This is a genomic window from Streptomyces sp. NPDC005576 (genome assembly GCF_042871745.1).
Lineage (GTDB): Bacteria > Actinomycetota > Actinomycetes > Streptomycetales > Streptomycetaceae > Streptomyces.
Window position 1 is genome coordinate 57,672 of the sequence record NZ_JBIAJC010000017.1, and the last position, 56,514, is coordinate 114,185.

At 71.6% G+C, this 56,514-nt stretch carries 54 protein-coding genes (2 of these 54 running past the window's edge); 34 read left to right on the forward strand and 20 right to left on the reverse strand.

The genetic code is table 11. From position 1 onward, the window contains the following. Positions 1–239, forward strand: partial view of a helix-turn-helix domain-containing protein gene (locus ACFYPN_RS27410; RefSeq protein ID WP_358764140.1) — the 3' end only. The gene continues 409 nt to the left of window position 1, outside the view; the window shows 239 of its 648 coding nt (coding positions 410–648); its start codon lies off the left edge, out of view; it ends in the stop codon at positions 237–239. 72 nt (positions 240–311) lie between these two features. Next, positions 312–1,553 carry a radical SAM family heme chaperone HemW gene (hemW, locus tag ACFYPN_RS27415; RefSeq protein WP_389301844.1) on the forward strand — a complete coding sequence of 414 codons (1,242 nt, stop codon included), beginning with the start codon at positions 312–314 and terminating at the stop codon, positions 1,551–1,553. A gap of 39 nt (positions 1,554–1,592) precedes the next feature. Here hemW and ACFYPN_RS27420 read toward each other — a convergent pair whose 3' ends face one another. Continuing rightward, positions 1,593–2,411, reverse strand: coding sequence for a DUF3097 domain-containing protein (locus tag ACFYPN_RS27420; protein ID WP_358764065.1), 819 nt, complete (start codon positions 2,409–2,411; stop codon positions 1,593–1,595). Positions 2,412–2,505: 94 nt separating this feature from the next. Next, positions 2,506–3,243: an MBL fold metallo-hydrolase gene (locus ACFYPN_RS27425; protein ID WP_358764066.1), complete on the reverse strand. Its 738-nt coding sequence runs from the start codon at positions 3,241–3,243 to the stop codon at positions 2,506–2,508. Between the two features lie 165 nt (positions 3,244–3,408). Here ACFYPN_RS27425 and hrcA point away from each other — a divergent pair, with 165 nt between their 5' ends. The 7 genes from hrcA (at position 3,409) to ACFYPN_RS27460 (ending at position 10,171) form a co-directional block, all read left to right on the forward strand. Further along, entirely contained in the window at positions 3,409–4,425 is a 1,017-nt protein-coding gene (gene hrcA, locus ACFYPN_RS27430) for a heat-inducible transcriptional repressor HrcA (RefSeq protein ID WP_358764068.1), read from the forward strand. Then, a complete protein-coding gene (gene dnaJ / locus ACFYPN_RS27435) occupies positions 4,426–5,565 on the forward strand; it encodes a molecular chaperone DnaJ (protein ID WP_389301847.1) in 1,140 nt (379 codons plus the stop codon). 148 nt (positions 5,566–5,713) lie between these two features. After that, positions 5,714–6,805: a nitronate monooxygenase gene (locus ACFYPN_RS27440; protein WP_358764072.1), complete on the forward strand. Its 1,092-nt coding sequence runs from the start codon at positions 5,714–5,716 to the stop codon at positions 6,803–6,805. Then, positions 6,802–7,545: a 16S rRNA (uracil(1498)-N(3))-methyltransferase gene (locus ACFYPN_RS27445; protein WP_358764074.1), complete on the forward strand. Its 744-nt coding sequence runs from the start codon at positions 6,802–6,804 to the stop codon at positions 7,543–7,545. Before ACFYPN_RS27440 ends, ACFYPN_RS27445 begins: the two co-directional genes overlap by 4 nt. A 200-nt stretch (positions 7,546–7,745) precedes the next feature. Continuing rightward, the gene (locus ACFYPN_RS27450) at positions 7,746–8,105 is read left to right on the forward strand and encodes a histidine triad nucleotide-binding protein (protein ID WP_358764076.1); all 360 of its coding nucleotides are present in this window, start codon (positions 7,746–7,748) and stop codon (positions 8,103–8,105) included. A 15-nt stretch (positions 8,106–8,120) separates the two neighbouring features. Beyond that, positions 8,121–9,029 (forward strand): ribonuclease Z, encoded by a 909-nt coding sequence (locus ACFYPN_RS27455; RefSeq protein WP_389301851.1) that lies wholly within the window; start codon positions 8,121–8,123, stop codon positions 9,027–9,029. Positions 9,030–9,178: 149 nt separating this feature from the next. Further along, on the forward strand, positions 9,179–10,171 hold the full coding sequence (locus tag ACFYPN_RS27460; protein ID WP_389301854.1) for an adenosine deaminase: 993 nt from the start codon (positions 9,179–9,181) through the stop codon (positions 10,169–10,171). Here ACFYPN_RS27460 and ACFYPN_RS27465 read toward each other — a convergent pair. Then, the gene (locus ACFYPN_RS27465; protein WP_358764082.1) at positions 10,135–11,496 is read right to left on the reverse strand and encodes an MFS transporter; all 1,362 of its coding nucleotides are present in this window, start codon (positions 11,494–11,496) and stop codon (positions 10,135–10,137) included. The genes ACFYPN_RS27460 and ACFYPN_RS27465 overlap by 37 nt on opposite strands. A gap of 658 nt (positions 11,497–12,154) precedes the next feature. On the opposite strand from ACFYPN_RS27465, the gene ACFYPN_RS27470 reads away from it, so the two are divergent. The 6 genes from ACFYPN_RS27470 (at position 12,155) to ACFYPN_RS27495 (ending at position 17,361) form a co-directional block, all read left to right on the forward strand. Next, positions 12,155–13,264: a PfkB family carbohydrate kinase gene (locus ACFYPN_RS27470; RefSeq protein WP_358764083.1), complete on the forward strand. Its 1,110-nt coding sequence runs from the start codon at positions 12,155–12,157 to the stop codon at positions 13,262–13,264. 149 nt (positions 13,265–13,413) lie between these two features. Next, a complete protein-coding gene (locus tag ACFYPN_RS27475; protein ID WP_358764085.1) occupies positions 13,414–14,430 on the forward strand; it encodes a PhoH family protein in 1,017 nt (338 codons plus the stop codon). Positions 14,431–14,442: 12 nt separating this feature from the next. Further along, entirely contained in the window at positions 14,443–14,940 is a 498-nt protein-coding gene (gene ybeY / locus ACFYPN_RS27480) for an rRNA maturation RNase YbeY (RefSeq protein WP_358764086.1), read from the forward strand. After that, a complete protein-coding gene (locus ACFYPN_RS27485) occupies positions 14,937–16,244 on the forward strand; it encodes a hemolysin family protein (protein ID WP_389301859.1) in 1,308 nt (435 codons plus the stop codon). The genes ybeY and ACFYPN_RS27485 overlap by 4 nt, the downstream gene beginning before the upstream one ends. 73 nt (positions 16,245–16,317) lie before the next feature. Then, positions 16,318–16,671, forward strand: a complete 354-nt coding sequence (locus ACFYPN_RS27490) for an MmcQ/YjbR family DNA-binding protein (RefSeq protein ID WP_389301861.1) — start codon at positions 16,318–16,320, stop codon at positions 16,669–16,671. 141 nt (positions 16,672–16,812) lie between these two features. After that, the gene (locus ACFYPN_RS27495; RefSeq protein WP_358764092.1) at positions 16,813–17,361 is read left to right on the forward strand and encodes a hypothetical protein; all 549 of its coding nucleotides are present in this window, start codon (positions 16,813–16,815) and stop codon (positions 17,359–17,361) included. A 97-nt stretch (positions 17,362–17,458) separates the two neighbouring features. Here the strand turns inward: ACFYPN_RS27495 and ACFYPN_RS27500 are convergent, their stop codons facing one another. Together ACFYPN_RS27500 and ACFYPN_RS27505 are read right to left on the reverse strand one after the other, a co-directional pair. Next, positions 17,459–18,166 carry a B3/4 domain-containing protein gene (locus ACFYPN_RS27500; RefSeq protein WP_389301865.1) on the reverse strand — a complete coding sequence of 236 codons (708 nt, stop codon included), beginning with the start codon at positions 18,164–18,166 and terminating at the stop codon, positions 17,459–17,461. Between the two features lie 42 nt (positions 18,167–18,208). Beyond that, positions 18,209–18,856, reverse strand: coding sequence for an FMN-binding negative transcriptional regulator (locus ACFYPN_RS27505; RefSeq protein WP_358764096.1), 648 nt, complete (start codon positions 18,854–18,856; stop codon positions 18,209–18,211). Positions 18,857–19,035: 179 nt separating this feature from the next. On the opposite strand from ACFYPN_RS27505, the gene ACFYPN_RS27510 reads away from it, so the two are divergent. After that, positions 19,036–19,611, forward strand: coding sequence for an XRE family transcriptional regulator (locus ACFYPN_RS27510; RefSeq protein ID WP_358764098.1), 576 nt, complete (start codon positions 19,036–19,038; stop codon positions 19,609–19,611). A 230-nt stretch (positions 19,612–19,841) separates the two neighbouring features. On the opposite strand, the gene ACFYPN_RS27515 is transcribed toward ACFYPN_RS27510, so the two are convergent. Both ACFYPN_RS27515 and ACFYPN_RS27520 read right to left on the reverse strand, forming a co-directional pair. Further along, positions 19,842–20,207, reverse strand: coding sequence for a hypothetical protein (locus ACFYPN_RS27515; RefSeq protein WP_358764100.1), 366 nt, complete (start codon positions 20,205–20,207; stop codon positions 19,842–19,844). A gap of 14 nt (positions 20,208–20,221) precedes the next feature. Beyond that, positions 20,222–21,475, reverse strand: coding sequence for a helix-turn-helix transcriptional regulator (locus ACFYPN_RS27520; RefSeq protein WP_389301868.1), 1,254 nt, complete (start codon positions 21,473–21,475; stop codon positions 20,222–20,224). Between the two features lie 344 nt (positions 21,476–21,819). Here ACFYPN_RS27520 and ACFYPN_RS27525 point away from each other — a divergent pair, with 344 nt between their 5' ends. Further along, positions 21,820–22,215, forward strand: coding sequence for a hypothetical protein (locus ACFYPN_RS27525; protein ID WP_358764104.1), 396 nt, complete (start codon positions 21,820–21,822; stop codon positions 22,213–22,215). Positions 22,216–22,364: 149 nt separating this feature from the next. On the opposite strand, the gene ACFYPN_RS27530 is transcribed toward ACFYPN_RS27525, so the two are convergent. Then, positions 22,365–23,804 carry an MFS transporter gene (locus ACFYPN_RS27530; protein WP_358764106.1) on the reverse strand — a complete coding sequence of 480 codons (1,440 nt, stop codon included), beginning with the start codon at positions 23,802–23,804 and terminating at the stop codon, positions 22,365–22,367. A 149-nt stretch (positions 23,805–23,953) separates the two neighbouring features. On the opposite strand from ACFYPN_RS27530, the gene ACFYPN_RS27535 reads away from it, so the two are divergent. Then, complete coding sequence (locus ACFYPN_RS27535) at positions 23,954–24,853, forward strand: helix-turn-helix transcriptional regulator (RefSeq protein ID WP_358764108.1); 900 nt, start codon at positions 23,954–23,956, stop codon at positions 24,851–24,853. Between the two features lie 839 nt (positions 24,854–25,692). Then, complete coding sequence (locus tag ACFYPN_RS27540; protein ID WP_358764110.1) at positions 25,693–26,046, forward strand: cytidine deaminase; 354 nt, start codon at positions 25,693–25,695, stop codon at positions 26,044–26,046. A 52-nt stretch (positions 26,047–26,098) separates the two neighbouring features. Here the strand turns inward: ACFYPN_RS27540 and ACFYPN_RS27545 are convergent, their stop codons facing one another. Next, a complete protein-coding gene (locus ACFYPN_RS27545) occupies positions 26,099–26,434 on the reverse strand; it encodes a YnfA family protein (RefSeq protein ID WP_358764112.1) in 336 nt (111 codons plus the stop codon). Positions 26,435–26,537: 103 nt separating this feature from the next. Here ACFYPN_RS27545 and era point away from each other — a divergent pair, with 103 nt between their 5' ends. Next, a complete protein-coding gene (gene era / locus ACFYPN_RS27550; protein WP_358764114.1) occupies positions 26,538–27,512 on the forward strand; it encodes a GTPase Era in 975 nt (324 codons plus the stop codon). Between the two features lie 108 nt (positions 27,513–27,620). Here the strand turns inward: era and ACFYPN_RS27555 are convergent, their stop codons facing one another. Together ACFYPN_RS27555 and ACFYPN_RS27560 are read right to left on the reverse strand one after the other, a co-directional pair. Continuing rightward, the gene (locus ACFYPN_RS27555) at positions 27,621–27,887 is read right to left on the reverse strand and encodes a protealysin inhibitor emfourin (protein WP_389301873.1); all 267 of its coding nucleotides are present in this window, start codon (positions 27,885–27,887) and stop codon (positions 27,621–27,623) included. A 19-nt stretch (positions 27,888–27,906) separates the two neighbouring features. Further along, the gene (locus ACFYPN_RS27560; RefSeq protein ID WP_389301876.1) at positions 27,907–28,989 is read right to left on the reverse strand and encodes a M4 family metallopeptidase; all 1,083 of its coding nucleotides are present in this window, start codon (positions 28,987–28,989) and stop codon (positions 27,907–27,909) included. A 293-nt stretch (positions 28,990–29,282) separates the two neighbouring features. On the opposite strand from ACFYPN_RS27560, the gene leuA reads away from it, so the two are divergent. The 4 genes from leuA to ACFYPN_RS27580 all read left to right on the forward strand — a co-directional run bounded on the left by leuA (position 29,283) and on the right by ACFYPN_RS27580 (position 33,752). Then, complete coding sequence (leuA, locus tag ACFYPN_RS27565) at positions 29,283–31,073, forward strand: 2-isopropylmalate synthase (RefSeq protein WP_389301877.1); 1,791 nt, start codon at positions 29,283–29,285, stop codon at positions 31,071–31,073. Positions 31,074–31,308: 235 nt separating this feature from the next. Further along, on the forward strand, positions 31,309–32,010 hold the full coding sequence (locus ACFYPN_RS27570) for a TerB family tellurite resistance protein (protein ID WP_358764121.1): 702 nt from the start codon (positions 31,309–31,311) through the stop codon (positions 32,008–32,010). A 113-nt stretch (positions 32,011–32,123) separates the two neighbouring features. Next, entirely contained in the window at positions 32,124–32,870 is a 747-nt protein-coding gene (recO, locus tag ACFYPN_RS27575; RefSeq protein ID WP_358764123.1) for a DNA repair protein RecO, read from the forward strand. A gap of 48 nt (positions 32,871–32,918) precedes the next feature. Further along, the gene (locus ACFYPN_RS27580; RefSeq protein WP_358764125.1) at positions 32,919–33,752 is read left to right on the forward strand and encodes an isoprenyl transferase; all 834 of its coding nucleotides are present in this window, start codon (positions 32,919–32,921) and stop codon (positions 33,750–33,752) included. Positions 33,753–33,860: 108 nt separating this feature from the next. Here the strand turns inward: ACFYPN_RS27580 and ACFYPN_RS27585 are convergent, their stop codons facing one another. The 4 genes from ACFYPN_RS27585 to ACFYPN_RS27600 form a co-directional block, all read right to left on the reverse strand. Further along, positions 33,861–34,340 (reverse strand): Fur family transcriptional regulator, encoded by a 480-nt coding sequence (locus tag ACFYPN_RS27585; protein ID WP_389301881.1) that lies wholly within the window; start codon positions 34,338–34,340, stop codon positions 33,861–33,863. A gap of 26 nt (positions 34,341–34,366) precedes the next feature. Continuing rightward, positions 34,367–35,260: a metal ABC transporter permease gene (locus ACFYPN_RS27590; RefSeq protein ID WP_358764129.1), complete on the reverse strand. Its 894-nt coding sequence runs from the start codon at positions 35,258–35,260 to the stop codon at positions 34,367–34,369. Beyond that, positions 35,260–36,111: a metal ABC transporter ATP-binding protein gene (locus tag ACFYPN_RS27595; RefSeq protein WP_358764131.1), complete on the reverse strand. Its 852-nt coding sequence runs from the start codon at positions 36,109–36,111 to the stop codon at positions 35,260–35,262. Before ACFYPN_RS27595 ends, ACFYPN_RS27590 begins: the two co-directional genes overlap by 1 nt. 86 nt (positions 36,112–36,197) lie before the next feature. Further along, entirely contained in the window at positions 36,198–37,148 is a 951-nt protein-coding gene (locus ACFYPN_RS27600; RefSeq protein WP_358764133.1) for a metal ABC transporter substrate-binding protein, read from the reverse strand. A 222-nt stretch (positions 37,149–37,370) separates the two neighbouring features. Between ACFYPN_RS27600 and ACFYPN_RS27605 the strand changes: the two genes are divergently transcribed. The 3 genes from ACFYPN_RS27605 to ACFYPN_RS27615 all read left to right on the forward strand — a co-directional run bounded on the left by ACFYPN_RS27605 (position 37,371) and on the right by ACFYPN_RS27615 (position 39,549). Further along, positions 37,371–38,753, forward strand: a complete 1,383-nt coding sequence (locus tag ACFYPN_RS27605; RefSeq protein ID WP_358764134.1) for a glycine--tRNA ligase — start codon at positions 37,371–37,373, stop codon at positions 38,751–38,753. A gap of 138 nt (positions 38,754–38,891) precedes the next feature. Then, complete coding sequence (locus ACFYPN_RS27610; RefSeq protein ID WP_358764136.1) at positions 38,892–39,095, forward strand: hypothetical protein; 204 nt, start codon at positions 38,892–38,894, stop codon at positions 39,093–39,095. Positions 39,096–39,327: 232 nt separating this feature from the next. Beyond that, positions 39,328–39,549, forward strand: coding sequence for a DUF6243 family protein (locus ACFYPN_RS27615; protein WP_358764138.1), 222 nt, complete (start codon positions 39,328–39,330; stop codon positions 39,547–39,549). 106 nt (positions 39,550–39,655) lie between these two features. On the opposite strand, the gene bla is transcribed toward ACFYPN_RS27615, so the two are convergent. Then, positions 39,656–40,600 (reverse strand): class A beta-lactamase, encoded by a 945-nt coding sequence (gene bla, locus ACFYPN_RS27620; protein ID WP_389301886.1) that lies wholly within the window; start codon positions 40,598–40,600, stop codon positions 39,656–39,658. Positions 40,601–40,810: 210 nt separating this feature from the next. On the opposite strand from bla, the gene dusB reads away from it, so the two are divergent. Beyond that, complete coding sequence (dusB, locus tag ACFYPN_RS27625; RefSeq protein ID WP_358761028.1) at positions 40,811–41,959, forward strand: tRNA dihydrouridine synthase DusB; 1,149 nt, start codon at positions 40,811–40,813, stop codon at positions 41,957–41,959. A gap of 579 nt (positions 41,960–42,538) precedes the next feature. Next, positions 42,539–45,250: a pyruvate, phosphate dikinase gene (ppdK, locus tag ACFYPN_RS27630; protein ID WP_389301889.1), complete on the forward strand. Its 2,712-nt coding sequence runs from the start codon at positions 42,539–42,541 to the stop codon at positions 45,248–45,250. A 163-nt stretch (positions 45,251–45,413) separates the two neighbouring features. On the opposite strand, the gene ACFYPN_RS27635 is transcribed toward ppdK, so the two are convergent. The 4 genes from ACFYPN_RS27635 to ACFYPN_RS27650 form a co-directional block, all read right to left on the reverse strand. After that, positions 45,414–46,628, reverse strand: a complete 1,215-nt coding sequence (locus ACFYPN_RS27635) for a beta-ketoacyl-[acyl-carrier-protein] synthase family protein (RefSeq protein ID WP_358761026.1) — start codon at positions 46,626–46,628, stop codon at positions 45,414–45,416. Between the two features lie 105 nt (positions 46,629–46,733). Beyond that, complete coding sequence (locus ACFYPN_RS27640) at positions 46,734–48,041, reverse strand: cytochrome P450 (protein ID WP_389301891.1); 1,308 nt, start codon at positions 48,039–48,041, stop codon at positions 46,734–46,736. Between the two features lie 359 nt (positions 48,042–48,400). Then, entirely contained in the window at positions 48,401–49,615 is a 1,215-nt protein-coding gene (locus ACFYPN_RS27645) for a beta-ketoacyl-[acyl-carrier-protein] synthase family protein (protein ID WP_389301894.1), read from the reverse strand. A 14-nt stretch (positions 49,616–49,629) separates the two neighbouring features. Beyond that, complete coding sequence (locus ACFYPN_RS27650) at positions 49,630–50,052, reverse strand: acyl carrier protein (protein WP_389301896.1); 423 nt, start codon at positions 50,050–50,052, stop codon at positions 49,630–49,632. Positions 50,053–50,391: 339 nt separating this feature from the next. Here ACFYPN_RS27650 and ACFYPN_RS27655 point away from each other — a divergent pair, with 339 nt between their 5' ends. The 5 genes from ACFYPN_RS27655 to ACFYPN_RS27675 form a co-directional block, all read left to right on the forward strand. Then, positions 50,392–50,928, forward strand: a complete 537-nt coding sequence (locus ACFYPN_RS27655) for a hypothetical protein (protein WP_389301899.1) — start codon at positions 50,392–50,394, stop codon at positions 50,926–50,928. Further along, entirely contained in the window at positions 50,928–52,319 is a 1,392-nt protein-coding gene (locus ACFYPN_RS27660) for a hypothetical protein (protein WP_389301956.1), read from the forward strand. The genes ACFYPN_RS27655 and ACFYPN_RS27660 overlap by 1 nt, the downstream gene beginning before the upstream one ends. Positions 52,320–52,336: 17 nt before the next feature. Then, complete coding sequence (locus tag ACFYPN_RS27665; protein WP_389301902.1) at positions 52,337–53,818, forward strand: VWA domain-containing protein; 1,482 nt, start codon at positions 52,337–52,339, stop codon at positions 53,816–53,818. Between the two features lie 72 nt (positions 53,819–53,890). Further along, positions 53,891–55,015 (forward strand): AAA family ATPase, encoded by a 1,125-nt coding sequence (locus ACFYPN_RS27670; protein ID WP_389301905.1) that lies wholly within the window; start codon positions 53,891–53,893, stop codon positions 55,013–55,015. A gap of 113 nt (positions 55,016–55,128) precedes the next feature. Further along, positions 55,129–56,514, forward strand: partial view of a hypothetical protein gene (locus tag ACFYPN_RS27675; RefSeq protein WP_389301907.1) — the start only. It continues 1,509 nt past the right edge of the window; the window shows 1,386 of its 2,895 coding nt (coding positions 1–1,386); its start codon is at positions 55,129–55,131; its stop codon lies off the right edge, out of view.

The following is a 56,514-nucleotide window of genomic DNA, read 5'->3' on the forward strand; positions in this document are numbered from 1 at the left end:
TGGTGGTCGGCAGCGCCGCCGACATGGGACAGGAGCCGCCCCAGGAGGTGCTCGACGGCGCTGTGGACCGCGACGAGTTCCTCGGTCGTTACGCCGACACCTGGCGCGCGCTCGATGCCGAGGAGTTCCCGTTCGTGCACGACATCGTCGAGGAGTTCGACGGGCACGACGACAAGGAGCAGTTCATCGCCGCGCTGGAGCTGACGCTGGCGGGCCTCCGCCTGCAGGCCGGGGCCTGACGCCGGGGCGGACCCCCCTCCGGTGCCGGGCGCGAACGTCTGTGGCCCGGGCCACTCCGGCGGCGAGCGACAATGGACGGTATGCCTTCCGTACTGCCCGATGGTGAGCCCGTGCCCGACGACGGGGCGCTGCCCCGCCACGCCCTGGAAGGCGCCGCCGACCGCCCCCTCGGCTTCTACCTGCACGTCCCGTACTGCGCGACCCGCTGCGGGTACTGCGACTTCAACACCTACACCGCCACCGAGCTGCGCGGCTCCGGTGGTGCCCTCGCCTCCCGCGACAACTACGCCGCCCACCTGATCGAGGAGGTCCGCCAGGCCCGCAAGGTCCTCGGCGACGACCCGCGCCCGGTGCGCACGGTCTTCGTCGGCGGCGGCACGCCCACCCTGCTGCCCGCCGCCGACCTGGTACGGATGCTGGCGGCGATCCGCGAGGAGTTCGGGCTCGCCCCGGACGCGGAGATCACCACCGAGGCCAACCCGGAGTCGGTCGGTCCGGCCTATCTGGCGGAGCTGCGGGCGGGCGGCTTCAACCGGATCTCCTTCGGCATGCAGAGTGCCAAGCAGCACGTGCTGAAGATCCTGGACCGCACCCACACTCCGGGCCGCCCCGAGGCATGCGTCGCCGAGGCCAGGGAAGCCGGGTTCGACCACGTCAACCTGGACCTGATCTACGGCACCCCGGGCGAGTCCGACGACGACTGGCGCGCCTCCCTGGAAGCGGCGATCGGCGCCGGCCCCGACCACGTGTCCGCGTACGCGCTCATCGTGGAGGAGGGCACCCAACTGGCCCGCCGCATCCGGCGCGGCGAGGTCCCCATGACCGACGACGACGTGCACGCCGACCGCTACCTGATCGCCGACGAGGCGATGGCCGCCGCCGGGTTCTCCTGGTACGAGGTGTCGAACTGGGCCCGTACCCCCGAGGGCCGCTGCCTGCACAACGAGCTGTACTGGCGCGGCGCCGACTGGTGGGGCGCCGGACCGGGGGCGCACAGCCACGTCGGCGGGGTGCGCTGGTGGAACGTGAAGCACCCGGGGGCGTACGCCCAGGCGCTGGCGGAGGGCCGCTCACCCGGTGCGGGCCGGGAGATCCTCGCCGCCGAGGACCGCCGCGTCGAGCGCGTCCTGCTGGAACTCCGGCTGCGCGAGGGCTGCCCGCTCTCCCTGCTGAAGCCGGACGGCCTCGCCGCCTCCCGCCGGGTCCTCGGCGAGGGCCTGCTGGAGCCGGCACCGTACGAGGAGGGCCGCGCGGTCCTCACCCTGCGCGGGCGCCTGCTCGCCGACGCGGTCGTCCGCGACCTGGTCGACTGAGACCCCCATGTGAGGGGCGGGACGGGCGGATGCCCGGGGTCACTCCGCGAGCGTGACGAAGTCGATCAGCTCCTCCACGCGGCCGAGGAGCTGGGGTTCGAGATCCCTGTACGAGCGGACCCCCGACAGGATGTGCTGCCAGGCCGCCCCGGTGTTCTCCGGCCACCCCAGCGCCCGGCACACCCCGGTCTTCCAGTCCTGCCCGCGCGGCACGGACGGCCAGCCGGCGATGCCCACCGACGCGGGCTTCACCGCCTCCCAGACGTCGATGAAGGGGTGCCCCACCACCAGGAGATGCGGGTCGGACACCTCGGCCGCGATGCGGGACTCCTTGGAACCCGGTACGAGATGGTCCACCAGCACCCCGAGCCGGGCGTCCGGCCCCGGCCCGAACTCCCGCACGATCGACGGGAGGTCGTCGATGCCCTCCAGGTACTCCACGACCACGCCTTCGATCCGCAGGTCGTCGCCCCACACCCGCTCGACCAGCTCCGCGTCGTGCCGGCCCTCCACGTAGATCCGCCCGGCCCGCGCCACCCGCGCCCGCGCTCCGGGCACCGCCACCGACCCGGAGGCCGTGCGCGCCGGCGCCACCGGACCGCCGGACGACGGGCGTACGAGCGTCACGACCCGGCCCTCCAGCAGGAAGCCGCGCGGCTCCATCGGGAACACCCGGTGCTTGCCGAACCGGTCCTCCAGCGTCACCACCGGACCCTGGGCGGACTTCTCGCAGCGGATCACCGCACCGCAGAAGCCGGTGGACACCTCCTCCACGACCAGATCGGGATCGGCGGGCACCTCGGGCACGGGGGCGGACCTCTTCCACGGCGGGGTCAGGTCCGGCTGGTAACTGCGCATGGCACGACGATAATTCGCCCCGGGGGCAGACCGGGCCCCACCGGGCGCCACCAGGTCCGAGCGCCCGCAGAACCAGCGGCAGGAGGCCGTCCGCTCACCCCACCCCGAAGCGTCCCGCCAGCAGCTCCCGCTGCGCCCGTACGAACGCCGCGTCCACCGCCGCTCCGTGCCCGGGCACGTACACCGCGTCCTCCCCGCCCAGCGCCAGCAGCCGGTCCAGGGCGGCGGGCCACCGGGCCGGCACCGAGTCGGGGCCCGTCTGCGGCTCACCCGACTCCTCGATGAGGTCCCCGCAGAGCACCACCGCGGGCGCCCCCGAGGACCCGGACCCCGGCACCAGGACCGCCAGATCGTGGCCCGTGTGACCGGGCCCCACATTGGCCAGCACCACTTCGCGCCCGCCGCCCAGGTCGATCGTCCAGCGGTGGCACACCTCACGCCCGGGGACCACCAGCGCGTCCACCGCCTCCGCCGCGTCGTGCTCGGGCAGGCCGTTGCGCACCGCGTCGGCGTGCATCTCGTCCACCGACCGCCGCATCAGCGCGGCCACCCCGTACGCCCCGAACACCTCGGCGCCGGCGAAGGCCGCCGTACCGAAGACGTGGTCGAAGTGCGGATGACTCAGTGCGACATGCGTCACCCGCCGCCCCAGCAGCCGCTGCGCCTCGATCCGCACACCGACGCCCTCGCGCAGGCTCGCACCGGTGTCCAGCACCAGCGCACGGTCCGCCCCGGCCACCAGGGCGGTGGTCGCGTCCCAGCCCGGCAGCCGCCGCCGGCCCACGCCGTGGCCCAACCGCTCCCAGCCCAGCTCTTCCCAAGAGAGGTCCATGAGGAGACGCTATCCGCATCGACCTGCGCGGTCTCGTGGACCGCGGCCGGTCGCCCTTGCCGGGTGCCCTCCCCACCCCCGTACACTGACCGGGGGAAAGCTGGCACTCAGACGCACCGAGTGCCAGGCAAGAGCCACCACGACCGACAGCTGGAGGTGTGCGCGATGCTCAGCGAACGCAGACTTGAAGTGCTGCGCGCCATCGTCCAGGACTACGTCGGCACCGAGGAGCCGGTCGGCTCCAAGGCGCTCACCGAGCGGCACCGGCTCGGGGTCTCCCCGGCCACCGTCCGCAACGACATGGCGGTGCTGGAGGACGAGGGTTTCATCGCCCAGCCCCACACCAGCGCCGGGCGCATCCCCACGGACAAGGGCTACCGCCTCTTCGTGGACCGGCTCGCGGGCGTCAAGCCCCTGTCGCCGCCCGAGCGCCGGGCGATCCACAGTTTCCTCGACTCGGCGGTCGACCTCGACGACGTGGTGGGCCGCACGGTACGGCTGCTCGCGCAGCTGACCCGGCAGGTCGCCATCGTCCAGTACCCCTCACTGACCCGCTCCACGGTGCGGCACGTGGAGCTGCTTGCCCTGTCGCCGGCCCGGCTGATGCTGGTCCTGATCACCGACACCGGCCGGGTCGAACAGCGTATGATCGACTGCCCCGCGCCGTTCGGCGAGACCTCTCTCGCCGATCTGCGGGCCCGGCTCAACAGCCGAGTCGTGGGACGCCGCTTCAGTGACGTCCCGCCGCTCGTGCAGGACCTGCCGGAATCCTTCGAGAACGAGGACCGCGGGACTGTTTCCACGGTCCTGACCACTCTCCTCGAAACGTTGGTCGAGGAGACGGAGGAGCGGCTGATGATCGGCGGCACCTCCAACCTCACCCGCTTCGGGCACGACTTCCCCCTGGTGATCCGGCCCGTGCTGGAAGCGCTGGAGGAGCAGGTCGTTCTGCTGAAGCTGCTCGGTGAGGCCACGGACTCGGGCATGACCGTACGGATCGGGCACGAGAACGCCCACGAGGGCCTCACCTCCACATCCGTCGTCACGGTCGGCTACGGTTCGGGCGACGAGGCAGTCGCCAAACTCGGCGTGGTCGGACCGACCCGCATGGACTACCCCGGAACGATGGGAGCGGTACGCGCAGTGGCACGTTACGTCGGACAGATCCTGGCGGAGTCGTAAGTGGCCACCGACTACTACGCCGTGCTCGGCGTACGGCGCGACGCGTCGCAGGACGAGATCAAGAAGGCATTCCGTCGGCTCGCCCGCGAGCTGCACCCGGATGTCAACCCCGATCCGAAGACCCAGGAGCGGTTCAAGGAGATCAACGCCGCGTACGAGGTGCTCTCGGACGCGCAGAAGAAGCAGGTCTACGACCTCGGCGGGGACCCGCTGTCGGCCTCGGGCGGCGGCGGTGGCGCGGGCGGCTTCGGCGCCGGTGGCTTCGGCAACTTCTCCGACATCATGGACGCCTTCTTCGGCACGGCGTCGCAGCGCGGACCCCGTTCGCGCACGCGGCGCGGCCAGGACGCCATGATCCGGCTGGAGATCGACCTCGCCGAGGCGGCCTTCGGGACCACCAAGGACATCCAGGTCGACACCGCCGTCGTCTGCACCACGTGCAGCGGCGAAGGCGCGGCCCCCGGCACCTCGGCCCAGACCTGCGACATGTGCCGCGGGCGCGGTGAGGTGTCCCAGGTCACCCGTTCCTTCCTCGGCCAGGTCATGACCTCGCGGCCCTGCCCGCAGTGCCAGGGATTCGGCACCATCGTGCCGACCCCCTGCCCGGAGTGCGCCGGCGACGGCCGCATCCGCTCGCGGCGCACCCTCACGGTCAAGATCCCCGCGGGTGTCGACAACGGAACCCGCATCCAGCTGGCAGGCGAGGGCGAGGTCGGCCCCGGCGGCGGCCCGGCCGGGGACCTCTACGTCGAGATCCACGAGGTGCCGCACTCGACCTTCCAGCGGCGCGGCGACGACCTGCACTGCACGGTCACCATCCCCATGACGGCGGGCGCGCTCGGCACCAAGGTGCCGCTGGAGACGCTCGACGGGGTGGAGGAGATCGACATCAGGCCCGGCACCCAGTCCGGCCAGTCGGTCCCGCTGCACGGCCGCGGCATCACGCACCTGCGGGGCGGCGGCCGGGGCGACCTCATCGTGCACGTCGAGGTGCTGACCCCCAGCAAGCTCGATCCGGAGCAGGAGCGCCTCCTCCGCGAGCTGGCCAAGCTCCGCGGCGAGGAGCGGCCCACCGGGCAGTTCCAGCCCGGCCAGCAGGGCCTCTTCTCCCGTCTGAAGGACGCCTTCAACGGCCGCTGAGCCCCTGCGGCAGCACGACGTGGAACCCGTACTACCACCACCGCCCGCCTGGACCCGTCCCGGCGGGCGGTGCGCGTGCGTCGGGGTGCGGTCGGGTCGTGCCCGGCACGGATTCGGCGAGGCGGACCGGACGTGGCACGATGCGGGGATGTCCTCCCTGACCGATCTCTGCCGGTATCCGATCGTGCAGGCGCCGATGGCGGGCGGCCCCTCCTCCCCGCGCCTCGTCGCCGCCGTCGCCGAGGCGGGCGGACTCGGATTCCTCGCCGCCGGATACAAGACGGCAGACGCGACACGCCACGAGATCGAGCAGGTCCGGGCGGCGACCGGCGGGGCCTTCGGCGTGAACCTCTTCATGCCGCAGCCCGCACCCGCCGATCCCGCCGCCGTGGAGGCATACCGCCGCCACCTCGCGGCCGGGGCCACCGCGTACGACACCCCGCTCGGCGATCCCACCCACCCGGGCCCCGAGGCCGGCACCGACTGCTCCGACGGTTTCGACGCCAAGGTGGCGGACCTCCTGGAAGACCCCGTCCCGGTGGTGTCCTTCACCTTCGGCTGCCCCACCCGCGACACCCTGGACGCCTTCGCCCGCGCCGGTACGTACACGATCGTCACGGTCACCACCGCCGAGGAGGCGCGCGACGCCCAGTGGGCGGGGGCCGACGCGGTCTGCGCCCAGGGCATCGAGGCGGGCGGCCACCAGTCCACCCACGAGGACGACCCGCAGGCCGATCACACCGGCCTCGGACTGCTCTCCCTGATCACCCAGGTCCGCGAGACCGTGCAGCTGCCGGTCGTCGCGGCGGGCGGGATCATGCGCGGCGCCCAGATCGCCGCCGTCCTCACCGCCGGAGCCGATGCCGTGCAGCTGGGCACCGCGTTCCTCGCCTGTCCCGAGTCCGGCGCGCACCCGCTGCACAAGCAGGCGCTGACCAACCCGCTCTTCGTCCGCACCGTGCTCACCCGCGCCTTCTCCGGACGGCCCGCCCGCGGTCTGGTTAACCGTTTCGTCCGCGATCACGGCCCGTACGCCCCCGCCGGCTACCCCCTCGTGCACCACCTCACCTCGGGGCTGCGCAAGGCGGCGGCGAGGGCCGGGGACGCCCAGGGGATGGCACTCTGGGCGGGGCAGGGCCACCGGATGGCCCGCGAGCTGCCCGCCGGAGAACTCGTCGAACTGCTCGCGGCGGAATGGCGGACCGCGAGCGCGGCCGTCGGCATGAGGAGTGAACAGTGACCGCACCGGTCTTCGTCGTCGAGAAGATGCCCAGCGGGTCCGCATTCGTGCTGGAGGGTCCCGAGGGACGGCACGCCGTCTCCGTGAAACGCCTCCAGCCGGGCGAGGACGTCGTACTGACGGACGGGCTCGGCCGCTGGGCCGAGGGCGTCGTGCGCGCCGCCGAGGGCAAGGACCGGCTGGTCGTCACCGTGGAGGCCGTCCAGGAGGAGGAGCTCCCCGCCCCCCGGATCACCGTCGTCCAGGCACTGCCCAAGGGTGACCGGGGCGAGGTCGCCGTCGAGACGATGACCGAGACCGGCGTCGACGCGATCGTGCCCTGGCAGGCCGGCCGCTGCATCACCCAGTGGAAGGGCGACCGGGGACTCAAGGCCCTCACCAAATGGCGCTCCACCGCCCGGGAGGCGGGCAAGCAGTCCCGCAGGGTGCGGTTCCCCGAGATCGCCGACGCCATGACCACCAAGCAGGTCGCCGCCCTGCTGGCCGCCGCCGACTTCGCGGCCGTACTCCACGAGGACCGCGACTGCGCCAGCGAACCGCTGGCCACCGCCGAGCTTCCCCGGTCCGGCGAGATCGTGCTGGTCGTCGGCCCGGAGGGCGGGGTCTCGCCCCAGGAGCTGGAGGTATTCGCCACCGCCGGAGCCGGTACGTACCGGCTGGGGCGCAGCGTGCTGCGCACCTCCACCGCCGGCACCGCCGCGACCGCGCTCCTGCTGGGACGCACCGGCCGCTGGGGCTGAGCGCCCCGCCGGAGCGGGCCCCTTGCCGCACCGGCCGCCGGGTCGAGCGCCCGGCCGCGAGCCACTACCGTGCCGTCCCGGCCGGAGGCGGCGCGCGCCCCGATACGATGCGCTGAACGGACCATCAGCGTCACCAGCCGATGCCATCAGCGTCACCATCCGACGCCATCAGCGTCACCAGCCACCGAGGAGGCCGGCCCATGGCGGGAGAGCCGCAGCCCGACTGCCTGTTCTGCAAGATCGTCTCCGGGGACGTCCCGGCGACCGTCGTGCGCGAGAGCGACACCACCGTCGCCTTCCGCGACATCAACCCGCAGGCCCCGACCCACGTCCTGGTCATCCCCAAGGTCCACTACCCGGACGCCGCGTCGCTCGCCGCCGCCGAGCCGCAGGTCGCCGCCGACGTGCTCCGCGAGGCCGGAGCGGTCGCCACCGAGGACATGGTCGACGGCCACGGCTACCGTGTCGTCTTCAACACCGGCGCGGGTGCGGGCCAGACCGTCTTCCACGCGCACGCGCACGTCCTGGGCGGCCGCGGCCTCCAGTGGCCCCCCGGCTGACAGGGGCGCCGTCCCGTGTCCGCACGTGAGCTGGTGGTGCTCGGCACCGCCAGCCAGGTCCCCACCCGCCACCGCAATCACAATGGCTACCTGCTGCGCTGGGACGGACAGGGCATCCTCTTCGACCCCGGCGAGGGCACCCAGCGCCAGATGCTGCGGGCCCGGGTGGCCGCGCACGACATCGACCGGATCTGCGTCACCCACTTCCACGGCGACCACTCGCTCGGGCTCGCCGGGGTGATCCAGCGGATCAACCTCGACCGGGTCCCGCACCCCGTCACCGCCCACTACCCGGCGAGCGGGCAGCACTTCTTCGACCGGCTCCGGTATGCCACCGCCTACCGCGAGACCGTCCGGCTGACCGAAGCCCCGGTGGCCGCGGACGGGGTGCTCGCCACCACCGACGCGTACACCCTGGACGCCCGCCGGCTCTCGCACCCCGTCGAGTCGTACGGCTACCGCCTCACCGAACCCGACGGCCGCCGCATGATCCCCGCGCTCCTCGCCGCCCACGGCATCCAGGGCCCCGACATCGGCCGCATCCAGCGCGAGGGCGTCCTCGACGGCGTACCGCTCGACGCCGTCTCCGAGCACCGGCCCGGACAGCGGTTCGCGTTCGTCATGGACACCAGGCTGTGCGACGGTGTGTACGGGCTCGCCGAGGGATGCGACCTGCTGGTCATCGAGTCGACCTTCCTCGACGAAGACCTCGCCCTGGCCACCGACCACGGCCATCTGACCGCCGGCCAGGCGGGCCGGGTGGCCGTCGAAGCGGGCGTACGCCACCTCGTACTGACCCACTTCTCCCAGCGGTACGACGACCCGGAACTCTTCGCGGTCCAGGCCCGCGCCGCCGGGTTCGAGGGCGGACTGACCGTCGCCCGGGACCTGACCCGCGTACCGGTGCCCACCCGGCACCACTGATCCGACCGGTGCCCACCCGGCACCACTGATCCGACCGGTGCCCACCCGGCACCACTGATCCGACCGGTGCCCACCCGGCACCACCGATTCGCCCCGTGCCCACCCGGCACACCGATCCACCTCACCACCCCCACCGTGAGCGAGACACCGTGCACCTCCCCAAGGCAGAACTCCACCTCCACATCGAAGGCACCCTCGAACCCGAGCTGGCCTTCGAGCTGGCCCGGCGCAACGGGGTGACCCTGCCCCACGCCACCACCGAGGAGCTGCGCACCGCGTACCTCTTCGACGACCTGCAGAGCTTCCTCGACCTGTACTACGCGCTGATGGCCGTGCTCCGGACCGAGGAGGACTTCGCCGAGCTCGCCGACGCCTACCTCACCCGCGCCGCCGCCCAGGGAGTCCGGCACGCCGAGATCTTCTTCGACCCGCAGGCGCACACCGCCCGGGGCGTGCCCATCGGTACCGTCATCGAAGGACTCGGCCGCGCGCTCGACCGCAGCGAGGAGAAGCACGGCATCTCCACCCAGCTCATCCTCTGCTTCCTGCGCGACCAGTCGGCCGCCTCGGCCCTGGAGACGCTGGAGGCAGCCAAGCCCCACCTGCACCGCATCACCGCCGTCGGCCTCGACTCCGCCGAGGTCGGCCACCCGCCGGCCAAGTTCCGCGAGGTGTACGAGGAGGCCGGGAGGCTCGGCCTGCGCAAGGTCGCCCACGCGGGCGAGGAGGGTCCGCCGGAGTACATCCGCGAGGCCCTGGACGTCCTCGGCGTCGAGCGCATCGACCACGGGCTGCGCTGCATGGAGGACCCCGAGCTGGTCGCCCGGCTGGTCGCCGAACGCGTCCCGCTCACCCTCTGCCCGCTCTCCAACGTCCGGCTGCGCGCCATCGACGTCCTGGAGGAGCACCCGTTGCCCGCCATGCTGGCGGCCGGGCTCCACTGCACGGTGAACTCCGACGACCCGGCCTACTTCGGCGGATACGTCGGAGACACCTTCCACGCGGTCCACGAGGCGCTCGCCCTCGACCACGAGCAACTGCGCACGCTTGCCCGCAACTCCTTCGAGGCGGCCTTCCTCGACCACGACGAGGAGCGCAGGGCGCGCTACCTGTCCGAGGTCGAGGCGTACGCGTTCGACTGACCGTCCCCGCCCCCCGGACCGGCCGTCCGGAACGCGTTCCGCCCCAGCCGCCTGCGGCGCAGGGCCGGTACGGCGAGTTCCGTGACGGCCTGCTCCGGCGCGCCGAGCTTGGGCACGGCCCCCGGCAGACCGCCACCCGTCGTGGCGGCGAGCAGCGCTGCGGGCGCACCACCGCGGCGGCGCACCGAGCCGGGCACCAGCGGACGACCGCCGGCGTGCAGCGCCACCGCCGTGACCGGCGCCGCCACCAGCAGGGTCGCCGCCCCGAGGATCAGGCCCATCGCGGGAAAACCGGCCCCCGCCGAGAGCACGCTGCCCAGCACCGGCCCGCAGGCCACCCCCACCGAGGAGGCGGAACCCGCAAGGACCGCCCAGCGGCCCCGTACGTCGAGGGAGGCGGCCAGACCGATCAGGTACGAGAGGACCACCGGGTAGACGGTGTTCCACAGGATCTCGCCGGTCGCGAACGAACCGAGCCCGCGCGCCGAGGCGCTGAGCACGATGCTCCCCGCGATGACGACCGTGCCGCAGCCGATCGGGACCGCGCGGCCGAGCCGGGCACCCAGCGCCCCGGCGCCCATCACCCCGAGCAGCCCGGCGCCCAGCGCGGCGGCGAAGACCGCGCCGACGGTGACCTCGGACAGCCCGACCTGGTCCACGCCGATCCGGCTGCTGACCCCCCAGAGGGCGTTCTGCGCCATGGACCAGACGAGCATCCCGCCCGCCAGCAGGAGACCCGAACGCCGGTGCGGCAGGCGGCCGGTGACGGGGGTGCCGGTCGCGACCGGGGCCGGTGCGGCCAGGCGTGAGGTGGCCGGCCAGACCAGCAGGGCGACCAGGGCGATGGCGGCGAACGGCAGTCGGTGGCCGCCGCCCAGGTGCGGGATGGTCAGGTACAGGGCGCCGGCGGTCGCGGAGACGCTGAGCAGCCCGAGCGAGGAGGTGCGGTGCGGGTCGCTCTGCGCGGCGATCCCGGAGGCCGCCACCGCGGTGGCCGTGCCCGAGCCGAAACCGCCGACCACCGCACCCAGTACTACCAGCGGCACCGAGGTGGTCAGCGCCGCGCAGCCGTAACCGGTGACGGCGAGGAGCAGCCCGAGCCGCGCGGGGCCGCGGGCCCCGAACCGCTCGGCCCGGCCCGCCAGCGAGAAACCGGCGGATGCCGAACTCAGCAGCAGGGCGCTGCCGACGAGACCTGCCTGAGAGGTCGTCAGGCCCAGATGGGCGCTGAGGCGCCCGACGACGGTGGGGAGCAGATAGGCGGCGAGGTAACCGGCGGTGAACACGGCGACCAGGGGCCACGCGGCGCGCGGGCGCGGGGACATGGGCGTTCCTGAAGACATGCCGGAGTACGGCAGGGGAGGAGGGGGGGGAGGTGGTGCAGGGGTGAAGAAGGGGTGGGGGAGAACCAGGATGGAGCGAGAAATGGGGGGAGAAGGGCGGTTCCCCGGCCTTTGCACCCGATCGTGTCCGCCGGGCAATTTGTATCAAGCACGCACAGGAGATCGAAAGGAGGGATTATGTGATCTACAGCACATCTGCGTTTGTTGTGGATCGATCGGGGTACCGCTGCATGTTCACGCAGGTCAGCCATGGCGGCGCAGGAGGCGTGGAGGCTGCGGCAACGCTCACGAATCGGGCAGACTGGCCGGATTCCGCAAGGCGCTTTCCGGCGAGCGAGCATCGCCGGTGGCGGCAGCGGACCGATAGCGGACCGACAGCTGGACAGCAGCCGCGGACCACGTGCCCACGGCACGTCAGCAGTACCACCTGTCGGCGGCACGGCACATCGGCAATACGGCACATCGGCAACACCGCATGTCACTGGCGCCGCACGTCAGCAGCCAGCAGCACCACAGCAGCACAGCCCAGCAGCACCACAGGTCAGCAGCACAGCAGCACAGCCCAGCAGTACCACAGGTCAGCAGCACAGCAGCACAGCAGCACTGCAGGTCAGCAGCACGGCACCCCGGGGAGCGCATGGTGAGCAACGACAGTCCGGTCATCGACCCGTTGGTGGGAGTGCGCGCCCCCGAGGACCCCGCCTGCGACGTCTTCCTCACGGGCACGGTCTTCCTCGACATCGTCTTCACCGGCCTGGACAGCGCCCCCGTACGCGGGACGGAGTCCTGGGCCCGGGGCATGGGCTCCAGCCCCGGCGGCGTCGCCAATATGGCCACCGCCCTCGCCCGCCTCGGCCTGCGCACCTCGCTCGCCGCAGCCTTCGGCGACGACCACTACGGCGAGTACTGCTGGGACGCGCTCGAACAGGGCGAGTCCATCGACCTCTCCATGTCGCACACCGTCCCCGGCTGGCACTCGCCCGTCACCGTCTCCATGGCGTACGAGGGCGAGCGCACGATGGTCTCGCACGGCCACGAGGCCCCGCCCCCGGCCGGCGCCCCGGGCGGGGAGGAGCGCGCCTTCCCGCACTGCCCGCCGCGCGCCCGCGCCGCCGTCGCCTCGCTCACCCCCGGCCGCAGCGAACCCTGGGTCGCCGCCGCGGCCGGGCGCGGGGCCCAGATCTTCGCCGACGTCGGCTGGGACGAGACCGGCCGCTGGGACCTGGCCGCGCTGCCCGACCTCGCGCACTGCGCCGCCTTCCTGCCCAACGCCGAGGAGGCCATGCGCTACACCGGCCGCGATACCCCCCGAGCCGCCGCCCACGCCCTCGCCGACCACGTCCCGCTCGCCGTGGTGACCCTCGGCGCGGAGGGCGCCTACGCCGTGGACGCGTCGACCGGGACCACCGCCGAGGTCCCCGCCATCGACGTGGCCGCTCTCGACCCGACCGGCGCGGGCGACGTGTTCGTCGCCGGATTCGTCACCGGCACCCTCGCGGACTGGCCGCTCGCCGACCGGCTCGCCTTCGCCGGGCTCACCGCCGCCCTCTCCGTACAGGAGTTCGGCGGCTCGCTCTCCGCGCCCGGCTGGGCCGAGATCGCCGCCTGGTGGCAGCAGGTGCGCACCTTCGAGGCCCAGGACCCGGTCGCGCTGGAGCGGTACGCCTTCCTGGAGCGCCTGCTGCCCGCCGCCCACCGCCCCTGGCCGCTGCGCCGGGCCGTCCCCACCATCGGCTTCCGGGCTCCCTGAGCGCGACCGTCCGGGACCCGCCCGGTGGCCCGGAACGGGGCGGCAAAACCCTTCGGCGATGTGGGTGCGGGGTCGTAGGCTGGACGCAGAGGTCGTCGACCGGCGACGACCCCTCAACGGGAGGTATGCGCAGGCCCGAGGGCCGGCCCATGACTCAGTCACCCACACGGCCACAGGCGCGTGCCCACATCAGGATTCCGGCCGCACACCCCATGGTGATGCTGCTGGGATCGGGCGACTCCCTGCTGCGCGTGATCGAAACGGCGTTCCCCGCAGCCGATATCCATGTGCGGGGAAACGAGATAAGCGCTACGGGCGACCCGGCCGACGTCGCCCTCATCCAGCGCTTGTTCGACGAGATGGTGCTGGTGCTCCGCACCGGGCAGCCGATGACGGAGGACGCAGTGGAACGCTCGATCGCCATGCTCAGGGCGAGCGGCAACGGTGAGGGCGACCCCCAGGGCGAGACACCCGCCGAGGTGCTCACCCAGAACATCCTCTCCAACCGCGGGCGCACGATCCGCCCCAAGACGCTCAACCAGAAGCGGTACGTCGACGCCATCGACAAGCACACGATCGTCTTCGGCATCGGCCCCGCGGGCACCGGCAAGACCTACCTCGCCATGGCGAAGGCGGTCCAGGCGCTCCAGTCGAAGCAGGTCAGCCGGATCATCCTGACCCGGCCGGCCGTGGAGGCGGGGGAGCGGCTCGGCTTCCTGCCCGGCACACTCTTCGACAAGATCGACCCGTATCTGCGCCCGCTCTACGACGCGCTGCACGACATGCTCGACCCCGACTCGATCCCGCGCCTGATGGCGGCGGGCACGATCGAGGTGGCGCCGCTCGCATATATGCGCGGTCGCACCCTGAATGATGCTTTTATCATTCTGGACGAGGCGCAGAACACCAGCGCCGAGCAGATGAAGATGTTCCTGACCCGCCTCGGCTTCGACTCGAAGATCGTCATCACCGGTGACGTCACCCAGGTCGACCTGCCGAACGGCACCAAGAGCGGTCTGCGACAGGTCCAGGAGATCCTGGAAGGTGTCGAGGACGTGCACTTCTCCCGGCTCACCTCCCAGGATGTCGTCCGGCACAAGCTCGTCGGCCGTATCGTCGACGCGTACGAGAAGTACGACGACCGAGCCGGTACCAACGGGAAGTAGTTTCAGCGCACCATGTCGATCGACGTCAACAACGAGTCCGGAACCGAGGTCGACGAGCAGGCGATCCTCGACATCGCCCGCTATGCCCTCGCCCGGATGCGGATCCACCCGCTGTCCGAACTCTCGGTGATCGTGGTGGACACCGACGCCATGGAGCAGTTGCACATCCAGTGGATGGACCTGCCGGGGCCGACCGATGTCATGTCCTTCCCGATGGACGAACTCCGTCCGCCGTCGAAGGACGACGAGGAGCCCCCGCAGGGCCTCCTCGGTGACATCGTGCTCTGCCCGGAGGTGGCGAAGCGCCAGGGCGAAGAGGCCGACACGCGGCACTCCATGGACGAGGAGCTCCAGCTTCTGACCGTCCACGGAGTGCTGCACCTCCTCGGGTACGACCACGAGGAGCCCGACGAGAAGGCCGAGATGTTCGGCCTCCAGGCCGCCATCGTCGACGGCTGGCGGGGCGAGCACGGGCTGACCGGCCCCTCCCCGGCTCCCACGGTCTCGTGAGCTTCCCACTCGTCGCCGGCGCCGTCGCGCTGGTGATCGTCGGCTGGCTCGCCGCCTGTGCCGAGACCGCCATCGCCCGCATGTCCAGCTTCCGGGCCGCCGAGGCGGTCCGGGCCGGACGGCGCGGCGGCGCGAAGCTCGCGCAGGTCGCCTCCGACCCGACCCGCTATCTCAACGTCGCCCTGCTGGTGCGGGTCGCCTGCGAGATGGCGGCCGGGGTCCTCGTCACGTACGCCTGCCTCCAGGAACTCTCCGAGACCTGGGAGGCGCTGGCCGTCGCGATGGGGGTCATGGTCCTCGTCAGCTACGTCGCCATCGGTGTCTCGCCCCGCACCATCGGCCGCCAGCACCCGCTGAACACGGCGACGGCGGCGGCGTACGTGCTGCTGCCGCTGGCCAGGATCATGGGGCCGATCCCGCAGCTGCTCATCCTCATCGGGAACGCCCTCACCCCCGGCAAGGGGTTCCGCAAGGGACCGTTCGCGAGCGAGGCGGAGCTGCGGGCGATGGTCGACCTCGCCGAGGCGGAGTCGCTGATCGAGGATGACGAGCGCCGCATGGTGCACTCCGTCTTCGAGTTGGGTGACACCCTCGTCCGCGAGGTGATGGTGCCCCGCACGGACCTGGTCGCCATCGAGCGGTACAAGACGATCCGCCAGGCGCTCACCCTCGCACTGCGCTCCGGTTTCTCCCGGATACCGGTCACGGGGGAGAACGAGGACGACATCGTCGGGATCGTCTACCTCAAGGACCTGGTCCGCAAGACCCACATCAACCGCGATTCCGAGGCCGACCTCGTCTCCACGGCGATACGCCCCGCGGTGTTCGTCCCCGACACGAAGAACGCCGGTGACCTGCTGCGCGAGATGCAGCAGGACCGCAACCACGTCGCCGTCGTCATCGACGAGTACGGCGGCACGGCCGGCATCGTCACCATCGAGGACATCCTGGAGGAGATCGTCGGCGAGATCACCGACGAGTACGACCAGGAGCTGCCGCCCGTCCAGGAGCTGGAGAACGGCTGCTACCGGGTGACCGCCCGCCTCGACATCGGCGACCTCGGGCAGCTCTTCGGGTTCGACGAGTACGACGACGAGGACGTCGAGACCGTCGGCGGTCTCCTCGCCAAGGCGCTCGGCCGCGTCCCCATCGCCGGTGCCACCGCGGTGGTCGGCCTCCCGGACGGCCGCAAGCTGCGCCTGACGGCGGAGTCCACGGCCGGCCGCCGCAACAAGATCGTCACCGTACTGGTCGAGCCGGAGGCGGAGTCGGTACCGGATTCGGAAGCGAAGCCGGACTGGTGAGTCGGATCTGCGAGTCCGATCAGCGCATCGGATCGGTGAGTCGGATCAGTGGAGCCGGAGAAACGGAGTCGGAGTGAACGGCGCACAACTGCGGTCCTTCTGCCTGGACTTCAACGAGAGCGTGGAGGAGTTCCCCTTCGGACCGGAGACGTCGGTCTTCAAGGTGCTCGGCAAGATGTTCGCGCTCAGCGCCTTGGGCGGCCGCCCGCTCACCGTCAACCTCAAGTGCGACCCGGACGAGGCGGTGCGGCTCCGCGAGGAGCACCCCGCGATCGTCCCGGGGTGGCACATGAACAAGCGGCACTGGAACACGGTGACCGTCGGCGAGTTGCCCGCCAAGACGGTCCGCGAACTGATCGAGGACTCCTACGACCTGGTGGTGGCGGGTCTGCCCCGCGCGGAGCGGCTCCGGCTCGACCGGGCGTGAGCGCGGGGCGGCCGGGCGGTGCCTCCGTTCTCTGCTGAGCGGTCCTTACGGCCTGGTCCACGGCCTGGTTCACTGAGGCACATGAGGATCGGGTTATTCATCACACGGACGAGGCGGCTGGCGGCACACGAGGGGCGGTGGATGGCGAGCCTCGGGCTGTGGGTGGCCCGGCGCTCGCACGGGGTCGGGGACGACGACCTCGCGGTGGGGTATGCGCGTGCTCAGGCGCCGACGGCGTACGGGCTGGTCTTCGTGTTCGTGATGGAGACGGTCGGGGTGTCGTTCATGCTCGCCCCGTATCCGGTCGCCCACCTGATCATGCTGGTACTCGACCTCTACACGGTGTTTCTGGTGCTGGGGCTGCACGCCGCCGCCGTCACCCGGCCACACGTCGTAGGACCGGGCGGGTTGCGGGTGCGGCGCGGTACGCGGCTCGATCTGCGGATACCGCTGGAACTGATCGCGTCCGCCCGTCACGATCTCCGGTTCCCGGACGCGAACAAGCCCGATGAAGGTGTACTCGACGTGGCCATCGCGTCGCAGACGTCGATCACTGTCGAGCTGGCCCGGCCGGTCACCGCCGTGAGCCTGTGGGGGCGCCCCACGGAGGTTCGTACGGTCCGCTGTCATGCCGACGAACCGCAGACCGCCGTCGCAGCGATCAAGAAGCTGCTGCACGGCGGCAGTTGACCGGGGCGACTCCGGCACGGCGGGTCGGTCACAGGCCTCGGGGAACATCGGGACAGCGGTTACCGTGCGAACGGGGCTCGGTGCCCGGGAGTGTCTTTCAGACGCTGACCTGGGGGTGTGCGGGGCTCAGGTAGTGGACGGTGCTCCCGGTGGAGTGCTCGGTGAGCAGGTCCCGCAGTTCGCCGACGGCGGTGGTGAGGCGGTGTTCGTCCCGGGCGCGGTGGAGGGTTTCGAGGACGAAGGCGACGTGGGTGGAGTCCTCGGTGACGCGGGTGCGGTGCGCGTCACGGTGGTTCCAGTGGCGGGTGAGCACGTCGGTGGTGTCGGTGTAGATGATCTCTCCGGGCTTGGGGTGCTCGACGGTGTCGGGTTCGCCGAGCGGGGTGAAGGTCTCGGTGCCGTCGGCGTGCCGGATGTCGATGTCGCCGGTGACATGGTCGAGGTCGAAGGCGCCGGCGGGCAGGGCGTGGCGGACGGAGACCGCGTTGTAGGAGTCGACGGCCGGGCTGATCCGGGGCAGGGTGCCCTTCTTGGCCATGCGGCGGCCCAGCGCGTCGACGCTGGGGCGGATGCGGCGCGGGTTGGTGCCGAAGGAACGGTAGGCGGTGTGCCATGCCTCGATGCGCGGGTCGGTCTCGTCGGCGGGGGCCCAGATGCCGTCCGCGAGCTGCTGTTCCAGGTCTTCCACGGCGGTTGTGGTGGCCGGCCAGGGCTGGTGGCCGCGAAGGCCGGTGGCGGTGACGACGGCGATGAGGGTGTCGGGGAAGGCGTCCGCGACGGCGGGGCTGATGCGGAAGGTGATCATTGAGAGGGTCCATGTGCGGGAGTGCGGGCGGGGGGGGTGGGGTCAGGCTTTCGAGGGGCCGGTGCGTTCCAGGCGGCGCAGCTGTTGCGCTGCGGTGGGCGCGTCCAGGCCGTGGCCGCGTTCGGTGAGCCGGCGGGCGGTGTCGGTGCGCTGCTCGACGGGTTTGTGGTCGTCGTACTTGAACTTCGCGCGGACCTCGGTGACGTCCAGGCGCAGGCCGCGGATGCCGGGCAGCATCCGTCCGTAGGGCGGCCGGCCGGGGTCGATGGGGGCATGGTCGCCGTCGGGCTGGAAGTGGGCCATCTGCCGGCGCAGTAGTGCGGCCTTGTCCGCCGGGTCGTCGACGATGGTGGCCCGGCAGGTGAACTGGACGGCGGCGTAGTAGCTGGTGGGGACGCCGTCGGTGGGCGGAATGCCGGGCTTGGCGCGCCAGGGGCCGGGAACGAAGGCGTAGTCGCCGGTGACGGTGAAGGTGACGTTCGGGTCGGCCTCGATCGCCTTCCAGACCGGGTTGGGCCGGGCGAGGTGGACCAGCAGGGCAGCGCCGTCGACGGTGAAGTGGGTGGGCACGACGATCGGTGCCTGGCCGGGCAGGCCGTTGACGCTGAGAAGGCCGAAGTCGTGGCCGTCGGCGATCCAGGTCTGCCACTCGGCGTCGTCCAGGGCGGCGTCCCAGGGCTGGATGAACATGCGGGAGTCCTTTGCGGTTTTCGGTGGGGCTGCCGAGGGCCGGCAGCAGAGCGATCACGGATGCATCCTTTACTATCAATGGAACGACTACACCGTACATCCAACCGACCGTGAGTCGTCAACCGAACGACCGCACGGTGCAGTGCACTGATCCACCTGCGTCGAAGGGATGACAGCCGATGACCGAGACCGAGGCAGCGCTTCGGACGCTCGCGCACAACGTCCGCGCGGCCCGTACCCGCGCCGGACTCTCCTTGGACGAGCTCGGCCGCCGGGCCAAGGTCAGTAAGGGCGCCCTGGTCGCCCTGGAGAAGGCCCAGGGCAATCCCAACTTCGCCACTCTGGTCCGCCTTGCCGACACCCTCGGCGCCTCCGTCTCCGCCCTGATGGAAGGGCGTGCCGAGGAACGTGTCCGCGTGGTGAGCGCCGCCACCGTCATGCCCCTGTGGAAGGGCGAGCGCGGCAGCGAAGCCCGGCTCATGCTGACCACCAGCGGCCCGGCAGCCACCGAGGTCTGGCGCTGGACGCTCGAACCCGGCGAGGAGTACCCAAGCCACCCCCACCAGGCCGGCGTGGTGGAGACCGTCAACGTCACCGCCGGGCAGATGGTGCTCGTCGTCAACGGCACCGACCACCCCGTCGAGGCGGGGCAGACCGCCACCTTCGATGCCGACGCCCCTCACACCTACCGCGGCTCGGGCACCGAGACCTGCCACCTGATCATGACCGTCCACCTGCCGCCCGGCCCCGTGTAATCCTGGGCGGCCCGGGGCGTACGTCGAGCACGCTCATGCTCACCTTCGGCAGTGGGCTCCGCTCCGGCGGTGGGCTCCGCTCCGGCGGTTCAGAGGTTGCCGTGAAACGTATGCCGAGACCCGCATCGGGATGACCGGCCCGGTCCGCACCGAACTCGGTGTGGAGCCGCTGACTGACCACCAGCCGTACGCCACGCCGGCTCACGCCGCACCCGTTGTCCCCGAGGCCGTCAGCTCAGTGCTGTCTCGATGGCCTCAAAGATGTCGGCGTCGGTCTCCTGCTGCCAGGACGGGAGGTCGGGCCAGTCGGCCACATAGCCCGGCTTCGGGTCCTCGAAGTGCCGGAACATCTGGGCCGTCCAGCACACCGCGACGAAGCGGCCCTTCTGCTCACGGGACAGCCGGGCCGTGGAGCCGCCGCTCACCTCGACGAAGTGACGGACCTGCTCGTGTACGGCGCCCGCGGCCTCGCGCTCCCACTGCGGGGTCTCGTCCCACGGCGTGACGTAGCCCGCCTTCGGCTCGCCGGGGAAGTGCCGGCGGACTCCCGCGATCCAGGCTTCCCGGAAGAATCGTGCGCCCTCGGTCGGTGCCATCCCTGTCCCTCTCGTCACGGCGTGCTCAGAGCGGCGATCTCGGCCCCCAACTCTGCTACACGGGGGTCACGGCTCAAGGGGCCGAACTCGTCGCACAGGGCTAAGAGTCTACGGGCGATGAACCCGGAAGCGGAGGCACGGGCCAGGGCGATGGCTTCACTGCCGTACGCCACGACCTGCTCGACATCCCGCCGCTTCGCGCCAATGAAAGCCAGGTCGGCGAGGACTGCTCCGCGTCGCCGGTAGGACTGCCCGTGGGCCAGCGCTGTCTCTTCCAGGGCAGGCGCCAGGATCTTCTCCGCGATCTCGAGACGGCCGAGCTGTACGTACCGCGATCCCCGTTCCTCGGCCAGCCGGGCACCGTTGAACCTCAGCCATCCGCCGCCGCCGCTGTCCGCTGTGAGGTTGCGGACGGTCTCCGCCTGATCCATCGCGCGCTCGCACGCGCTCACGTCGCCGAGGCTTGCGTACACCTCGGCCTGGACGGAGGCGACCCACTGTCGGGTCGAGAGGTTGCTGTCGCCCCGGCAGGCCAGTCGCTCGGCCGCCCCGAGCACCTGCGCCGCTTGGCGAAGGCGCTGCTCGGACATGTCCACGTAGGCGTGACGGACGAGCGCACACGCCCACAGGTCGTACGCCTCAGCATCCTTGCTGATCGATGCCGCGAGCGAGTACGACGCAGCTGCGTCGGAGTGCCGGTTTCCGTCGTATGCCACCTCGCCGGCCAGTTGGAAGAGGTCTGAGGCTGCGTGCAGAAGGGGCCGTGCGCTCCCACGGTGGCTGGCCAAGGCCTCGTTCAGTGTCGCCAGTTGGTCGCGGACGACGGGATAGACGGAGCTCTTGGAGCGTGCCAGTTGGTAGACCTGCCACAGATGGCTGTTCATGCGTGCGAAGTCGGCAGACGTCCCTCTATGGACGCCTTCGATGAGGGCCTCGGCCTCCTCGGCCGACATGGCTGTCAAAGCCCCGGTGATGGTCAGAATGCGGAGGAATTCGCGGCGAATCATTTCGTCGGGGTCTCCCGCGCTCGGGGGTGCACATGACTGGCGCCCTGGGGCCTCCGCATCTGCGGTTCGTGACGGAGCCAGAAGGGCGTCCAGCTCGTGGAGGCCCACTGCGAGGGCAGTGGCCAACGGCCGTCGCTGGGGCGGTTGAGGAGCGACTCTGCCGCTTTCCCAACGGCCGACAGTGGTGCGGTCCACACCGAGCAACTCGGCCAACTTCTCCTGACTGTAGCCCAGGGCCCGGCGTCGCTCCGCCAGTCCCATGGCGTTCCCCTTCCTGCGGTTTCGGCAGCCTTCGGTGTCCGTGCACGGATGTGCGTTAAGACTGCCGCATGAACGCCGTGGAGACCTGCGACTCCTGCCGCTTCGATGGAAGTTGACCCGGAAGAGCAGTGGGATTCACAGAGGAGTTCGGTCATGACGACGAGAAGCGAAGCTGCAGCGCGAGAGCCGGATACTCATGCGCGGTCGGAGGGCTTCTATGCCGAGCAGCGAGTCCTGATGACGCTCAGGGTGTCCCGCGACTCCGGCCGAACCTGGGGCCAACTGACAGAGGTACGGGAAGACGTGGATCGGGTCATCCTCGACAATCCTGGTCTGTTTCCGGCGTGCAGGTGCCCGCGCTGCACGGATCGGTGCTCGCAGTCCGGCGTTCCCTCTCGGTCGGTGTCGTGATGCGGTGCGCGCACTGGCGTCGGGTGCCCCTGGACCTGATGCGGGAAGTGCAGGAGAGGTCGGCCGACACGTGCGTCGACAGTGCTGTGCAGTGTCAGCTGTCCGCGCACGCGGAAGGGGCGCACTACGGATTCGCCGGCGACCTCGGTGAGTACGGCACGGCGCAGTGGGTCCGCTGGACGGAGATGACCGCGGTGGACCTGGTCGTGCTGCGGGACTGCCCGGCGATTGCCCCGGGACCGGACGGCGACGCCTGCTGTCTGTTCGCCGACCATGTGGGGCGACACACGTGGGAGGACACGCCGGAGGAGGTCTCGCTCACCGGGTGACACGCGAACCGGCAGGGCGGGCGGGCTTCCGTCGACCGATGCCGGTGACCGCTGGCCCACCACCCACCGCAGCAGGGGCGCCCGCTGCGGGGCGCCCCTGCTGCGGTGGGAAACCGGTTGTCACGACCGTCCCCGCCCCGCCTGAGCGCTCAGCGGCTCCGGCGGAGCCCCGCCGCCACGACCACCGCGCCGGTGAGCAGGAGCGCCGCGTCCAGCGCCACCACGGTGCGGACGCCCGTGAAGAGCTCGCCCTGCGTGGTCGCCAGCACGCCCAGCAGCGGGATGCCGAGTGTCAGCCCGACCTGCTGCGTCGTGGTGACCAGCCCGGTCGCCAGGCCCTGTTCGTCGTCGGGGACCCCCGAGGTCACCGTCAGGCCGTAGCTCACGATCGCTCCCAGGTGGCACATGCTCGCCAGCGAGACGCCGACCGTGGCGATCAGTACCCCGCCGTGCTCGCCCAGCGCCAGCAGCAGCGCGACGAAGGCGCCCTGGCCGAACAGCGAGCCCGCCAGGGTCCGCCGGGCCCCGAAGCGGCCGATCACCCTCGGTGCGTACGTACCGGCCACCGCCGACAGCAGCCCCTGGACCCCGAAGACCAGCCCGGTCGCGAACGGCGACAGGTTCAGCACGTCCTGGAGGTACAGCGTCAGTACGAAGACCACGGTGGACATCAGGGCGAAGGTCAGCAGTCCGCCGAGGTTGCCGAAGGCCACCGTCCGCCGCCGCAGCATCGGCAGGGAGACCAGCGGTTCGGCGGCCCGCGACTCCACCACCACGAAGGTCACCAGCAGCGCCACCCCGAGCACCAGGGTGGCCAGGACGTCCGCGTGGCCGAAGCCGTTCTGGGCGGCCGTCGACAGCGCGTAGATCAGGGCCAGCAGCCCGCTGGTCACGCTGACCGCACCGGGCACGTCCAGCCGGGGCCGCTCCGGAGTTCGCGACTCCGTCAGCGCCCTCGGCGCCAGGGCGAGGACACCCACCGACGCGAGCGCCAGCAGTCCCATGGTGGAGCGCCAGCCCAGCGTGTCGGTGAGCACCCCGCCCGCCACCATGCCCACGGTGAACCCGAGCGAAAGCAGCGTGCCGCTGATCCCCAGCGCCCGGTCACGTTCCGGCCCCTCCCGGAACGTGGTGGTCAGCAGGGACATCCCCGTGGGCACGATCGCGGCCGCGCCGAGTCCCTGCAGTGCGCGTCCCGCCAGGAACGGCACCGGGCCCCAGGCGAAGGTCGCCAGCAGTGAGGCCGCGCCGAACACGGCCAGACCGGTGAGGAAGAGCTTGCGCCGCCCGTAGAGATCGCCGATCCGGCCGAAGAGCAGCAGGAACCCACCGGACGGCAGGGCGAACGCGGTGATCGCCCACTGGAGTTGTGAGGTGCTCAGCCCGAGGTCGGCTCCGAGCACGGGCAGGGCCACGTTCAGCACGGAGAAGTCGAGCGCCACCATGAACTGGGCGGCGCAGAGTACGAGGAGGACCAGCCGCGACCGGCCGGTGAGCCGGGCCGGGGGACCCGCGTGAGGGAGAGCGGGCTCAAGGGGAGCGGCAGGGCCGGCGGTGCCGGTGGCCGGGGGAGGGGTTTCGATCGCCATGCCCCCACCTTCGGCCGCACGGAACAATCGTGGGGAGCCACTACTTATCCTGTTGGCACGAACACCAGTTGGCCGGCGCCAAGAACGGCGGCCCTGTCGACGACCGCCGTCCCGGCACCGTGCGACGCGACACCAGGGGGAGTGACGACGTGGCGACACCGGCCCGCTCGACGACCGGAAACGCGAAGGCCCACCGGCTCGCCGAACTGCGCGAGTTCCTGATGAGCCGCAGGGCCCGGGTCACCCCGGCACTGGCCGGCCTCCCGGAGGGCGGCGCACGCCGTCGCACCCCGGGGCTACGCCGGGAGGAAGTCGCCGTCCTCGCGGGCGTGGGGGTCTCCTGGTACCAGTGGCTGGAGCAGGGGCGCGACATCTCCGTCTCCCCGCAGGTGCTGGACTCGGTGGGGCGTGTCCTGCGGCTCAGCAGTGCGGAGCGCCGCCATCTGTACGCACTGGCCGGGCTCAACCCACCCGCCGCGGAGGTCGATCCGGCCGATGCCGACATGTGCGACGGGCTGCGGCGCCTCATCGACGCGTGGATGCCGTCCCCGGCGCACATCATGGACCGTTACTGGAACGTCGTCTGCTACAACGACGCCGCGTCCATGGTCCTCGGGCTCCGTCCCGACCTCGTACAGAACTGCCTGATCAGTTTCTTCACCGACCCGGTCTACCGCTCCCGCGCGGCGACCTGGGACCTGATCGCACCGCAGGTCGTCGCCCAGTTCCGCGCCGCCTGCACGGAGTACCCGGACGAGGAGGGCTTCCAGGCCGTCGTCGCCGAGGCGAAGGAGGCCAGCGACGAGTTCGCCTCGCTGTGGGAGCAGCGCGACATCGCGCCCGCTGGGCAGATCCGCAAGGAACTCCACCACCCGCTGGCCGGAATCCTGCAGGTGGAGTCCACCCAACTGCGGGTGCCCGCGCGGCCGGACCTGGTGATCGTGCTGCACAACCCGCTCCCGGGGACCGGCACCGAGGAGCGGCTCGCGTGGCTGGCATCCCCGGAGGGGCGACGCGACGCGATGTATCCGGTGCCGGACGGCGGCTGAGCCGACCGGGCTGGTTCCGGCAATCGCGGCAATCCGGGCGCTCCGTCCCCGGGATTGCTCCGGCGCCGTAATCGCGCGCCTTGTGCGCCCCGGTGTGGTTCAGGTCCTCGCGCTCGCCTTGCGCAGCTCCGCGCATGTCTCATGGAGCATTTCGGGTGCGAATGGCCCGATGAAGTCACCAGCATGGCCTTCGCGACCGGGCGCTCATGAGGAGCGCTCTTTCGGCATGGCCATTTCTGGGATCCCTACCAAACTCGGGCGACTGAGATCGCAGACGGCGAGAGTGCCTTTCTCCTCAAGAACCCGAAGAACCCGAAGAACTGGGCAATGCGGGCCGACTTTTCACCCTTAGGGGTTTGACTGGAAGGGGTGTTGACCTGCCGGGACGGGTCGATTGCCTGTGTCGCACCCTGCTGGCGCCCCGTCATCAATCCCTCGATCCCCTCGGGCAAGTGCACCCCGCCCCCTCCATGCTCCCGAATGCACGTGCTCCCGAATGCGCACGCACTCGCATGTGAATGACCCAGCGGGACGGATCGCCGTCACCGCGCAAGGGGTATCGGGGGCGCTGCTGTGATCGCGGGAGCTGTGCGAAGGCGGTCTTCCGGACACGGGAGCCCGCGGAAACCTGCAAATATCCGATGAAGCCCGAATCGTGAATTCCGTTCAGGGAGATGATTCCGCCCGGCGTTCACCCGAAGCCCTGGGCGCGGGGGTATCGCGGGGAACCGGCGACCCGTTCCTCCCGCCGGCCGGGCCGCGACGGCCGCGACGGCCGCGACGGTCTCGAACGGCCGGGCACCTAAGGGGCGGCGGAGCGGGGTTCGTATGCTCGCCCCATGACAGACAGCACCGACCTCGGGGCCGAGGACCGCAAGATCGTCACCCTGGCGCGCAGCGCCCGCGCCCGCAACGGTGTCCCGGAGGGCGCGGCCGTCCGGGACGAGACCGGACGTACGTACGTGGCGGGCACGGTGGCTCTGGAATCGCTGCGGCTCACCGCCCTCCAGACGGCCGTGGCGATGGCCGTGGCCAGCGGGGCGACCTCGCTCGAAGCAGCCGCCGTGGTCTCCGACGCCGAGGCACCCGCCGACGAGGACCGGGCGGCGGTGCGCGACCTCGGTGGGGCGGACACGCCGGTCTTCCTGGCAGGCCCGGACGGGACGGTGCGTGTGCGGGTCACCGCCGGGTGACGCCGTGACTTCCCCCACGTGACGCGGGTCCGGCGGGGCGGGCCGCGGCGGTTCAGTGCCCTCGGGGCGCGTACATGATCACGGCCATCCCGACGAGGCAGATGAGCGCGCCCATGACGTCGTACCGGTCCGGGCGGTAGCCGTCGGCGACCATGCCCCAGGCGATCGAGCCCGCCACGAAGACCCCGCCGTACGCGGCGAGGATGCGGCCGAAGTTGGCGTCGCTCTGCAGGGTGGCCACCGCCCCGTACACCCCGAGGGCGATCACCCCGGCCCCGATCCAGGCCCACCCCCGGTGCTCGCGGATGCCCTGCCAGACCAGCCAGGCGCCTCCGATCTCGAAGAGGGCGGCGACGACGAAGAGGGCGGCGGACCGGGCGACGAGCATGGGGGCACGCTATCTCCCGGGAGCCCGCTCCCCGGGGTCCGGCCGGCCCGGGAGAGGGCCCGGCCGTCGACCGTTGTGCGCCGGGCCGCCGCGATCGGGGACAATGGGCGCCATGAGCGCTCGACCGAACCCCGAAGCCGCTGCGCGGCAGGCCACGGACACCGCCCCTCACCGGGCCGGTTTCGCCTGCTTCGTGGGGCGCCCCAACGCGGGCAAGTCCACCCTCACGAACGCTCTGGTCGGGCAGAAGGTGGCGATCACGTCCAATCGCCCCCAGACCACCCGGCACACCGTGCGCGGCATCGTGCACCGTGACGACGCGCAGCTGATCCTGGTCGACACCCCGGGACTCCACAAGCCGCGCACCCTCCTCGGTGAGCGGCTCAACGACATCGTGCGGACCACCTGGGCCGAGGTCGACGTCATCGGTTTCTGCCTGCCCGCAGACCAGAAGCTCGGCCCCGGCGACAAGTTCATCATCAAGGAACTCGCCGCCATCAAGAAGACCCCGAAGATCGCCGTCATCACCAAGACGGACCTGGTCGACTCACGGGCCCTCGCCGAACAGCTGCTCGCCGTCTCCCAGCTGAGCCAGGAGCTCGGCTTTGAATGGGCCGAGATCGTGCCGGTCTCGGCCGTCAAGGACGATCAGGTCGGGCTGCTCGCCGACCTGATCGCCCCCCTGCTGCCGGTGAGCCCGCCGCTCTACCCGGAGGGCGACCTCACCGACGAGCCCGAGCTGGTCATGGTCGCGGAGCTGATCCGCGAGGCCGCGCTCGAAGGCGTACGGGACGAGCTGCCGCACTCCATCGCGGTCGTCGTCGAGGAGATGCTGCCGCGCGAGAACCGTCCCGCCGACAGGCCGCTGCTGGACATCCACGCCAACGTCTACATCGAGCGCCCCAGCCAGAAGGGCATCATCATCGGCCCCAAGGGACAGCGGCTGAAGGACGTCGGCACCAAGTCCCGCAAGCAGATCGAGGCGCTGCTCGGCACGCCGGTCTTCCTCGATCTGCACGTCAAGGTCGCCAAGGACTGGCAGCGCGACCCCAAGCAGCTCCGCAAGCTCGGTTTCTGAGCCGGACTGCCGGTGTTCCGCGTGCGGAACACCGGCGGTCCGCGGAACACCGGCGGTCCGCGGAACACCGGCGGTCCGCGGACCGGTGGCGGCACCACACCGCCGGTCTCACGCCCCTTCGCGGAGGACGCGTGAGACCAGCGTGCGCTGGTCGTCGGTCAGGTGCGGATCCGCGCAGTGCACGGTCCGCCCGTCGACGGTGATCTCGTACCGGAAGCCGTCCGGCACCCCCACCGGCGGAGTCCCGGCTCCCTCCGCGAGCGCGGAACGGGCCAGGGACTCCCAGGCGGCGGCGTCCTCCTGCCCCGCCGTGTCGATCTCGGACCGGCGGGAGAGGCCGGCGAACCCGCCGGTCCGGCTCACATGAATACGCATGTGACCCATACTGACCCGCTCACCCGGTCGGCACGCCCACTTCCGACCAGCCCTTGACGACGGCCTCCCGCTCGTCCCCCTCGCCGAAGCGGTCCCGGGCCGCGGCCACGGTGAGGCGGGCGAAGTCGGCGAAGTCCGCGGTCGGGGTCAGCTCTCCGCCGATCAGTACGTCGTACCAGATCTGCCCGGCCCGCTCCCAGGCGTTCCCGCCGAGGGCGGTGGCGGCGACGTAGAAGGCACGGTTGGGGATGCCGGAGTTGAGGTGCACCCCGCCGTTGTCGTCGTCGGTCTCGATGTAGTCCTCCATCGAGGCCGGCTGCGGGTCCTTGCCGAGTACGTCGTCGTCGTACGCGGTGCCCGGCGCCTTCAGCGACCGCAGCCCCTCCCCGGTCACCCGGGGGGCGAGCAGCCCCGCGCCGATCAGCCAGTCGGCCTGCTCGGCGCTCTGCCCCAGGGAGTACTGCTTGACCAGGGAGCCGAAGACGTCCGAGACGGACTCGTTGAGCGCGCCGGCCTGGCCCTCGTAGACGAGGTTGGCAGTGTGCTGGGTGAGTCCGTGCGCCAGTTCGTGGGCGATCACGTCGATGGAGAGGGTGAAGTCGAGGAAGATCTCGCCGTCGCCGTCACCGAAGACCATCTGCTGGCCGTCGAAGAAGGCGTTGTTGTAGTCCTGGTCGTAGTGGACCGAGCCGATGAGGCGCATGCCCTTGCCGTCGAGCGAGCTCCGGCCGTATGCCGAGAGCAGCAGGTCGAAGGTGGCGCCGAAGCCGGCGTACGCGCGGTTGACGCTGGCGTCACCGGTGGGCTCGTCGCCCTCGCCGCGGACCTTGCGTCCGGGCAGCGTGGTGTGGTGGCGGCAGTCGTAGACGGAGCGGCGGGGCTTGCTGGGGACGGCGCCCGCGGTGGCCGGGGCCGGGGCGGTGGCGGCCAGCGACGCCGCTCTCCGCTGGAGGCGGCGGGCGCCGTCCGCGTCGAGCGTGCGCCGCGCGGGTCCGGCGACCGCGGGGTCGTCGGACTGCGCCAGCTGGTCGAGGAGGTGCGGCGGAACGATGGTGCAGAAGACGGGGTGGAGACCGGAACCGTCATGGGGTCGAGAGATCATGGAAATGACTGTGGCACTCCGTCACCGTGATGTCACTGGTTGCGACGGCAATTGACGAAATAGAGTGATGGATCACCGTTTACTCGTCATGCGTGCACGGTCCCGCATACTGATACGGACCGGCGTCCCGCGCACCTCTCGGTTACTCTCGTCGCATCATGCGTTTCGGGCTGCTTCTCCTTAGCTGCCGCGGTGAGGGCCTGTAGTCGTAGGCCGACCCCCTCCCCGCGGAGTCTGGTGCTGCAGCGACACAGTCGGCCGTCCCCCAGCTGGACCCCGAGGAGCCCTACGTCATGACCACCGTGAACACTTCCGGTACTTCTGTCGGCCGTCCCACGCCGATCACCAACGCGACGCAGCTCCAGAAGACTTCCCGAATGCCGATCCACAAGTACGGCCCGTACGAAGCGGTGGAGATCCCCGACCGCACCTGGCCCGACCGGCGGATCACGGCGGCGCCCCGCTGGCTCTCCACGGACCTGCGCGACGGCAACCAGGCCCTGATCGACCCGATGTCCCCGGCCCGCAAGCGCGAGATGTTCGACCTGCTGGTGAAGATGGGCTACAAGGAGATCGAGGTCGGCTTCCCGGCCTCCGGCGAGACCGACTTCGCCTTCGTACGCTCGATCATCGAAGAGGGTGCGATCCCCGAGGACGTGACGATCTCCGTCCTGACCCAGTCCCGCGAGGAACTGATCGAGCGGACCGTCGAGTCGCTGCGCGGCGCCCACCGGGCCACCGTCCACCTGTACAACGCCACCGCCCCCACCTTCCGCCGTGTGGTCTTCCGCGGTTCGAAGGAGCAGGTCAAGCAGATCGCGGTGGACGGCACCCGGCTGGTCATGGAGTACGCCGAGAAGATCCTGGGCGGCGACACGATCTTCGGTTACCAGTACAGCCCCGAGATCTTCACCGACACCGAGCTGGACTTCGCCCTGGAGGTCTGCGAGGCGGTCTGCGACGTGTGGCAGCCGGAGGAGGGCCGCGAGATCATCCTCAACCTGCCCGCGACCGTGGAGCGCTCGACGCCGTCCACGCACGCGGACCGGTTCGAGTGGATGTCGCGCCACCTGACCCGCCGCGAGTTCGTCTGCCTGTCGGTCCACCCGCACAACGACCGCGGCACAGCCGTCGCCGCCGCCGAGCTGGCGCTGATGGCCGGCGCCGACCGCGTCGAGGGCTGCCTGTTCGGTCAGGGCGAGCGCACCGGCAACGTCGACCTGGTCACCCTGGGCATGAACCTCTTCTCGCAGGGCGTCGACCCGCAGATCGACTTCTCCCAGATCGACGAGATCCGCCGCACCAGCGAGTACTGCAACCAGATGGAGATCCACCCGCGCCACCCCTACGCGGGCGACCTCGTCTACACCTCCTTCTCCGGCTCCCACCAGGACGCCATCAAGAAGGGCTTCGACGCCATGGAGGCCGAGGCGGCCGCCCGGGGCGACGGCGCCACCGTCGATGATCTGGTGTGGTCCGTCCCGTACCTGCCGATCGACCCGAAGGACGTCGGCCGCAGCTACGAGGCCGTGATCCGGGTCAACTCGCAGTCGGGCAAGGGCGGTATCGCGTACGTCCTGAAGAACGACCACAAGCTGGACCTGCCGCGCCGGATGCAGATCGAGTTCTCCCGGATCATCCAGGCCAAGACCGACGCCGAGGGCGGCGAGGTCACCCCGGCGCAGATCTGGTCCGCCTTCCAGGACGAGTACCTGCCCAACGCCGACGACGCCGCCGCCCGTTGGGGACGCGTCCAGATCCGTTCCGGCCAGACCACCACCGATCAGGACGGCCGGGACACCCTGACCGTCGAGGCCACCGTGGACGGCGCCGACACCGTGCTCACCGGCACCGGCAACGGCCCGATCTCCGCCTTCTTCGAGGCGCTGGCGGGCATCGGCATCGACGCCCGGCTGCTGGACTACACCGAGCACACCATGAGCGAGGGCGCCAGCTCGCAGGCCGCCTCCTACATCGAGTGCGCCATCGACGGCAAGGTCCTGTGGGGCATCGGCATCGACGCCAACACCACCCGGGCCTCGCTCAAGGCGGTCGTCTCGGCCGTCAACCGCGCGGGCCGCTGACCGCCGTCCGACGCCGTCCGACCGCCGTCCGACCGCTGGGAGTACGCCCCGTACGCATGTCCGGTTGATCCGGGGACGCGCGGTTCGCCGAACCCCGTCCGCCCGTTACGGGTGGGCGGGGTTCGGCCATTTCCGGCTGTTGTGACGGTGGAGGTGATGACGCCGCCGCGCGCATGTGGCTAACATCACGTGCAACCCACGGCAATGTTGCCGGAGCGTTACGGAGGTGTGCGACGTGCGGTCAGCCAAAGGACAACGCGCCCTGAGAACGGGCCTGTACGGCCTCCGCACCGCATGGGACGTCGTCGGTGACGGCGAGTTCTTCTGCCAGGACTGCGGCGGCGACCGCAACTACCGCCGCCTCACCGGCCGTCGCCGGCTCACCGTGCTCGGAGTGCCCGTGCTGCGGCGCGGGGGCGCGGGACAGGTCGTCGAATGCGCCGACTGCCGCGTCCACCGCGGCACCGAAGTCCTGGAGCACCCCACCACCACCCGGTTCTCCTCGATGCTCCGGGAAGCCGTGCACACGGTCGCGCTGGCCGTCCTGGCCTCGGGCGGCACGCCCCGCACCGCCCTGGAGGCCGCCGCCTGCACCGTCCGCGAGGCCGGGCTCGACGACTGCTCGGAGGACCAGCTCCTCACCGTCGTGGAGGTGCTCACCGCCGACATCGGCCACGACGACGGCGTCGGCGCCACCGCCGGGGCCTGCGGTGCGGCGCTCGCCATCGAGCTCCACGAGGTGCTCACCCCGCTCGCCGACCACCTGGTCCCGGTCGGCCGCGAGTCGGTCCTGCTCCAGGGCGCCCGGATCGCGCTCGCCGACGGCCCGTACGGCGCGGCCGAGCGCGAGGTGCTGACCACCGTGGGCCGCGCGCTGCGGCTCTGCCCCGAGGACACGGCCCGGTTGCTCACCGAGGCCGCCCGCACGCCCTCCTGAGCGCCCTGGGCGCCTCGCGGGGCGCCGTACGGCTCCCGCCGGGGCTCCAGGCGTCAAGGGCCGTCGAGGCGGCCCGCCGATCCGGTCGCGGGCCGGTGGGCGACAATGGGTCCATGAGCTTGTTCCGGGACGACGGCGTCGTACTGCGTACGCAGAAACTGGGCGAGGCCGACCGGATCATCACCCTGCTGACCCGCGGCCACGGCCGGGTGCGTGCCGTCGCCCGGGGGGTGCGCCGCACCAAGTCCAAGTTCGGCGCCCGCCTCGAACCCTTCTCCCACGTCGACGTGCAGTTCTTCGCGCGCGGCAGCGAGCTGATCGGCCGGGGGCTGCCGCTCTGCACGCAGAGCGAGACCATCGCCCCCTACGGCGGCCGGATCGTCACCGACTACACCCGCTACACCGCCGGCACCGCCATGCTGGAGACCGCCGAGCGCTTCACCGACCACGAGGGCGAACCGGCCGTCCAGCAGTACCTGCTGCTCGTCGGCGGGCTGCGCACCCTCGCCCGGGGGGAACACGCCCCCCACCTCATCCTCGACGCGTTCCTGCTGCGCTCCCTCGCCGTCAACGGCTACGCCCCCAGCTTCGACGACTGCGCCCGGTGCGGAATGCCCGGACCGAACCGTTTCTTCTCCATCGCGGCGGGCGGAGCCGTATGCGCCGACTGCCGGGTGCCCGGGAGCGTCGTACCCTCGGCGGAGGCCCTGACCCTGCTGAGCGCGCTGCTCAGCGGCGACTGGGCGACGGCGGACGCGTGCGAGGCGCGTCATGCCAGGGAGGGGAGCGGGCTGGTGTCCGCCTATCTGCACTGGCATCTGGAGCGCGGTCTGCGCTCGCTGCGGTACGTGGAACAGTGACCCCGCCGCGGTTCGGGCGGAAGCGACACAGGGAGACGAGAGAAGCTCATGGCAGTACGCGGGATCCTCGGCGGCCGTAACCGGCGCACGTACAAGACCCCCGAGACGCACCCCTCCGGCGCGACGCCCCCGAAGATCCCCGCCGAGCTGGTGCCCAAGCACGTGGCCGTCGTGATGGACGGGAACGGCCGCTGGGCCAAGGAGCGCGGCCTCCCGCGCACCGAGGGTCACCGGGTCGGCGAGGGCGTCGTCATGGACGTCCTCAAGGGCTGCATCGAGATGGGCGTCAAGAACCTCTCGCTCTACGCGTTCTCCACGGAGAACTGGAAGCGGTCCCCGGACGAGGTGAAGTTCCTCATGAACTTCAACCGGGACGTCATCCGCCGCCGCCGCGACGAGATGGACGAGCTCGGCATCCGCATCCGCTGGGTCGGCCGGATGCCCAAGCTGTGGAAGTCCGTCGTCCAGGAGCTCCAGGTCGCCCAGGAGCAGACCAAGGACAACGACCGGATGACGCTGTACTTCTGCGTCAACTACGGGGGCCGGGCCGAGATCGCCGACGCCGCGCAGCGCATCGCCCAGGACGTCGCGGCGGGGAAGCTCGACCCGTCGAAGGTCAACGAGAAGACGTTCGCGAAGTACATCTACTACCCGGACATGCCGGACGTGGATCTCTTCGTGCGCCCCAGCGGCGAGCAGCGCACCTCCAACTACCTGATCTGGCAGAGCGCGTACGCCGAGATGGTCTTCCAAGACGTGCTGTGGCCCGATTTCGACCGCCGTGACCTGTGGCGGGCCTGCCTGGAGTACGCCCAGCGCGACCGCCGCTTCGGCGGGGCGCAGGAGGCCGACCCGGCCGCGGAGCCCGCGCCCGGAGCGTGAGGGAGCCGTACGGCGCGGAGACTCGACGGGAAGACACGACGGGGAGACACGACGGAGGGGGAGAACCGGTCACCGGTTCTCCCCCTCCGTCGTGCTTCCGCGCCGGGATCAGTGCTTCTCGGCGGCGCACTCCGCGCACTCGGCGCACGTCCCGAAGATCTCCACGGTGTGCGCCACGTTGACGTAGCCGTGCTGGGAGGCGATCGTCTCGGCCCACTGCTCCACGGCCGGGCCCTCGACCTCGACGGCCTTGCCGCAGACGCGGCAGACCAGATGGTGGTGGTGGTCGCCGGTCGAGCAGCGGCGGTAGACGGACTCGCCCTCGGTGGTGCGCAGCACGTCCACCTCACCCGCGTCGGCGAGGGACTGGAGGGTGCGGTAGACGGTGGTCAGCCCGACCGAGTCACCGCGGTGCTTGAGGACGTCGTGCAGCTCCTGGGCGCTGCGGAACTCGTCGACCTCGTCGAGCGCCGCCGCGACCGCCGCCCGCTGGCGGGTGGACCGCCCCCGTACCGGAGCCGCGTTCGTGCCACTGATCGGCGCCGTCACAGCTGCCTCCTCATGTCGCCCGTACAGGTGTCGGGCCATTGTGCCAGCCGCACCGGGCGAAACCCTCATACGCGCACGTCGTCCGGAGCGGGCCGGCTCGCCGGTACTTCCAGGGTGCACTTCTCCGGGTCGGTGGTGCGGCCCCTGGCCCGACGGCGGGCGAGCGGGGCGGCCAGCGCGGTCAGCGCGACGAAGGCGGCGATGGCCAGCAGCACGATCGTCGCGCCGGGCGGGACGTCCTGGTAGTACGAGGTGACGGTGCCGGCCAGGGTCACGGCGGTGCCGATCACCACGGAGAGCACGAAGGTCAGCCGGAACGACTTCGACACTTGCTGGGCGGCCGCGACCGGCACCACCATCAGGGCGCTGACCAGCAGCAGCCCGACGACCCGCATGGCGACGGTGACCGTCACGGCGGCCGTCACCGCGATCAGCAGGTTCAGCAGCCGCACCGGCAGGCCGGTGACCCGGGCGAACTCCTCGTCCTGGCTGACCGCGAAGAGCTGGCGGCGCAGCCCCACGGTCACCAGCACCACGAACGCGGCGAGCAGGGTGATCGCCCACACGTCCTCGGAGGAGACGGTGGAGAGCGAGCCGAAGAGGTAGGAGGTGAGGTTGGCGTTCGAGCCGGTGTCGGAGATGTTGATCAGCAGCACACCGCCCGCCATGCCGCCGTAGAAGAGCATGGCCAGCGCGATGTCCCCGCGGGTGTGCCCGAACCAGCGGATCAGCTCCATGACGACGGCGCCGGCGACCGCGACGGCGGTGGCCATCCAGACGGGGCTGGTGGAGAGCAGGAAGCCGAGGCCGACCCCGGTCATCGCGATGTGGCCGATGCCGTCGCCCATGAGGGCCTGGCGGCGCTGGACGAGGTAGATGCCGATGGCGGGCGCGGTGATGCCGACCAGGACGGCGGCGATCAGGGCGCGCTGCATGAACGCGGGTTCGAGGAATTCCATCAGGTCAGCAGTCCCGTTCGGACGGGCTCGGAAGCCGCGTGGGGGTGGACGTGGTCGTGGCCGGGGAGCGCGTGCTGCCCGAGGGAGCGCGGCGGCGGGCCGTCGTGCGTCACACAGCCGTCGCGCAGCACGACCGCGCGGTCGATCAGCGGCTCCAGCGGGCCCAGCTCGTGCAGGACCAGCAGCACGGTGGTGCCGGCGGCGACCTGCTCGCGGAGGGTGGTGGCGAGGATCTCCTGGCTCGCGAGGTCCACCCCGGCCATCGGCTCGTCCATGATCAGCAGTTCCGGCTCGGACGCCAGGGCGCGGGCGATCAGGACCCGCTGGTGCTGGCCGCCGGAGAGGGCGCTCACCGAGTCCCCGGCGCGGTCGCTCAGCCCCACGAGGGCGATGGCCCGGTCGACGGCGGCGCGGTCCGCCCGGCCCGGGATGCGCAGCTTGGTGCGCGACAGCCGCCCGGAGGAGACGACCTCGCGGACGGTCGCCGGGACGCCCGCCGAGGCGGTGGTGCGCTGCGGTACGTATCCGACGCGCGCCCACCGGCGGAAGCGGCGGAGCGGTGTGCCGAAGAGCTCGACGGTGCCGCCGGTCAGTGGGACCTGGCCGATGGCGGAGCGTACGGCGGTGGACTTGCCGGAGCCGTTGGCGCCGAGCAGCGCCACGACCTCGCCGGCGTGGACGGTGAGGTCGATCCCGCGCAGTACGGGACGGGAGCCGAGGGTGGCGGTGGCGCCGGTGAGCCGGATCACGGCTTCGGTCGTCGGCCTCCGGGGGCCCGCGACGGTGTCCGTGACGCCGGCTGCGGTTGTGGTTCCGCCCGTGTCGGCGGAGGGGGTGCGGGGCTCGTCCATGCGCGTCTCCGGTCCGGTTGCGGGGGCCTCGTACGGCTGCGGCGGGCTCGCCGCCCCGCCGGGGGCCGCCTGGTGTGCGGGGTGGGTCACTTCGCGCCGAGCGCCTTCTGGAGGGCGGCGAGGTTCGACTCCATGACCTCGATGTAGTCGTCGCCCTCGGACTTGTCGGTGATGCCCTCCAGCGGGTCCAGGACGTCGGTGCGCAGCCCGGTGTCCTTCGCGAGGGTCTTCGCCGTCTTGTCGCTGGCGAGCGTCTCGAAGAACACGGTGGTGGCACCGTCCTCCTCGGCGACGTGCTGGAGGTCCTTGATGCGGGCCGGGCTCGGCTCCGCCTCGGGGTCGACTCCGGCGATGCCCTCCTGCGTGAGGCCGTAGCGCTCGGCGAGGTAGCCGAAGGCGGAGTGCGTGGTGAGGAAGGTGCTGGTCGCGGTGGACTTCAGCCCGGTCTCGTACGCCGTGTTCAGCGCGTCCAGCTTCTTGACCAGTGCGTCGGTGTTCGCACGGTAGTCGGCGGCGTTGCCGGGGTCGGCCTTCTCCAGGGACGTGCCGACGCCCTCGGCGACTTCGGCGTACTTCACCGGGTCCAGCCAGACGTGCGGGTCGCGTCCGGCTTCCTCGTGCCCCTGGGACGAGGCGTGCTCGTGGCCGTCGACCTCGGCTCCGTGCGTCTCCAGGGTGGTGAGCTTCGCGGCGTCCACGGTGTTCCGCGCACCGGACTGGGCGATGGCGTCGTCCACGGCGGGCTGGATGCCCTTGAGGTACAGGATGTAGTCGGCGTCGCCGAGCGAACCGATCTGGCGGGGGCTGAGCTCCAGGTCGTGGGGTTCAGCGCCCGGCTTGGTCAGGGTGGTGACCGCGACGTGGGCGCCGCCGATCTCCTCGGCCAGGTACTGCATCGGGTAGAAGGACGCGACCACGTCCAGCTTGCCGTCCGACCCGCCGGCGGTGTCGGAACCGGAGCAGGCGGAGAGCGCGGTGATCCCGAGGACGACCGCGCCGGCGACGACGGTGGCGGGTATGAGGCGGCGTACGTTCATGAATCCCATTTTCAACAAAAGTGGAAACGATTGTCAACAAGGATGATGAGCCGACCGGAAGCGCGAGGGGGTGAGGGGCGCACTCCGGCCCCCGATTTGATCCGGGGGGTGCGCCCGCCGGTAATCTTGGCCCTTCGCTCGCCCGTCTCCTGAGCACCACCCCCCAGCGAGGCGCTCAGCGCCGCTTCTGTCCCGTTTCGCCGTCGTAATGAAGAGAGCACCGTGGCCGCCGACAAGATCGACTCCATCGTCAGCCTGAGCAAGCGCCGTGGCTTCGTCTATCCCTGCAGTGAGATCTACGGTGGCCAGAAGGCCGCCTGGGACTACGGCCCGCTGGGCGTGGAGATGAAGGAGAACCTGAAGCGCCAGTGGTGGCGTTACATGGTCACCTCGCGCGAGGACGTGGTCGGCCTCGACTCGTCGGTGATCCTGGCCCCCGAGGTCTGGGTCGCCTCCGGTCACGTCGCCACCTTCAGCGACCCGCTGACCGAGTGCACCTCCTGTCACAAGCGCTACCGCGCCGACCACCTGGAGGAGGCGTACGAGGCGAAGCACGGCAAGCCGCCGGTCAACGGTCTCGCCGACCTCAACTGCCCCAACTGCGGCAACAAGGGCACCTTCACCGAGCCCAAGCAGTTCTCGGGCCTGCTCTCCACCCACCTCGGCCCGACCCAGGACTCCGGCTCGGTCGCCTACCTGCGCCCCGAGACCGCCCAGGGCATCTTCACCAACTTCGGCCAGGTGGCCCAGACTTCCCGCAAGAAGCCGCCGTTCGGCATCGCGCAGATGGGCAAGTCCTTCCGGAACGAGATCACTCCGGGCAACTTCATCTTCCGCACCCGCGAGTTCGAGCAGATGGAGATGGAGTTCTTCGTCAAGCCGGGCGAGGACGAGGAGTGGCAGCAGTACTGGATGGACCAGCGCTGGAACTGGTACACCGGCCTCGGCATGCGCGAGGAGAACATGCGCTGGTTCGAGCACCCGCAGGAGAAGCTCTCCCACTACTCCAAGCGCACCGCCGACATCGAGTACCGCTTCCGGTTCGGCGGCAGCGAGTGGGGTGAGCTGGAGGGCGTCGCCAACCGCACCGACTACGACCTGAAGGCCCACTCCAAGGCATCCGGCACCGACCTGGTCTTCTACGACCAGGAGGCCAACGAGAAGTGGACGCCGTACGTCATCGAGCCCGCGGCCGGTGTCGGGCGCGCGATGCTGGCCTTCCTCCTGGACGCCTTCGTCGAGGACGAGGCGCCCAACGCCAAGGGCGTCATGGAGAAGCGCACCGTGCTCCGCCTCGACCCGCGCCTCGCGCCGGTCAAGGTCGCGGTCCTGCCGCTCTCCCGCAACGCGCAGCTGTCGCCGAAGGCCAAGGGTCTCGCCGCCGACCTGCGCCAGAACTGGAACATCGAGTTCGACGACGCCGGCGCCATCGGCCGCCGCTACCGCCGCCAGGACGAGATCGGCACGCCGTTCTGCGTCACCGTCGACTTCGACACCCTGGACGACAACGCGGTGACCGTCCGCGAGCGCGACACCATGAAGCAGGAGCGCGTCTCCCTGGACCAGATCCAGGCGTACCTGGGCGCCCGTCTGCTGGGCTGCTGACCCGGGGGCCCACGCACCACGGCTCAGGTTCCCCGCACGACGTTCCACGCATCACGGTTTCACTCCGAAGCCCCCGGACCCCGCACGGGTCCGGGGGCTCCGTCGCACACTGGGCGCACCCCTACCCCGGAGGTCGCCGTGGCGTCCACGACCCAGAGCAAGGTCAGCCGCTGGGACCGGCACGGCCGTGAACACGTCGTCCAGGTGCGGAAGTCGGGGGTCCAGCGGATGCTGACCTGCGAGACGTGCGGCTGGCGCAAGGGAGCGCAGTTCCTGCCCTGGCTGAAGGCCCAGGAGCACCTCGCCGAGGCCCACCAGGCGACGATCGACCCGGCAGCCTGAGTGCCCGGCCGAGGTGTACGGGCCGGCGGCGGCGGGAAATCCGGTGCGGGCCGCTCCGGGAGCGGGGTACGGTTTCCGCTATGCCGTTCTTCCAGATCTACGAGTGAGCGCGCGGCAGGGCCGAGCAGCACGACTCCGTACGACCTCGTACGGCCTCTGAGCCCGCCGCCCCACGGATCGATCCGTGAGTACCACGGCCCCCCCTTCTCACCCCACACGGGAGAACACCACCATGGCCAAGAGCCGCAACAACCTCCTCGGCGTGGGCGGACAGCGCAAGAAGCTGTCCCATGCCGACCAGCAGGGCGCGGGCACCGTCCGCGACGCCGACCGCAAGGTGGCCGAGGACCAGAAGCAGGAGCTGGTGCGCAAGATGCGCGAGCGCTCCACCGGCACCGCCCAGCAGGCCGACACGGAGGCGGCGGACACCGCCGCCTCCGAGGGCCAGAGCTGACACGTCCGTCCGCACGAGCCCGCGGGGCCCGCACCGCCTTCCGACGGTGCGGGCCCCGCGGCCGTTCCGGGCGGCCCCAGCGCTCCCGGAGTTCCTCGGCGGGCTTTCAGCCGACGGCCGCCGCCAGCACCGCCGCCGCCTTCGCCACCAGCGGGTGGTCACCGGGCGCGGTCGCCTGCGGCTTTGTGGTCAGTACGGTCACCACGACCGGTTCACCCCCGGCCGTCCAGGCGACGCCCGCGTCGTTGCAGGTGCCGTAGGAACCGCCGCCGGTCTTGTCGGCGACCGTCCACTCCTTCGGCAGCCCGGCCCGGAAGCGGGTCGCGCTCGTCCGGCAGTTCAGCAGCCAGCCGGTCAGCCGCTCCCGGTCCCCGGGGGCGAGGGCGTCCCCGACAACCAGCCCGGCGTACGTGCGGGAGAGGGCGTGCGGAGTGGTGGTGTCCCTGAACTGCCAGGGCTCGGCCGAGTTCAGCTCCGGCTCCCACCGGTCCAGCCTGGTCGTACGGTCCCCGAGCGACCGGCAGAAGCGGGTGACCCCCGCCGGGCCGCCCAGCTCCCGCAGCAACAGGTTGCCCGCGGTGTTGTCGCTGTCGCAGATCGCCGCGTCGCAGAGCTCCGCCACCGTCATCCCGGTGGACAGGTGGGCCCGGGTGACGTCGGAGGCGGAGACCAGGTCCGCCTCCGTGTAGCGGACCAGCCGGCCCAGCACCTCACCGTCACGGTCCAGGTCGCGCAGGACCGCCGCCACCGCGAGCGTCTTGAAGGTGGAGCAGAGCGGGAAGCGCTCCCCGGCCCGGTGCGCCACCGTGCTGCCGGTGGCGAGGTTGCGGGCGTACGCGCCGACCCGGGCGCCGTGCTCCCGCTCCAGGGCCCGCAGCGCGGCCAGTGCGTCCTGCACGCCTCCCACGAGGGCGCCCGGCGAACCGGTGGCGTGCGCGGTCCCGGCCGCGAGCAGCGTGCCGGCGCCGGCCGCCCCGGCCAGCGCGAGCAGGCCCCGGCGGGAGAGGTGCGGGGCGGGCGAGGGGTGCGGGGCGGGCGAGGGGTGCGGCATGAGGGAAGCCCTTCGTCGTCGTTCCGTACGTAAGGTCATGGAGCCCGACGCTAACCACCCGCACCCAGAACCCCGCGTTCCCGTCTGGCGGGCGTGACGGGCGTGACGAGCGTGGCGCGTGGGACGTACGGGGATGGCGGTGGCAGCGGGGCCGCGGCGGAGGCGTACCGGCCCGGCGGAGGAGTTGCGGGCGTACGGGACAATGGGGGGATGACCACGCTCGCCCCCGCACCCCAGCAGCTCCGCATCGGCCCGCACACCGTGCAGCCGCCGGTGGTCCTCGCGCCCATGGCCGGTATCACCAACGCGCCGTTCCGCACCCTGTGCCGCGAGTTCTCCGGCGGCCGGGGACTGTTCGTCAGCGAGATGATCACGACGCGGGCGCTGGTCGAGCGCAACGAGAAGACCATGCAGCTCATCCACTTCGACGCGAGCGAGACCCCCCGGTCGATCCAGCTCTACGGTGTGGATCCGGTCACCGTCGGCAAGGCCGTCCGCATGATCGTCGACGAGGACCTCGCCGACCACATCGACCTGAACTTCGGCTGCCCGGTGCCCAAGGTGACCCGCAAGGGCGGCGGCTCGGCGCTCCCGTACAAGCGCCCGCTGCTCCGCGCGATCCTGCGCGAGGCCGTGGGGAGCGCCGGTGAGCTGCCGGTCACGATCAAGATGCGCAAGGGCATCGACGACGACCACCTCACCTACCTCGACGCCGGCCGGATCGCCGTCGAGGAGGGCGTGGCGGCCGTCGCGCTGCACGGCAGGACCACGGCCCAGCACTACGGCGGTACCGCCGACTGGGAGGCCATCGCCCGCCTCAAGGAGCACGTCCCGGAGATTCCGGTCCTCGGCAACGGCGACATCTGGTCCTCCGAGGACGCCCGCCGGATGATGGCGGAGACCGGCTGCGACGGGGTGGTCGTCGGCCGGGGCTGCCTCGGCCGCCCCTGGCTCTTCGGCGACCTGGTCGGCGCCTTCGACGGTACGAACACCAAGCGCGAGCCCGTCCTGCGCGAGGTCGCCGAGGTGATGGTGCGCCACGCGACCCTGCTGGGCGAGTGGATCGGCGACGAGGCGCGCGGTGTGATCGACTTCCGCAAGCACGTGGCCTGGTACCTCAAGGGTTTCGCGGTGGGCTCGGAGATGCGCAAGAAGCTCGCGATCACGTCCTCCCTGGAGGAGCTGGCCGGCCAGCTGAGCGAGCTGGACCTCGACCAGCCCTGGCCGGACGGCGCGGACGGTCCTCGCGGACGCACCTCGGGCAACAACCGGGTCGTGCTCCCGGACGGCTGGCTGAAGGACCCGTACGACTGCTCCGGAGTGAGCGCGGACGCCGAGCTGGACACCTCCGGCGGCTGATCCGGGCGGGGTGCGGCGGGAAACCGGGGGCACGGAGTGCCTTTTGCGAGCCCGCTCAGGTGAGCGCCTCACGGAGGAGTGTCTGGGAGTGTCTCCGGCCTCGGTTCGCCGCATGTGCGGGCCGGGGCCGCGCCCGTGGCCCGCTTCTCGCTTTCCGTGCGTACTGATGAGCGAGGGGTGACGGCTTTGCGTCCGAAGGGTGACATCCGGGCGTACCTTTCGACGTGATCCTCGCCACGCCTGAGGGGTGTTTAGCTCATATGAGCATCGCTCGGGCTGATACGAGACGACTCAATTTCTCAAATGACGGCACCGCGTGCCAGATGTGCAGACTTTGATCGATCGATGCATCCCTCACCCAGGGTGCCGAGACAGCGGTGAAGCGTGGCGGAACGTCACCTTGTGTTCGACAGGTGAACGCATTGCAAGGCAGGGCGTCGGAGGCCATTCCCTTTGGATCTGCTGGCAGACGGGTGGTTACGGCCGCACGATGGAGAAGTGGACACCACCGGACACCTTTGATCTGGGTATGTTCCTGGCCGTCAGGGCACCCACCGCGTCCTCAAGGAGTCGAGACCCGTGTCGGGAAACAACGGTCCTCAGAAGTTCGTCTACGACTTCACCGAGGGCAACAAGGATCTGAAGGACCTCCTCGGTGGGAAAGGTGCGAACCTCGCCGAGATGACCAACCTCGGTCTGCCGGTCCCTCCCGGCTTCACCATCACCACCGAGGCGTGCAAGGTCTACCTCGACAGCGGCGTCGAACCCGCCGAACTCCGCGACGAGGTGAGCGCCCATCTCGCCGCCCTCGAAGCGCGGATGGGCAAGACCCTCGGCCAGGCCGACGACCCGCTCCTGGTCTCCGTACGCTCCGGTGCCAAGTTCTCGATGCCCGGCATGATGGACACCGTCCTCAACATCGGCCTCTCCGACGCCTCCGTCGTCGGACTCGCCGCGCAGGCCGGCGACGAGCGCTTCGCCTGGGACTCCTACCGCCGTCTCATCCAGATGTTCGGCAAAACGGTGCTCGGCGTCGGCGGCGACCTCTTCGAGGACGCGCTGGAGGACGCCAAGCGGGCCAAGAAGGTCGAGGTCGACACGGACCTCGGCGCGGACGACCTCAAGAAGCTCGTCAAGAACTTCAAGCGGATCGTGAAGACCGAGGCCGGCCGCGACTTCCCGCAGGACGCCCGGGAGCAGATGGATCTGGCCATACACGCGGTCTTCCAGTCGTGGAACACCGACCGGGCCAAGCTCTACCGCCGCCAGGAGCGCATCCCCGGCGACCTCGGCACCGCCGTCAACATCTGCTCCATGGTCTTCGGCAACCTCGGACCCGACTCGGGCACCGGGGTCGCCTTCACCCGCGACCCGGCCAGCGGCCACCAGGGCGTCTACGGCGACTACTTGCAGAACGCCCAGGGCGAGGACGTCGTCGCGGGCATCCGCAACACCGTGCCGCTCGCTGATCTCTCCTCCATCGACCGGGCCTCCTACGACCAGTTGATGCAGATCATGGAGACGCTGGAGACCCACTACCGGGACCTCTGCGACATCGAATTCACCATCGAGCGCGGCCAGTTGTGGATGCTCCAGACCCGCGTCGGCAAGCGCACCGCCGGCGCCGCGTTCCGGATCGCCACCCAACTCGTCGACCAGGGGCTCATCGACGAGGCCGAGGCGCTCCAGCGCGTCACCGGCGCGCAGCTCGCCCAGCTGATGTTCCCGCGCTTCGACGACGCCGCGAAGACCAGGCTGCTCGGCCGGGGCATCGCCGCGTCACCGGGCGCCGCCGTCGGCAAGGCCGTCTTCGACTCGTACACCGCGATCAAGTGGTCCCGCTCCGGCGAGAAGGTCATCCTGATCCGCCGCGAGACCAACCCCGACGACCTGGACGGCATGATCGCCGCCGAGGGCATCCTGACCTCGCGCGGCGGCAAGACCTCGCACGCCGCCGTCGTCGCGCGGGGCATGGGCAAGACCTGTGTGTGCGGCGCCGAGGAGATCGAGGTCGACACCAAGCGCCGCCGGCTCACCGTGGGCGACACCGTGGTGGAGGAGGGCGACCTCGTCTCCGTCGACGGCTCCACCGGCAAGGTCTACCTCGGCGAGGTCCCCGTCGTACCGTCCCCGGTGGTCGAGTACTTCGAGGGCCGGATGCACGCGGGTGCCGACGACGCCGACGAACTCGTCGCCGCCGTGCACCGGATCATGGCGTACGCGGACCGGATGCGCCGACTGCGCGTACGGGCCAACGCCGACAACGCCGAGGACGCCCTGCGCGCCCGTCGCTTCGGCGCCCAGGGCATCGGCCTCTGCCGCACGGAGCACATGTTCCTCGGCGAGCGCCGCGTCCTCGTGGAGAAGCTGGTCCTCGCCGATACGGACGCCGAACGCGAGGCTGCCCTCGCCGAGTTGCTGCCGCTCCAGAAGGCCGACTTCATCGAGCTCTTCGAGTCGATGGACGGGCTGCCCGTCACCGTACGGCTGCTCGACCCGCCGCTCCACGAGTTCCTGCCCGACATCACCGAACTCTCGGTGCGCGTCGCCCTCGCCGAGTCCCGCAAGGACGCCAACGAGAACGACCTGCGCCTCCTCCAGGCCGTGCACCGACTGCACGAGCAGAACCCGATGCTGGGCCTGCGCGGGGTCCGCCTCGGACTCGTCATCCCCGGCCTCTTCGCCATGCAGGTCCGTGCCATCGCCGAGGCCGCCGCGCACCGCAAGAACGCCAAGGGCGACCCCCGCCCCGAGATCATGATCCCGCTCGTCGGCACGGTCCAGGAACTGGAGATCGTCCGCGAGGAGGCGGACCAGGTCGTCGCCGAGGTCCAGGCGGCCACCGGGACCGACCTCAGGCTCACCATCGGCACCATGATCGAGCTGCCCCGCGCCGCACTGACCGCCGGTCAGATCGCCGAGGCCGCGCAGTTCTTCTCCTTCGGCACCAACGACCTCACCCAGACGGTGTGGGGCTTCTCCCGCGACGACGTGGAGGCGTCCTTCTTCACCGCCTACCTGGAGAAGGGCATCTTCGGGGTCTCCCCGTTCGAGACCATCGACCAGGACGGCGTCGGCGCCCTGGTGCGCAGCGCCGTCGAGGCCGGCCGGGCCACCCGCCCCGACCTCAAGCTCGGCGTCTGCGGCGAGCACGGCGGCGATCCGGAGTCGGTGCACTTCTTCCACGAGGTGGGCCTCGACTACGTGTCCTGCTCGCCGTTCCGGATCCCGGTCGCCCGGCTGGAGGCCGGCCGGGCCGCCGCCGTGACGAAGGGCAGCGACAGCCGCTGAGCCGCTGAAGTCTCCTCCTCCCGGCCCCCGACTTCCGGAGCCGCCACCCCCGGGCCGACCCCGACCCTCGCCCTGGCCCGGGCGGCGCCTCCGGAACCGGAGCGGCGGCACCCTGTGCGGGGGTGCCGCCGCTTCTCCACGTGCGGGGCTGGTCGCCGCGCGTTCACGGAGTGGTGAAGAGCAGCGCCGCGTTCTGGCCGCCGAAGCCGAAGGAGTTGGAGAGGGCGGCGGAGAACGCGACCGGGCGCGGGGCGCCGGTGACCACGTCCATTTCCAGGTCCTCGTCCTGGCGGGAGAGGTTGGCGGTCGGCGGGACGAGTTGCTTCTCCAGGGTGAGTACCGTCAGGGCGGCCTCGATGGCGCCCGCCGCGCCCAGCGAGTGACCGAGAACGCCTTTGGGGGCGGTGACCGGCGGAGGCGTGCCGTCGAAGAGCCGGAGCAGGGCCCTTGCCTCGGCAGCGTCCCCGGCCTGGGTGGAGGTGCCGTGGGCGTTGACGTGGCCGACGTCCGAGGGAGCGCAGCCGGCGTCGGCGAGGGCGGCCCGCAGGGCACTTTCGGCGCCACGGCCCTCGGGGTGCGGGGTGACAGGGTGGTGGGCGTCGCTGGTCGCGCCGAAGCCGCGCAGCAGGGCCCGGGTGTGCGCGCCCCGGGCCAGCGCGCGGTCGGGGCGTTCCAGGACGAGGACGGCGGCCCCTTCGGAGAGGACGAACCCGTCCCGGTCCGTGTCGAACGGGCTGGAAGCCACCTCGGGTTCGCGCCGGGAGAGGGCCCGCATCTGGGTGAAGCAGGTGGCGGCCATCCGGGAACGCCCGGACTCGCTGCCCCCGGCCAGCACGATGTCGCAGGCGCCGGAGGCGATCAGGCCGCGGGCGACACCGAGTGCGGTGGCTCCGGAGGCGCACGCGCTGGTGACGGTGAAGTTGGGGCCCCGTACGCCGAGGTCGAGGGCGATCTCGGCCGCGGCCATGCTGGCCACGCTGCGGGGCAGCGCCAGGGGCGAGACCAGGTGGGGCCGGTCCTCGCCCAGCAGCGTGAACTCGCGTACGTACGTCTCCATGCTGTTGCAGCTGACGCCGAGGACGACACCGATCCGGTCGGCGTCCCAGGTGGCCGGCGAGAGCTTGGCGTCCGCCACGGCCTGGCGGCCGGCCTCCAGGGCGAGCTGGCAGAAACGGTCCAGCCGACGGGCCAGGCGGCGCCCGAGGGTGGTGTCCGGGTCGAGACCGGCCGGGCAGGAGATGTCGACGGGAAGGCCCGCCAGTACGGGATCACGCCTGGCGAGGCTCTTGCCCGCGCACACGGCGTCCCAGGTCGCGGTGGCATTCCCGCCGGCCGGGGTGATCATGCCGATGCCGGTGACGGCGGCTTCAGCCGGCATGGTGCGCCCCTCGGGTGGCGGCGGCTGAGTGGCTCACCGAAGGACCGGGGCCGATCGGGGAGGCGGGGGTGAGGGAGGCGGGGGCGGGGGATGGGTGGGTGAGGGTCATCGGGCGGCTCTCGCTGTGGTGGTGAGCAGGCGGACGTGGTGGGGGAGGGCGGTTCCGGCCATCGGCGCGGGGCCTTCGGCCGGGCCGGACGCCGGGAGGTCCGGCACCGGGTCGTCGGCGAGGCGCAGGGAGGGAAACCTGCTGAGCAGGGCGGGGAGGAACTCGCCCAGTTGGAGGCGGGCGAGGGCCGCGCCGATGCAGTAGTGGATGCCGACGCCGAAGGTCAGGTGGGCGGTGGAGGTGGCGGCGGCCCGGGGATCGCGGTTGGCGGCCGGTACCACCACGATCAACCGTTGCTGGGCGGCGACGGGCACCCCGGCCAGTACGCAGCCGCGGGTCGCGACGCGGCCGACGACCGCGGCGGCCGGGCGGTCGCGCAGCACGTCCTCCACCGCCGCCCCCATGTCCTCGGGCCGCCGGCGCAGCGCGGCGGTCAGTCCGGGGTTGCTCAGCACGGTGTGGGCCGCGCTGGTCAGCGAGGACTGGACGGTCATGAAGCCGGTGACGAACAACTGGGCGGTGTGCACCACGATGTCGTCGGTCCCCACCCCCTCCGACCGGGCGGCGGTCACCCAGGCGGAGAGGAAGTCGGAGCCGGGGTACTGCTCACGCTCCTGGACCACCCGCAGGAAGTACGCGAACAAGGCGGCGTCCGCCGCGTCCGCGTCGTCCAGGTCGGCCTCGGAGGGGAAGAGCTCGGCGGCGGCCGTCCAGCGGGCGCTCAGGGCCGCGAGCATGGGGGCGTCCTCGTCGGGAAGCGCGAGGATCTTGCACATGACCCGGGAGGGCAACGGCCGGCTGACGTGTTCGGTCAGATCGGCGGTGCCGTGGGCCGCCAGTGCGGCGCCCAGGCCGTTCAGGCCGCTGTGGACCAGGCCGGTCACCACGGGTCGCAACTCGGCGAGGGCGGTGCGGTGGAAGCCCTGGGCGAGGTGGGCGCGGAGCGCGGTGTGACGGGGCGGGTTGGCGTTGGGCAGGGAGGCCGCGTAGCTGACCACGCTGCGGTGGTGGCGCCAGCCGTCGGCGTGCGCGTCGCGCCAGGCGGTGTCCGGGAGGACGAACGACGGATCGCGCAGGACGTGGCGGCACTCCTGGAAGCCGGTGACGACGGCCGCGTTCAGTGCGGGCACGGGGATCACCGGGCCCAGCTCCCGCAGCCGGTCGAAGACCGGGTACGGGTCGGCTTCGGTGCGCAGCCGACGGAGCAGGCGCATCACCTGTCCCTGGAGACCGGGGGCCTCGGGCTCGGTGGCGGACGGGGTGGCCGGGTGGGGCGACGGGGCGGTGGGGAGGGCGGCGCTCATGGGGTTCGGTGCTTCCAGTGGTTCACGGGGAGCGGCGGGGGCGCCGCGCCGTTCGGAGCTTTCACGGCGTTCGGCGGATCGCCGTTCGTGCGGTACGGGGTTACGCGGGGCGGGGCGGGGCGGGTCGGGGACGGCCGGTACGGAGCCTCTGCGGCGCCGGGCGGCGTGCGGTGCGGTACGGTACGGCGCTTGAGTGGGGGGATTGAGTGCGGAGCGTGGGGACGGGGTGTGGGTACGGGGCTTGGGTGCGGGCGTGGGAGTGGCGCGGCGGGCGAGCCGCGTGAGGCCGGGCGGCTGAGGAGCGTCCCGTCATTCCTGGCGTATCGGTGCCGTGGGGGGCGTCGCGCACCCGCCAGGAATTACGGGACGCCCCTCAGCAGGGCCAGCGCGCTGTTCTGGCCGCCCAGAGCGGTGGACACGCACAGCGCGGTGCGCCGCTCGCCGATGCGGGGGGCCTCGGTGACGAGGTCGATCCCCTTGGCGAGGGCCGGGTCGGGTTCGGTGAGGTTCGCGGTCGGCGGGATGGCCCGCCGGGACAGGGTGAGTACGCTCAGGGCGGCCTCGATGCCCCCCGAGCCGCCGCCGGCGTGGCCGAGGGCGGCCTTGGTGGCGGTGACCGGCGGGCGGTGGGGCAGCAGTCGGGCCAGCCAGGATGCCTCGGCCGCGTCGTTGCTCCGGGTCGCCGCGCCGTGGGCGTTCACGTGCTCCACGTCCTCGGGCCGCCAGCGGGCGTCCGCGAGCGCGGCGCGCACCGCCCGCTCGGCCCCGCGCCCCTCGGGGTGGACGGCCGCGAAGTGGTGGGCGTCGCCCCCCGCGCCGTAACCGGCCGCGTACGCCAGGACCGGGGCGCGGCGGGCCCTGGCGTACGCGGCACGCTCCAGCACCAGGATCCCGGCCCCCTCGGCGACCACGAAGCCGTCCCGGTCCGAGCCGAAGGGGCGGGCCGCGTCGCGCGGGTCGCCGGGTCGGGTGGACAGGACGCCCAACTGGGCGAAGGCGGTCACGGTGAGGGGGTGACAGAGGGATTCGGCCCCTCCGGCCACCACGATGTCCAGGGCGCCGGAGCGCAGCAGATCGCGGGCGACCCCGATCGCGGTCAGCCCGGAGGCGCAGCCCGCCGAAGTCGCGAAGTTCGGTCCGCCCACCCCGAGATCGAGGGCGACCGCTGCCGCACCCGCGCTGGGCAGGCTGCGGGGGAGCGCCATCGGCGGGACGGTCTCCGGCCGGCCGGCCGCGAGCCTGTCGCAGAGGTCGACGAGGCCGTCGACGCTGGAGCCGCCCGACCCGATCACCACCCCGACGCGGGCCGGGTCCCAGTCCTGGTCGGCGAGCCCTGCCATGGCCACGGCCTCGCGTGCGGCGACCACGCCGAACTGTGTACCGCGGTCCATCCGGCGGGACAGGCGCCGCCCGAGCAACGCGTCGCCGTCGAACCCCGGCACCCGGCAGGAGATGCCCACCCGCAGTCCGGCCAGTCGCGGGTCCCGGGTGGCCGTGGACACCCCCGCGAGGGCGGCCCGCCAGCCGGCCTCCACACCGGTTCCGCCGGGCGTGACCAGCCCCAGGCCCGTCACGACGACACCGGCTTTCACGACTGCGCAGGCGCGACGGACAGAGCCTGGTCGAACGAAGGCGCGGGGGCCGGGGGCGGGGCCTGGCCGGGCGAAGGGGAGGGGCCGGCTGCGGGGGCTGCCTGGCTCGTGGGCGCTGCGGGGGTCGCGGGTGTTGCCGGCATGGCGGGCGCCGCGGAGGTCGTGGGAGCTGCGGGGAGCGAGGACCGGGCCCGGTCGAACGCCTCTGCCATCTGCCCGAGAGTGGTGTCGGGGTTCACCTCCACGTCCTCCAGGCGCACCCCGGTGGCCTCGGTGACGATCACCGCCAACTCCGCCACGGAGAGCGAATCCAGCTCCAGCTGACGGGCCGTGGCATCGGGACGCACCTGGTCCTCGTCCAGTCCGAACTCCTCGACCAGCAGTCTGGTCAGCATGTCGTACATCGCGCCGTCCTCCATGAAGTTGTTTCTTGCGCAAACACAGTCGCCAACGACGCCAAGCCCTCCTGGTCACCCCGAAACACCGATTCGCCAGGGTTGACACGCGAGAGTCCCCGCATACGGCCGTGTGGCGGGGGGTGGCGCGACCGGGGGTGGGGTGGCGCGACGACCTGCGTGGCGACGACCCGGCACCGGGTCCCGGCCGGTGTCCGGCCCGGCGTCCGGCGGGCCGACCGCGTTGTCAGTGGGCGCACGTATGTTCAGTCGTGTTCCGCTTCCGCCGTCGCGGCGCGGTGCCCCCTTTTGCGCGGACACCCCTTCGGGTCCGGAAACCCCTTCGAACACAGTGGAGATGACGTGTCGTCAGATGCGGAGAGGTCGAGCACGGCGCGGGTGGTCCCGCCCGCCCGGCCGCGCAAGCTCGCCAAGGTCCCCTTCGTGGAACTGGCCGACGGGCGGCTGCAAGGTGTGGTCTCCAGCGGGTCGGACATCGAGCGTGTCTACGTCTCGTCCGTCGAGACGCGGTCCTTCGCCTACGCCTGCAGCACCAACAACAACCGCCCCTGCGGCGGGGCGAGGGGCGGCTTCTGCAACCACATACGTGCCCTGGTCAACGAGTCCGTCCTCCAGTACGGCGCCGAACGCGTCGCCCGCTACCTGAAGGCCGAGCCCGCAGAGACTGGGTCCGCAGAGGATGGACCGAGTGCGCAGAGCATCACGGCCACCATGACGGCCGCCCGCCCCGCCCCGGCGGACAGCAAGGCCGCCGCACCCGTCTTCAGCCGCTTCCTGCACCACCTCGCTTACCTCGAACTCGCGCCGACCACGCTGCCGTTGCCCGAGATGCAGTGGTTCCCGCCGACCCGTTCGCCGCTCGGGGCGGTGGCGGCGTGATGCGCGCCGACCTGCTCGCCGAGAAGATCGACGGCCTGGACGAGGCACTGGCCGCCGTCGACTCCTTCGACCGGGTCCTGGTGACCGGTCTGCTCCGGCCGCGCCCCGCGCAGGCCGCCGCACTGGCGGAGTTCGCGGACGCCCTCACCGGCAGCCCGCTCGCCGCCCGGGTCGCCGAGGCGGCCGGGAAGGCCGCATCCGGGGCGGCCGGCGAGGAACACTTCACCGCCCTCGCCGCGGGCCGCACCGCCCTGCTCGGCGCCGCCCACGACGCACTGATCTCCCGGGCACAGGAGGCGGCCGGCCGTACCTCCGCCGAGGCTGCCGCCCCGGCCGTCGGGGCCGGGACACCGGCGAACCTGCTGGTCGCCGCCCGCTCCTGGCTCTCCGACCTGGCGCGCTGCGGCTGGCGGGGCATCGACCACGAGGTGGTGTCCGGCGCGGCCCGGATCGTCTCGGCGATGCTCGACGACCCGGGGCTGCGCCGCCTGGCCGCCCTCCTGGACGGCTTCGCCGCCGAGCTCGCCGCGTCCTGCCCGGGCGCCTCCCTGGAGCGGGTACCGGTCCGGCGCTGGGCCGACCTCTGGGCGCGGGCGATGCTGCTCACGCTGCCCGGCGCGACCGGCACCCCGGAGACCGTCCCGGCCACCGGCCGCCTGCTGCCGCTCGGCGTGGACCTGCAGGAGCACGCCACCGCCGTACAGGCCCAGGTGCACGCGGTGTTCGAGCCCGCGGACGGCTCCCCGTCGCTCCTGGTACGGGCATCGGTGTCGGCGCCCAAGCCCGACTCGGTCGTCGGCGCCGGGCTCTGGCAGCTGCTCCGCCCCCATCTGCCGTTGCTGGCGGCGGTGGGCGAGGGACGTGCGACGGAGTTGACCGGCATGCCCCTCACCGCGGCGGGCGACCTGCTCTGGAGCGAGGAGCACGCCCGCACGGGCGAGCCCGCAGATTCCTTCGCCACCGCCCGGGTCGCCCTGCCCACCGCGACCGCCCTGCCCACCGCCCCGCTGGACCGCCACCCCACGGCCGTCGCCGTACCCGTCTTCGTCGACGGCTACGCGGCAGCGGCCGAGGAGGGCGGCTCCGTGGCGTTCACCTTCGCCGGACAGACCCTCGATGTCGACGTGGACCGGATTCCGGCCGCCGGACCGCTCACCCCCGAGGGCGTCATCGCGTCGGGGGCCTGCATCGGACTGCTCCGCTGGGACGCCGGGGCGTTCCGCCTCCAGCCGCTCGCCGTGGAGACCACCGTGCGGCGGAAGGCGGCGACGGTGCACGCCGGAGCCTGGGCCGGAGGCACCACCGACAAGGCCGGGACCAGGGCCGAGAAGGCCGCCACCGACGCGGCGGCCGTACTGCGCGAACGCGCCGGAAGGCTGCTGCGGAAATGACCGGACGGATGGACGACATGACCGGACGGACGGACGACACCGGCCGGCGCGAAACCCCCGGGCGCGCCCCCGCCGGAACCCCGGACACTGCCCAGGACCCCGCCGCGGACTCCCAGGACAACCGCCGCCAGGCCCTCTACTGGCGCCTCCTCGCTCAGCTCTTCGACCCCGAGGAGCAGGCGGCGCTGGAGTCGGCGAGCCTCGCCGTCGTCGAGGACATCGGCCTGCCGCCCGCGCTGCTGGACCAGCGGATCGCGGTCGACTCGATCGTGCAGCGCCACCCCGGGCTGGCCGCCGAGTTCGACGGCCTGCTCGCGGCGGACCCCGATCCCGGAGGGGAGAGCACGGGGGAGGCGGACACACGGGACCGGGAGGCCGAGGTGCGGCGTGCCGCGCTGGTGTCGAAGGTGCTGTTGAACGTTTTCGCCACGGGTACGGGCCCGGTCACCGCCGGGCAGTTGTCGCGCTGGCAGTCCGACGCGGGCTGGCTGGAGCGGGCGCTCGGCTGCGACCCCGGCGCACTGCGCGGCGGACGCCCCGCCGGAGGCACCGGCGTGAGCCCCACCGGATCGGGCGGCGGTACCTCCCCCGACCTCAGCCGGCTGATCCCGGCGATCGGCCCCGAACTCGGCGCCCTCGAAGCCGATCTCGTCCGGCGGATGCGGCTGCGCGAGGTGCTCGCCGACCCGAAGCTCGCCGCAAGGCTCACCCCGAGCATGTCGCTGATCGAGCAGCTCCTGCGCGACAAGAACAACCTGGACGGTGTCGCCCTGGCCAACGCGAAGTCGCTGATCAGGCGGTTCGTGGACGAGGTCGCCCACGTGCTGCGTACGCAGGTGGAGAAGGCGACCGTCGGACCACTGGACCGCTCGGTCCCGCCGAAGCGGGTCTTCCGCAACCTCGACATCGACCGCACCATCTGGAAGAACCTCACCAACTGGAGCCCCGAGGAGGAGCGGCTCTACGTCGACCGCCTCTACTACCGCCACACCACGCGGAAGACGACGCCCCAGCGGCTGATCGTGGTGGTCGACCAGTCGGGTTCCATGGTCGACTCGATGGTCAACTGCACCATCCTCGCCTCCATCTTCGCCGGGCTGCCCAAGGTCGACGTCCACCTCGTCGCGTACGACACCAAGGCCCTCGACCTCACCCCGTGGGTGCACGACCCCTTCGAGACGCTGCTCCGCACCCGACTCGGCGGCGGTACCGACGGCACGGTCGCCATGGCACTGGCCCAGCCGAAGATCGCGGAGCCCCGCAACACGGTCGTGGTGTGGATCTCCGACTTCTACGAATGGCAGTGCGAGCCGCTCTTCGAGAGCATGGCCGCCCTCCACCGCTCGGGCGTCAAGTTCATCCCGGTGGGCTCCGTGACCAGCGCCGGACGCGGCAGCGTCAACCCGTGGTTCCGCGAACGCTTCAAGGACCTCGGGACGCCGGTCCTCTCCGGCCACATACGCAAGCTCGTCCACGAGCTGAAGAACTTCCTCACCTGATCCCGGGTTCCCCGCACCCCACTCCTCCGCACTCCTCCGTCCGCGTTCCCCGCAACCCGAGAAAGGCCCGACATGTCCGACCTGCTGCGCGCTCCCGCCGAGATCAAGTACGCCGAGGAGCTGGACTGGCTGGAATCGGTGGACGACGGCCCCAAGCCGTTCTCCTGGCGCCTGTCGCCGAAGATGGTCCGCCTGTTCATCCTCGGCTCCGAGCGGGCAGACGGCCTCGACCGTGAGATCGTCCAGAAGTGGTTCGGCGACCGGAGCTTCGTGGAGCGCTCCATCGTCACCCTCGCCTCCGACCGCGGCCTGCTGCTGATCGGCGACCCGGGTACGGGCAAGAGCTGGCTGGCCGAACTGCTGTCCGCCGCCATCAGCCGCAACTCCACCCTCGTGGTTCAGGGCACGGCCGGCACCACCGAGGACCACATCAAGTACTCCTGGAACGTCTCCATGGTGATCGCCAAGGGCCAGTCCCGGGAGTCGATGATCCCCTCACCGATCATGACCGCGATGGAGACCGGCACCATCGGCCGCTTCGAGGAGCTGACCCGCTCCACCAGCGACGTCCAGGACGCGCTGATCTCGATCCTCTCGGAGAAGTACGTCTCCGTCCCCGAACTGGGGAGCGGCGAGGGCGACGACAACATCGTCTTCGCCAAGCCCGGATTCTCGGTCATCGCCACCGCCAACAGCCGCGACCGGGGCGTCAACGACCTCTCCTCCGCGCTCAAGCGCCGCTTCAACTTCGTCCGCATCCCGGTGGTGACGAACAAGAAGAGCGAGGCGGAGATCGTCCGCTTCCGCACCGAGGAACTGCTGCGCCGCCACCAGATCGAACTGGACGTCCCGCCGACGCTGCTGGACGTACTCCTCCAGAGCTTCGCCGACCTGCGCGCCTCCGCCGCCGCGGCGGGCAGCGACGACGAGAAGCTGGAGTCCGCGCTCTCCAGCGCCGAGCAGATCGGCGTGCTGGAGGACGCGATCCTGCACAGCAACTTCTTCGGCGAGCGGGCGCTCACCGCCCGTACCCTCGCCTCCTCGCTCGTCGGATCGCTGGTGCGGCGGGAGCCGGAGGATTTGGCCATCCTCAACAAGTACCTGCACGGCGTCGTGGAGCCGCGCGGCAAGGCGGAGGGCGGCGCGTGGCCCGAGTTCCTGGAGGGCGGCCGCGACGCGATCGCCACCCTGGCGTGACCGAGGTGACCACCGTGACCGGTGGGGCCACCGCGCCCGGTACACGTACGGAGACTGCTGGGATCACTGGGACCATTCGGACTACTGGGACTACGGAGAGGGCGGGGGACACCGTGCGGGAGCCGGCCGCCGGGCAGCAGCGGAACACGGGTTTCGAGGCACTGCGCGGGCAGTTGAGAGAAGCGGCGACGGCCTTCGCGGACGGCCCGGACGCGCTGGAGGGCATCCTCCTCGGACTCGTGGACGACGTGGACCGCGCGGTACGCGAGCCGCTGGAGATCTTCCCGGTCTGTCACCACTCGCCCGCCTCCGCGACCGCGATGGCGCGGCGGCTGCGGGAGAAGCAGCCGAAGGTCGTCTACCTGGAGTTGTGCGAGGACATGGCGCCGCTCCTCACCGAGCTGCGCAACTGCCGGCTCCCGGTGGCGCTGCAGGCCTTCGCGAGCGACGCCGAGGGCTTTCCCGCAGCGTGGGCCCCGCTCTCGGTGGTCGCGCCGATCACCGAGGCGTCCGCCGAATACCAGGCCATCGCCTACGCGCTGGACACCCCGGGCGTCGAACTGGTCCTCGTGGACCGGTCGTCGGACCACGTCTTCCAGTGGCAGGCGCGCGGCGAACCTACCGCCACCGACGCCGGAACCTCCGCGCCCGCCCCCACATCCGCGCCCGCACCCTCGCCCGCCCCCGCCGTCGCGCCCGCCGACGAGGAGACCGCGCTGCACGGTGACGCGGTCGGCGTGGAGATCGGTGACCTGCGGCCGCGCTTCGCCGAACTGGAGGAGCACCTGCTCCACCACGGACGGGTGCGGCACTGGTCGGAGTGGTGGCACCAGTACGTCGAACTCCCGCTCGGCGATGCCGACCACGACACGTACCGGCAGGTCATGTTGCTGATCGGCAGCCTGTTCCGGCGGCTGGCGCCCGAGGACGCGGAACGCACCCGCGTGGACGAGGACCGCGAGCGGTACATGTGGACCCGGATGCGTGAGCACCTGACCGCGACCGGCGCCGACCCCGCCGACTGCCTCTACGTCTGCGGCGCGTTCCACGCCGCCAGCCGGGTGGCCGAGTTCGGTGTGGCGGGCGCCGACGGGTTCGAGATCAGCCCGCCGAGCGACAGCGTCTGGAGCTACGGCCTGATCCCGTCCAGCCACTCGGCCATCGAGGCGCAGTTCGGCCTCGCCGCGGGCTCGGTGTCGATCGCCGCGACGCAGTGGGCGAAGAACCTCAAGCGCACCCGGGTGAAGCCCTACCGGCTGGCGGGCCAGGCGGGCGCGAGGAAGGCCACGCGGACGGACGTGAACGTTCCGGCACCCGTCGGGGCGCCGGAGACCGTCCCCGACCGGCTCTCCGGATTCCTGCGGCTCCCGCCCGTACTCGACGGTCTGGACGAGGCGGAACTCCTCGGCTGGTCCGTCGAGATCGTGCGTGCCGCCCGCCGCAACGGCTACCTCGCCTCCACCGCCGACGCCATCGCCGTCTTCGAGACCTCGATCCTG

Coding starts and splice junctions, on each gene's coding strand:
- hemW (WP_389301844.1), top strand. CDS start 312: ATGGACGGTATGCCTTCCGTACTGCCCGATGGTGAGCCCGTGCCCGAC.
- ACFYPN_RS27420 (WP_358764065.1), bottom strand. CDS start 2,411: ATGCGCAGTTACCAGCCGGACCTGACCCCGCCGTGGAAGAGGTCCGCC.
- ACFYPN_RS27425 (WP_358764066.1), bottom strand. CDS start 3,243: ATGGACCTCTCTTGGGAAGAGCTGGGCTGGGAGCGGTTGGGCCACGGC.
- hrcA (WP_358764068.1), top strand. CDS start 3,409: ATGCTCAGCGAACGCAGACTTGAAGTGCTGCGCGCCATCGTCCAGGAC.
- ACFYPN_RS27440 (WP_358764072.1), top strand. CDS start 5,714: ATGTCCTCCCTGACCGATCTCTGCCGGTATCCGATCGTGCAGGCGCCG.
- ACFYPN_RS27450 (WP_358764076.1), top strand. CDS start 7,746: ATGGCGGGAGAGCCGCAGCCCGACTGCCTGTTCTGCAAGATCGTCTCC.
- ACFYPN_RS27465 (WP_358764082.1), bottom strand. CDS start 11,496: ATGTCCCCGCGCCCGCGCGCCGCGTGGCCCCTGGTCGCCGTGTTCACC.
- ACFYPN_RS27475 (WP_358764085.1), top strand. CDS start 13,414: ATGACTCAGTCACCCACACGGCCACAGGCGCGTGCCCACATCAGGATT.
- ybeY (WP_358764086.1), top strand. CDS start 14,443: ATGTCGATCGACGTCAACAACGAGTCCGGAACCGAGGTCGACGAGCAG.
- ACFYPN_RS27495 (WP_358764092.1), top strand. CDS start 16,813: ATGGCGAGCCTCGGGCTGTGGGTGGCCCGGCGCTCGCACGGGGTCGGG.
- ACFYPN_RS27500 (WP_389301865.1), bottom strand. CDS start 18,166: ATGATCACCTTCCGCATCAGCCCCGCCGTCGCGGACGCCTTCCCCGAC.
- ACFYPN_RS27505 (WP_358764096.1), bottom strand. CDS start 18,856: ATGTTCATCCAGCCCTGGGACGCCGCCCTGGACGACGCCGAGTGGCAG.
- ACFYPN_RS27510 (WP_358764098.1), top strand. CDS start 19,036: ATGACCGAGACCGAGGCAGCGCTTCGGACGCTCGCGCACAACGTCCGC.
- ACFYPN_RS27515 (WP_358764100.1), bottom strand. CDS start 20,207: ATGGCACCGACCGAGGGCGCACGATTCTTCCGGGAAGCCTGGATCGCG.
- ACFYPN_RS27520 (WP_389301868.1), bottom strand. CDS start 21,475: ATGGGACTGGCGGAGCGACGCCGGGCCCTGGGCTACAGTCAGGAGAAG.
- ACFYPN_RS27530 (WP_358764106.1), bottom strand. CDS start 23,804: ATGGCGATCGAAACCCCTCCCCCGGCCACCGGCACCGCCGGCCCTGCC.
- ACFYPN_RS27540 (WP_358764110.1), top strand. CDS start 25,693: ATGACAGACAGCACCGACCTCGGGGCCGAGGACCGCAAGATCGTCACC.
- ACFYPN_RS27545 (WP_358764112.1), bottom strand. CDS start 26,434: ATGCTCGTCGCCCGGTCCGCCGCCCTCTTCGTCGTCGCCGCCCTCTTC.
- era (WP_358764114.1), top strand. CDS start 26,538: ATGGGCGCCATGAGCGCTCGACCGAACCCCGAAGCCGCTGCGCGGCAG.
- ACFYPN_RS27555 (WP_389301873.1), bottom strand. CDS start 27,887: ATGCGTATTCATGTGAGCCGGACCGGCGGGTTCGCCGGCCTCTCCCGC.
- ACFYPN_RS27560 (WP_389301876.1), bottom strand. CDS start 28,989: ATGATCTCTCGACCCCATGACGGTTCCGGTCTCCACCCCGTCTTCTGC.
- leuA (WP_389301877.1), top strand. CDS start 29,283: ATGACCACCGTGAACACTTCCGGTACTTCTGTCGGCCGTCCCACGCCG.
- recO (WP_358764123.1), top strand. CDS start 32,124: ATGAGCTTGTTCCGGGACGACGGCGTCGTACTGCGTACGCAGAAACTG.
- ACFYPN_RS27580 (WP_358764125.1), top strand. CDS start 32,919: ATGGCAGTACGCGGGATCCTCGGCGGCCGTAACCGGCGCACGTACAAG.
- ACFYPN_RS27585 (WP_389301881.1), bottom strand. CDS start 34,340: ATGGCCCGACACCTGTACGGGCGACATGAGGAGGCAGCTGTGACGGCG.
- ACFYPN_RS27590 (WP_358764129.1), bottom strand. CDS start 35,260: ATGGAATTCCTCGAACCCGCGTTCATGCAGCGCGCCCTGATCGCCGCC.
- ACFYPN_RS27595 (WP_358764131.1), bottom strand. CDS start 36,111: ATGGACGAGCCCCGCACCCCCTCCGCCGACACGGGCGGAACCACAACC.
- ACFYPN_RS27600 (WP_358764133.1), bottom strand. CDS start 37,148: ATGAACGTACGCCGCCTCATACCCGCCACCGTCGTCGCCGGCGCGGTC.
- ACFYPN_RS27615 (WP_358764138.1), top strand. CDS start 39,328: ATGGCCAAGAGCCGCAACAACCTCCTCGGCGTGGGCGGACAGCGCAAG.
- bla (WP_389301886.1), bottom strand. CDS start 40,600: ATGCCGCACCCCTCGCCCGCCCCGCACCCCTCGCCCGCCCCGCACCTC.
- dusB (WP_358761028.1), top strand. CDS start 40,811: ATGACCACGCTCGCCCCCGCACCCCAGCAGCTCCGCATCGGCCCGCAC.
- ACFYPN_RS27635 (WP_358761026.1), bottom strand. CDS start 46,628: ATGCCGGCTGAAGCCGCCGTCACCGGCATCGGCATGATCACCCCGGCC.
- ACFYPN_RS27640 (WP_389301891.1), bottom strand. CDS start 48,041: ATGAGCGCCGCCCTCCCCACCGCCCCGTCGCCCCACCCGGCCACCCCG.
- ACFYPN_RS27650 (WP_389301896.1), bottom strand. CDS start 50,052: ATGGAGGACGGCGCGATGTACGACATGCTGACCAGACTGCTGGTCGAG.
- ACFYPN_RS27660 (WP_389301956.1), top strand. CDS start 50,928: ATGCGCGCCGACCTGCTCGCCGAGAAGATCGACGGCCTGGACGAGGCA.
- ACFYPN_RS27665 (WP_389301902.1), top strand. CDS start 52,337: ATGACCGGACGGACGGACGACACCGGCCGGCGCGAAACCCCCGGGCGC.
- ACFYPN_RS27670 (WP_389301905.1), top strand. CDS start 53,891: ATGTCCGACCTGCTGCGCGCTCCCGCCGAGATCAAGTACGCCGAGGAG.